The following is a 57,671-nucleotide window of genomic DNA, read 5'->3' on the forward strand; positions in this document are numbered from 1 at the left end:
CAGCACGATATATTCCCGTCCTTCCATCTCTTCGCCACGCAGCGCCGGCAGGAATGACTTGCCGTCCCAGCCTGACGGCTTTGCTAGCCCTAACAGCTCAGCAACTGAGGCCATCACATCAACGTTGTAAATCAGGTCATCATTCACATGACCAGGCTTGGTCACACCCGGAATTTTTACAATCAACGGGATATGATGAACCGATTCCGTAGCCATGCCATGTTCGAGATAGATCCCTTGCTCGCCGAAGGATTCGGCATGATCCGCACTTATGATGAAGCATATTTCATCCTCAATCCCAAGCTCCCTGTAGGCGTCCACTATTTCACCTACGCAAGCATCCATGTATGAAATGCCTCCGTCAAAGCCATCGATCAGCTTGCGGTAATCGTTACGGCTGGCGATTTCAAGTGGCATCGTTTCCTGCGGAATTTTGCTGAAATCATCACTCCAGTGAAGGAAGGTCGCCGATCTCGGATGACTATCCTTGCGATGGCGTTGTATCGTTTCTTCATCAGGAAAGTCGGGTGCCGGTTTATCGGCAAACTGCTCCGCATATTTCGGCGGATAAGTATATTTGGAATGCGGATCCCAATATTGGATATGCAGAAAGTAATTGTCCTCCTTACCATTCTGCTTGATCCAGGGAAGGACGGCCGCATTAACTTCATGCGCATCCTCATTACCACCTTTTAAAGTGTGCGTGTGAACCTCGTTCCAGCCGGCGAAATACCACCATGCATGATGTCGATCTCCGAATGAAGAGAAGGTGATCGTCCGGTAGTCAGCCTCGCGTAAATACCTCGTAAAGAAAGGTACTTCCTTGCTGTGGAAATCGCCTTCCGGATAATGAAATTGACCGCCTGGACCCCAGTGGGTTAAAGCTCCGTGGTTCATTCCGAATCGGCCCGATACGAAGCTTGCCCGTGAAGGAACACATGGGGATGCCGCACAGTAGGTATGGTTGAAGCGGACACCCTGCGATGCGATCTTATCCAAATTAGGCGTCGTGTTCCTGGAATAGCCGTAGCAGCCCATATGATCCGGCCTAATAGAATCGATATCCAAATAAATAATTCTCATCTTAATTCCTCCCGCTCCTTATTAGATCTGTATAAAATACTTCCTCAACAGTGCTTTGCTGAAATATATAGCTCTTACCAGAACATGCCCGTTTGCCCGCGAAGTTTAGCCAATGCCTCGACATAAAAGTAGTCTCCATAAATCAACGGTACATCGATGTTTTTACCTGTCGGATAGGAGCCTGTCGCATGCATCACGATGGCCTCGTTCTGCAAATCCCATACGGTGTAATGATTCGTTATGGATTTGAGAATACGTTCGGCGGATGATTGGTACATGACCGCATACTCAGTCGGAAGCTGCTCGCTCAAGAGCAGCATACCACCGGCTGCTATAACGGCAGCGGAAGAATCCCGGGGCGCGCCTTCCAATTCAGGAAGTCTAAAATCCCACGGAGGAACAAGATCCTCTGGTAAATTCGCCAGGAAGAAGTGGGCCGCACGCTGACTTCCGTGCAAATATCTAACTTCCTTCGTATACGAGTAACAAATAGCCAAGCCGTATACCGCCCATGCAATGCCTCGGGCCCAAGCGGATTGCGGACTGAAGCCTTGTCCGCCAAGGGCATCTTTCCGTTCGCCGGTCTCCGAATCGAAGCAAACGATATGATGAACCGAGCCGTCCGGTCTTAAAAATTCACGGAGCACCGTATCGGCATGCTCCATGGCAATATGCCGAAACCGTGGATCACCGGTTACCTCCGATGCCCAGAAGAGCAGGCTAAGATTCATTGTACAATCGATAATCGCCCAGCCTGTATTCTCCTCGAGTCCTCCCCAGTCCTTACCGTTCCATGCCCTGATGAATTTGCCTTTAATATTAAATCTTCCGGCCAGCCAGCTCGCGACCTTCAGAGCGCGTTTTCTCGACTGCTCATTGCCAGTAACTTTGTAATTGGCCACCGAGCTTAGGCACCACATAAAGCCAACGTCATGATGCAGCTTCTCAAATTCATCAATCGCCGTATCCAGCTTCATTTCGCATTTTTCAGCCAGCTGCCGCAGACTTTCATTGCCGTTGTCCCGGTACATTAACCATAGCAATCCCGGCCAGAAACCGGATGTCCATTTGTTCGGCTCGGTGCTGTCATAGCGACCGTCTATGGAGGCATGCGGAAATCCGGAGCCGATCAGAGGACTCGTAAGCCCGATTTTTCCCGTAATATTATTCCATGCTTCTTCAATCCACACTTCACTCATTCCTTAACTTCCCCTTTCATGGTATGAACACCAGGTTCATCTAACCGAATTGACACTCGAAATGAATATTGTCCCGGGGTGAGCAGGCCTGTCCGCCATTTGAGAGGGACAGCAAGGATAGACGGAAACACGGACACAGCTTGCTCCGTTAACGATTCCCGGTCCAAATGGAAGCCCGCTCCCCTGCCGGAAACTTGAATGATGCTCCCTTTATCAGAAGAAATGTTAATTTCTTCCCCCATTTCTAATGCCGCGGGATCAGCTCCAGACACGATAGGTTCAACGATCCTAATTTGCTCGCATGGCAGCCGGACGTCGAAATCATATATTTTTTCAACATAGGCATCATAAAAAATGTACCGGATCTTGTAAGAAATGCCGCAATCATACTGGATTCGGTCAGCTTCATATTTCAATTGCCCGTGTACTTCAACCTCTGGCCGACCCTCATTCACGGACGAGGCTGCATAAGCCTCGTATTCATATAAATTGCTGTAAGTCATCCCTCGGCTTACCGCCTCAATTCTTGGAGTCGTTAGTTCTTCTGATCCAGCAGGAAATGCCGGCATATTATACGGCTCATACCGTTCATATTTCGTCACGCTTCCGATCTGAACCGGACCGATTTGCTCGTTCCACAAGTAACTGATTGATCCTCCAGTTGGAGCATGATGCACATGGTAGCACGACACGGTGCCCATCCATTGATCGGTCCTCATATGATGGACTCCAAGAGAGGCATATTCCCTCACTCCGAATATATGCTGCGATGGAATTGCGGCATCCTTCTGCGTAGGATCTTTCCCATAAGCAAGAGCAACGGCAAAAGCGTCCGCCCTGTTGATGGTAGAGTGAATACAGCTCTGACTGAACAATTTCTTATAATGAGGACCGTAAACGATCATTCCGCCGCCTGACCCGATGCTCTCTGATACATAGGAGGCGTTAAGTTCTGCTGCTTTGTAAAATGCCGGATCCTCGTCACACAGCATCATAAAGGCCATCTGGCAGCCATGAGCCGTCTTGCTTCCGAACAAGGTCCACTTGTAGTTCCTGCTGCCGAAGGAATTATCCATGGACCCGTCCGGATAAATCATTTCCATATGCTTTCTCAGCGCATGCACAGTCATTTCCTTGACATGGTTATCTCCGGTCAAAATCGCGTATTCGGCCATCGCGCCCAAGCTCATATCCATGTTATAGCCGATATCCACTGTACTTGTTACTCGGCTGAACGGCCGCTGGTTCGTTTTTTCCCCCAGCAGAAAGCCGTCTCCGGTCAAATTAGCAAGCCCATAACGATCGATTAACTTCCTGGCCTGCTCCGCATAATGTGGAATCGATAAAATTATGCTCGCCCAGTGGAGAACCACAGCCGATGTAAGGTAGTAATTGACGTTTGTTTTTCCGCCGTTTCCAAATATATGGGACACCCATTTCGCGGAAGAAACAATCAAGTCTTTTAACGTATCCGCTTCTGTCTGCTCCCCATACTTGCCCAATAGATCGTAAGCATGGCATAACGAAAGCAGCTGGAACACGGTCGTTCCTTTCCATTCCCCTGCCAACTCGTTCAACCAGGCCCCATCCGGCTGCTGAACGGAACGCATATAACCGGCTAACAACCGGGCGGATGTCAAATATTTGACATTTCCTGTCGTTATGTACAAGTAATACAAAGGAAAGATCGCATCCCCGCATCGTCCATGAACGGTCCGGCATGCCGGACAACGAATCCCCCCTTGCCAAGCTGGGTCCGCAAGCTCCTGATGATCGATCAGCGTATCGCAGCAATGCTGCAAAAGCGGGAACAAGTAATTGTCTGTCATCGCGATGCTCCTCTCAATCAGCCCTGTTTATACGGTTTATGCGTGAAAGCTGGCGTACATTTCAATAAATTGTTCATACGCATCATCAGATAAATTCAGCAAATCGTTCGTATCCTTCATATGCCGCCGCAGACTGGACAGCATACCTTCAATCCGTTCACGGTACGGCTCTCCGAATGCCAGATTTATTTGCTCCTGTGGATCGTGGACGACGTCGTACAGCTCAAGGAACAGCTCATCCTTAAACAAATCTACTATTAATTTATAATCCCCGCGCAATACACTTCTTTGAAAGTTACTGCGGGAGCCGTTCCCGTCAAACTGAATATATAAATCACGCTGCCCGATCGGCTCTCCCTGCATCGCCTTCAGCAAAGAAACTCCGGAAAATGCCGTCTCTCCCTCCGCTATCTCCAAATAATCACATAACGTTGGAAGTACATCCACTGCACTAACCGGTTCTTCCAGACGCTTCGGCTCCACCCCCTCATGAGCAGGAAATTTGAATAGCAGCGGAGTTTTTACCGATTCCTCATACATACACATTTTTTGATATAAACAATGCGAACCGAGCATTTCCCCATGATCGCTTGTAAAAACAAGAAGGGTATCGTCATAAATGCCCTGCTGCTTTAATTCATCTACTATTTGGCCGACACAATGATCCAGCAGTGTAACCAAGCCCAGATATACAGGCCAAATACGCTGCCAATCCTCTCTGCTGTACCTTCCGCCTATGATCCCGGGCAAATTGTACAATTGAAGCGGAGACTGGCTTTTCGCCCATTGACCCACATTCTCAGGAAGCTCGGCGTCCTTGTACATCGAGTACCATGGCTCGGGAATATCAAGCGGTGGATGCGGGGCAACGAACATCGCATTGACCAGCAGCGGCTTGTTGGGATCACGCCCACGGATAGCGTCTATCGTCGTACGGGTGATATATCCGTCGTAAAAAAAGTCCAAGCCTTCCTCAAAGCAGCCGGTCTTGGGTATGGAATACCGTTTGCGCCGAGTCACTTTGCCAAATGCCATTTCCGGGACCCCACCCTTGAAGGAAGGACCGCCGGGATGCCGCTTTCCGTGCGCCTTCAGATAAGCATCGTAATTGCCCTCCAGCGTATGCCAATGTGTCTTGCTGGTGCTAGCTTGAATGTCATCCATGTAAAAATGCTGTTTTCCGGTATGCCAGCTATCCCATTCCTCCTCCATCAGCTGGTACAGGTTCGTTGTCCCCGGACGGACTTTTCCATGCTCCGCTTCCTTCGGCTCCCATGGGTTGATCAATGAACCGTTCACATTCGGATACGTTCCGGAGAAGAAGCTTCCTCTCGCCGGTACGCACAGCGGCGAGGCACAGTAAGCCCGATCCAATACGACACTTTCTTGCTGCAGACGATATATATTCGGAGTATACGTTTCATTTACAACATCATATCGCAGCTGATCTGCCATAATGATGACTACATTCGGTTTACGGATACCGGACATAAGTTACACGCTCCTTAATGGATTCAAATAAATGCCATTGTCGATGATACGTAATTGTCATTACATTCAATCCAACTGTCTAGTTAATCGGATGCTGCCGCTAATTCCTTGCAAATCCAGTGTGCCATTGTCTGTTTGCAATGACGCTCCATCCGTTTTCGCCTCTGTATGCAACTGCCATACGCCATCCTCCAAATCCGTAACCAACACCCTTGCCGGTCCGTCAGATTGAGCAGCCGGTATGCATACCGTCCCGCCAATCCGGCTGCCATCGCTGCTGAATAAAACAAGCCAGCCTTGAACCTGCACCCCTGTCATGTTCCCGCAATTTATCCGAACGGCAGCCGGCGCTTCCACTCCATCATGATCTTTGATTTGTATCGCATGGAGGAAACGATCCTCGCGAGCCGCTTGCTCAGGCTGAACCTCGATTCGCCATGCCCCCTGCTCCACGGTCTCTGAGTTGTCATTGGAAAAGTTCGTACCGGATACGAGGAATTCCTGTCCCTGTCCTCCGACCTTTCGGATCACAGCTTGTTCAGGCAGCAAGGTATCGACTGCAAGCTCTCCCCCGTAGCCCTCTTCTACACGCGATATAAGAGACCTGCTGCCCTGAACGACGGGTTCTTCAATGCTGTGGAGCAGCCATGATTTAACAAAGTCCGGTTCAGAAGAAACGATGTAATCGTAAACGATGAACACAGCAGGAATCCCCGGCTTCTTCAAATTCAAAAAAACGAATGAACGGGTATGCTTGCTCACTTTGCTTGAATAGGCAGCGGTAATGTCCCCTTTTAAGTAAGAGAAATCCGGTGTCGCTTCATCCGGTCCTGCAGCATGAGCCAGCACCTCACCCCTCTGAAACTCCCCGCTCAGCAGCTCCTTCAGCAATTTTGGCGGTCTTCCATTGTTCGGCCAGCGCTGTCCGCCATCATTGACATTCGGCCATGTCAGGCCGCCGTCACGAATAGATGGATAATGCTCCAGCTCCTTCGGATCGTAGACGAGCATCGCGTTGTGAGCGATTGTTCGCTTGAAATAATATTTGTTATGCGGTGAGTGATATTTACCTGAAGAACCTTTATAAATACCCGAATCAATCGCCAAATAGCCTTTATAGTAAATTTGAAACGTCCCCGCATCCAAATGCTGATGGTTATTGTACTGATACATCCCAATCTTCATTTCGGCCACTACCGTGGAGGATTGCTTGTCGATCCCTTCATCCCAGCCCGTCCGGGCGATCATAATTCCTGCCGGCTCCGCGAAATATCGGGTGAGTGGAAGGTCATGATGCGGTTTACGCGATAGCTTCGGATCATGAAACAGAAATGCAAAGAATACATACGCGTCCGGTATATCCGGATGCTCCCTATATTGTTGATCGAGAAAATAACCGTTGCGGTAATAATTTCCTGCCATCAAGTACACAAGCGGAAACAATCGAATGTACTGATTCTCCTCATATAGCGGATTATCCGTGTCGCCATCCCGGAGTAGCTTGCCGTCCGGACGTCGGGTATATATCCATTGGTAGCCGATTCTTTCTTGTGCAGGGTCGAACACACAATCATGTCCCATTCTCGCAAAAAGCCAAGTCGCGTATAATTCAGACTGGTATCTGAAGCTTCCGTAATTGTCACCTTGGTGATGCCAGCCGGAAGGGTAGAAAAAGTTACGGGCGGGTACGAATTCAGCGAAAAAGCGGCCTGCGGCCAGATCGTACATTTCCGGATCTTCATCGTAAATGGCGATACCCGTGCCGATCAGGTCGCGCATGAGCATCAGCTCGCTTGTATGGCCGACAAATGCACCTTCATGAGTCGGAGGATATCCGCATTCCAATAATGAGGCCAGCCGCTTGAAATGTGTGATCATATGGTTTCGTTCCTGCTCAGTAAACAGGTCGTAGCACCAGTCATACACGACAGCCCCCGCCAGCATCAGGCGTCCTATCTCACGGGAAATATCCTGATACCTTGCGTTGAATTTCCTTGTAATGCTCGACATGGCCAATGCCTTTGCTTTACGGCCCGCTTCCACCTGTTCGTTAAGGATATACAGCAATGCATTCGCTTCCAATATAAACGCAGTGTCAGGGGAATCCCACGCTTCGGGTCCAATCACTTCGAAATCCGCAAAATCATGCAGCCGTTCCACCAGCTGAGACATATCCGGATGGTTCATTCTTTCTTGAAGCATCGCTCTGTCTGCAGCTCGCAGCAGCAGCCGGGGTCTTTCTGCCGGAGGTCTCACCGGAGGTTTTTCCCACATAGCCGATTCTCATCCTTCCTCAATTTCATCTAAATGCTCGCCTTCATGATTTTGGTATATTTTAGGAGACATTCCTGTGTACTGCTTGAAGACCTTGCGAAAGTGCTTATAATCCGCATATCCTATTTGTTTAGCGATATCGGTAATGCTCAGTTTGCCGCTTTTAATCATTTGTATCGCCGCTTCCATTCGCTGCTCAGTCAAAAACTGCACAAATCCTTTGCCTGTTTCCTGCTTAAACAATCGGCTCAAGTAAGAAGCGTTATAGCCCATCTGCTCGGAAAAATCGACAATAGACAAATCCTTCATAAACGACTCACAAACCGATTGCCGAATGTTCTCAATTAAATCTTTCCCCTGTGTTGAGGTAACCGGTACCGTATTCAATACGTCAACACGTCCCTTGGAGGAAGGCGGCATAACTGTCTTTGCCCGCTCCAATGCAGATATAATTTGAGTCCGGTTCAATGGTTTTAAAATATAATCAAATGCGCCGTAATGTATCGCTTGCTTCGCATAATCAAATTCGCTATGCGCCGAAACGATCAAGACCGGAATCTTCCAGCCCCTCTTTCTTATTTCCTGCAGCAGTTGCAAGCCATCCATACCCGGCATGAGAATATCCGTTATGACAAGATCGATCTTTTCTTTCTCCAGATGAGTGATTGCCTGCAAGCCGTCTCTGGCCACCGCCGTTACCGTATAATCGGGGCAATCCCGCTTAATTACCTTCTTTAACCCTTCCAGCATCCAAAATTCGTCATCCACGACCAACGTATTGTACAGTGTCAATCCCTCCCGCAATTCTCATCTCCACACAGGTTCCTTCGTTTATACGGCTCCATATGTTCATACTGAATTTTTCCCGGTAATACATCTGTAATCTCAACCGTACATTGACCAGCCCGATATGCTCGTTCGGATCAAGGAAATTCGGCTCATCCTCCTGGAGCTGTGCGTGAATTTCACGCAGTCGGTACTCATCGATTCCAATCCCGTTATCCTCAAAACGAAATACGATATCTCCGCCTTCATTTCTTACAGCTATGGAGATTTCCCCGATTCCCTCCCTTCCTTGAAAAGCATGGGTTACAGAGTTTTCCACAATGGGCTGACAGATTAATTTCAATATCTTGTTAGGAAGCAGCTCAGGATCGACATGTACACGCACAGTAAACTTATTCGGAAAACGAACCTGTACAATGCTCAGATAAGCATTCAAATGATCGATTTCTTCTTCCATCGTCGTTATGGAGGAGCCGCTAATACTATATTTGAACATATGCGACAGCGCCTGACTGACGGAGACGATATCATCAACGTCATAGACCTCTGCGATGCAAACAATAACGTTTAACGTATTGTAAAGAAAATGCGGATTGATTTGAGCTTGCAGCGCCTTCATTTCAGAATTTTTGCGAAGCAGCTGATGTCTGTATTCCCGCACTTCGGCCATATAGACTTCATCCTTCATCCGATTCAACTCAGCAACCATACGGTTGAACTGATTGCTAAGCCGTCCAATCTCATCATGGCTTCTCAAGGTTAGAGAAACATTGAAATCACCTTTCTCCACCACCCTCATGTTCTGCTCCAAATCCTTTAACGGACGAGTGATCATTCGACTAAGTGCGGTAGAAAGAATAAAGATTACAATGATTGCAGCCAAGCCTACGAGCACGATCCCCACGCGAATGCTTTGCATTTCCGTAGCTAGCTCGCTGAACGGGACGACACCGACTATTTTCCAGCCTGTTTGAGAGGAGGTGTAAAATCCAACGAGCATCATCTGTCCATCGATCTTCATCTGGAAATGACCCGATGTTTTCCCTTGGAAAAATTGCAGCCGATTGTCTTCCTGCAGCCAGGATAGCGATTGCTCCGTTGGTATAACGTACCTTCCGTCTTCTGTCATCATAAAAACATACCCTGTGCTTCCCAACTGGATCGTTTCGCTCATCTCGCGAATGATCTTTGGAGAAAAGTCAAACAGCAGTGTCCCTTTGGTACGAAACTCGCGATTATCCATCAGCCTTGCGGAGAACGTTACGACCGGTTCATCTTTTAAATAAGTTTGAGGATGTACAGGATTCAGGTGAAACAATTCCTTTTGTTTGATTTGCCAATACCAGTCATCCTGCTCGAACGAATAATTCCGTTTGGCCACTTCCCCCGCTCCGTTATATACGAGTAAACCTGAGTCGGTGATAAGAAAAATTCCTTTCAAATGACTTCTTAAATTACCGATATTATCAAATAAGTCTCTGGTGCTGCGGATAGAGTAAACGAGCGCTGGCTCCGTGGGATCCTGCGAGTCGTGAAGAATGGTTTGTACATCGGGATCGAAACGCACAATGTTACCAACTCTTTCCATTTCCTGTACGAAGGAGTCTAATCGTTCTCCTACCTGTTTGGCGATTTCTACTGTATATTTACTCAGCTCTACTTCAAATGCTTTCGTAGAATCACGGTAAAAAATAAGCGCAAAAAACAGAATCGGTAATAGCCCGATCAGGAAAAAGACGATCAACAGCTTGTTCTTCATGTTCATGTTGCGAAATAGTCCGGTTATGCCATTGTGCGTATTCATTAATTTCTTCCCCCAACGTTTAGCCTTTCACAGAGCCAGCAACCCCTTCCACGAAATAACGCTGAAAGGCAATGAAAATAGCGATGATTGGTAGTAGAGAGATACTGGCGGCAGCCGCCATCCCTGTCCAGTCTACACTATGTTCGCCTACAAATTGGTACATTCCGACACCGAGTGTACGCAGCTCTGGTTTACTTAATGTGAATATGAGCGGTAACAAAAATGAATTCCAGGACCACATAAATTGCAAAATGCAGGTCGTTGCCAAAATCGGCTTCGAGAGCGGCATCATAATTTGCACGAACGTACGGATAAATCCGCTGCCGTCCATCTCCGCAGCCTCTTCCAGCTCCTTAGGTATTCCACTAAAATGGGCGGTGAACAACAGGATGAACAATACATGAGCTCCCCCAACCTCCGCCAAAATAACGCCGGCAAGGGTGTTGTTAAGACCCAATGTGTTTATAAGAAAATATATAGGGATAATTGTATACCCTTTTGGCATAAATAGGGTAGCTGTTATTACGGACATAAACAACATTCTGCCCGGAAACCGGTAGCGGCCTAAGACATAACCGGTCATAGCGCACACCGCTACAACAATCGCTACAACGAACACGGAAACAAGGACCGTATTGACAAAATACGTGGAAAAATTAGCGGTTTCCCAAGCCCGCGCATAATTGGCAAATTGAAATTTCTCCGGAAGAAAGCTGTAGCCCTTCGATATGTATTCCGAATTCGTCTTGAATGAAGAGGAAATCATCCAAACAAACGGATAGATCCATATAATTCCGAAAGCTATTAATACCAGATGAACGCTCCAACGTGCTATATTTTTGACCTGTCTGGATAATACCATTTTGTAGTCCTCCCTAATGCGAAGATTGTTTGCCGCCTGTTTTTTTGACCACGATCCCCAATATCAAGGATACGAACAGGATCGCGAAGCCGTATACAACACCCGCAGCAGATGCAAATCCTGCTCTTGGCATGCCTCCGCCCTCGAAAGCATAACGGTAAATGTACAAGTCAACCATATCCGTGTGAAAGGCAGGTCCTCCGTTCGTCATTGATTTCACAAGATCGAAGACATGCAGGGCATTAACCGAGGATAGCAGCAAAATTACGCTGCCCACAGGCAGCAGCAGTGGAAACATAACATAACGGAAGGTTTGCAGCCAGTTGGCTCCGTCAACTTTGGCCGCCTCGAATAGCTCTTTCGGAAGTGATTGGAGGGCAGCCAACCAATATACCATCTTCATTCCAAACGTTTTCCATATCCCCACCAATATTATAATCATCATAGCTGTATCCATTGAGCCTAACCAATCAACGGGCTTATCCAATATGCCCACTGCAAGCAGCATTTCATTAATAAGTCCCTTATAAGCGCCGAATATAAATCGCATAACGATCCCGATAACCGCTGTCGTCGTCACGACCGGCAGGAAATAAATGGTCCTGTATACGGTTGCCCCCTTTAGCCAGGATGAATTCAAAAGAATCGCTATTAGAAGTGCCAGCGGTACCTGAACCAGCACAACGAAAAACATGAAGATAAAGCTGTTCTTGAATGCATTCCAAAAAAATGGATCGGAGATCGTTTCTGCGTAGTTTTCAAGTCCAATGAAGTTGCTCAGTGAACCATACCCGCTCCAATTAAAAAAGCTGTACACATAACTCATAATGATCGGATAAATGGTGAAAGCGAGAAAAAGCGCCAACTGCGGTAAAATAAAAATATAGCAATAGATAAGTTTTTTTCTACGATTTTTGCTTATTTTCCCGGCATTTGGTTTGTTTCCTTTCATGTGCATCCCCTCCTGATTATATCTTTATTGTAACCGCTGTCAGCTGTATGTTTAAGGCAGTCTCTCTTTACATGGAGGGGGTTTATTTTTACTTTTCTAAACGCAATTAAAAGCAATTCTTTGCAGCCGGCTAAAAGCAAGCTGAAATAAAGAGGCAGTCCTACTGGTAGCGACTGCCTTATTGGGTACAGCTATTTAATCATTTTATATTCCGGATGCGGAACTTTAAACTTCTTATCTACATAACCGCTCGAAGCCGGATCCCCTACATTAAAGGATTCCAGACCCAGCTCCTGTTTGATTTTAGCTTGAAAAGCCTTGGCTCTTTCCTCCGTCTCCTCGGGATCACATACGCTTCTCAACCTTTTTTCACCTTCCATCAGCACATCCTGAATAAATGGGGAAGACTCGAGGTCAGCTGCCAGATCCTTCATTTCTTCCGGGTCCTGCTCAAGATCGAACAGCTGCGCTTGAACTCCGCCTGTGAAATAGATATATTTCCATTTGCTCCAACGGATCATATACATTCCAACCGGCATACCATGTGCATGGTACTCACTAAACACAAAGTCGTTGCGGGATTCATCTGTTTCTCCGCCTGCCAGCTTTAACAGCGACCTGCCCGGTACATCTTCAGGAAGCGGGATGCTGAGCGCATCACAAACTGTAGGAAAGATGTCCACCAGAGACACCGGATGATCTACCCGGTTCCCTTGCCTTACATTCGGGCCTTTAACGATTAACGGTACATTCGAGGTTTCCTGATACATGCTGCACTTAAACCATAGACCATGCCGTCCGAGCTGCTCCCCATGATCGCTTGTATAAATGATCAGCGTATCATCGTACAGATCTTCTTCCTCCAATGAACGAATGATCGTTCCAATATTGTCATCCAACTCATTCGTGAGCGCATAATAGCCTACATGCATACGCCTAATCGTCTCTTCATCCACCACATCCGACCTGAAATAATGCCGAAGTGCATGAAGCGGTTCGTTCAATTCGGTAAAAGGCCTGTTTAAAGATTCCGGCACATCCTTAATAAGGTTATCGTAGTAATCCCAATAATCTTTTTTTACATAAAAGGGAAAGTGAGGATGTGAAAAGCCAACATACAAAAACCATGGTTTCTCCGGATTCGACTTCTGTTTCTTCGAGCGCTGCTTCAACCACTGAACCGTTTCTTCCAGAGCAAGCTGATCGTTGCTAAGCCCTTCGCGGATTCCGATGCGTTGGTATCTTTCCTCTACCAGGGGCTTCGCCTCTCCGGTTTCCCGGAAATAAGCTCCTACATCAATACGATTGCGATGTCCCGGCCGACTAGCTTCAAGGCCGTCATAACGACCATCCGGATGGAGATCTAATTTCCCGATACTATGCATCGTTTGCCCGTGCTCCGCAAGATGCTGGGACATCCCTTTGATTTGTCCGTCATAAGGAGTCGCGTTGTCCCATGTGCCCAGCTCATTAACATAACGTCCTGTAAAAAAGCTCGCCCTTGCCGGAGTGCATACAGGACAATTGGTGTAGGATTGTGTAAATAGAGTCCCTTCCTTGGCCAAGCGATCAAGTGTTGCGGTTCTCGCTACTTGATGTCCGGAGCAACCCATCACGTTATTTGAATGTTCATCGGACATGATTACCAGTACATTCATCTATTGAACCCTCTTTCGAAGTGAACTATTTTAACGCCTTGTACAAATCATCCGTATAATCCTTGGCTGGGTCCCAATTCGGGAAAGTAAAATCGTTCAGGCTGACATTCGCACCACTCTTGTTCACCTTGTCGATAGCCGCCTGTAAACCTGCATTTAGTTTGTTGTTATAGTCCTTTAGTGTCGTCTCGACGTTGCCTTTATCCTCCATCAAGAGCATGATCAGCAAGTCACCGAAAATCGGTTTTACTTTGGACTGCCGCATTTCACCCAATTCGGCAATAACCGTAGCCGTGTTCGGATTCCGTTTTGTCGTACTCGGGCCGAGTCTCATCGTTGAGGCATGAAGGTTATAAAAGGTGTTGAACTCAGGATACGGATACAGCGACTTATCTTTATTTAGTTCATCAATTGGCGTCATGCTTACGCCGCTTTGAAGGGTGCTCTTAAAAAATTCCTTCGAAGCAAAAGCTTCGTCAATAAACTTTCCGGCAATTTCCGGATGCTTGGAGTGAGCCGAAATCATATACCCTGCACGGCTTGCAAGTGTATATCCATAGAAAGTTTCCTTACCATCCTGCTGTGGAACGGGCGCCATATCGAATTCGGCTTTCGGCACGTCTCTTTTTACTTGCCACATCCGGTACCGTGCATCAATGAAGAAGGCTGCCTTATTTTCCCCGAAAAAGACAGTGGCTTCGGCCGCCTTAAGCGAATACGAGGAAGGTAGTATCGATCCGTCCTTTTTCATCGTTTGAAGAAGCTTTACAGCATCAATCCATTCCTTCGAATCGAAAATGTATTTACCCGTTTTTAAATTAAAGCCCGGAATATCTCCATGAGTGGGAATCGAGCCTGCTGTCAATCCCATCACAGTCTGATCAAGAGGAGTCGTTTCTCCGCCTGCAAAAATAAGGCCGTAAACATCGCCTTTTCCCTTCTGTGAAACTACCTTCGACATCTCTCTCAATTCATCCCATGTTTTGGGCGGCTTGTTGGGATCCAGTCCTGCATCTTTCATGACCGTTTTGTTGTAATAAAGCATTGCACGGAGATTTTGTCCTCCAAGCGGCCAGCTGTATGTTTTCCCGTCGAACACATTAACTCCATCTTCAAAGGACCCTTGCGTAAACCGGTCTTTAAATCCTTTGGACACATACTCGTCCATAGGCTTGGCCCAACCATTCTTAACGATTTGCCGCAAGTCCATGCCTTGTGGTGTTAAGAAAATATCAGGTAAATCATTGCCAGCAATTGCGGCTTGAATAGCTGTGCTATACTGCGAGCTTGGCATATACTGGACTACTACATTGATTTGACCTTTATTTTTCTCGTTAAAATCCTTGACGACCTTCATTCCTGGACTATCGTCACCTTTGAAAAAATCGCTGAACCCTGCTACCTTAATGGTGACTTCTTCCTTCTTAGCTGATGTTTGAGACTTGTCCCCTCCCCCAGACGTGCTGCATCCAGACAAAGCAACGGCAAATATCAAAAGCATCATTGCCACGATCATTGATAAACGCTTCAAGATGATTCCCCCTTAAGTTTGATTCAATATACCCGCATTATCTATTGTAATCGCTAACAAATCATACAAAAAGAAGGCTCTCTTTACATCATGGGGTCTATTTTTTACGTATTCAACATTTCTTGTCCAAATCTTAAGGGGTCTAAATTACCATCTTTGATATGAATTTGTCAATGTTTCATGGGTTGCTTAAAAATACAGGTCGGCCCAGCCTCGAAGATTCATATGCGGCAAAGGAGATTACCGCTGAACGCAAGCCGTCCTCTCCTGTAATCGGTACAGGTATTCCCGATCTGATACTACGAACAAAGTCTCCAACGATGAGACTATTTAAATTATCGCCCCAGTCGCTCCATTCGGCGTTGCCGCTCAAATTGCTGTACACCTCGTTGCTTAGCTTCCTGACATCTACATAGATCGTTCCTTTTGTTCCGATAATTTCCAATGTCAAATCCCTTTTCATCGGGAATGCTTTGCCCCTGGACCAGCTTGTATCCAGAACACCGATAACCCCGTTTTCATATTTAAAATGAATCATCCCCGTATCGTCAATCGGAATATCGTGGAATAATGTATCGGATTCTGCATACACCTCAACAACTCTCGATTGCAGAATCCAGTTGAATAAATCCATCACATGGACAGAGTGATCCAGCATAGCTCCGCCGCCGGATAAGTTTCGGTCAACGAACCACTCCCGACGAGGTAATGCTCCTTTATTGGTGCCTTTCACGGCAATGACAGTACCGATCTCGCCGCTTTCCACCGCATTCTTCGCCCGAATCACCGCTTGAACATAGCGATTATTAAAAGCGGTCATTAGCTGAACCCCGTTCTTTTTGCATGCTGCTACCATATCTTCCATTTCTGCCACAGTGGTGCCTAATGGTTTTTCACAAAAAATATGTTTTTTGGCTTTAGCGGCGTCAATAGTCAATCGAGCGTGGCGCACATTCTCCGAACAAATAAATACAGCCCCGATATCGGTTGCCAACAGCTCCTTATAGTTCTCGAAATAAGGGTATAGCTTATCGAAGGGTTCCACATAGGAACGATTCTCATCTGCGACTCCGGCAATCTCTACTTCCGGATGATTGGCCAGCGCACGCAGAAAGCCTTCTGCATGCGTATGAGCAAACCCGATCATGCCTACCTTTAATTTAGCCATGATTCATTCCTCCCCAAGGTACAGGCATTCCTGTTAATACCGAACGAGTGGCTGCTTCCGCAATTTGAAGCGCCTGATGCACATCTTTAACAGCAACCTGAGAGTCTGTACCGAGCCTTATGCAATCGAGAAAGTGCTCCAATTGATAAAAGTAAGGACTATGAAGCATTGGGCTTTCAGCTGTGATAGTAGTGGCGGAGCCTTGCTGTTTTTTCAGCTCGAAGCTGTTCGTATTCCTGCTGTCATAACGAATGACACCCTTATTTCCAGCGGCTTCTATTCTGCAGCGATATGGCTCCGGGTCTCCCCAATGAGCGGCCAGGTTAACAATCCCACCTGTTTCCAACCGCAAAGTGACCACAGCATAATCAATCCCCGATACCGTTCGTTGCATAGCATAAACAGATCTGACTTCACCTAAAACCCAACGCATCAAGAAGATGTCATGGATTAATCTTTTCTGGATGATCCCTTTGCTTTTACTCTCATCGTTATACCAATTCTCGCAGCCTCTTGGACTTGGACCCGAATGCTGGATATGTGTGACCCCCACATTGCCAATCGATCCCTTTGCTATTTTATCCTTTAAATTTCTATAATACGGCGAGAATCGTTCGGCAACCCCTATAAATATCTTTACGCCCTTCGCGTCCGCCGCCGTCATGATGTCCTCCGCTTCAGCTGTTGTAGCGGCTAAAGGCGCTTCGCATATAACATGCTTGCCTTGGTTAATAGCCTTTAGAATATATTCCTTTTGCACATAGGTAGGCAGACATACACAAACAATATCCGGTTCGGTGTTCGCCATCATTTCCTCATAAGATGCATAAGCAATCGATTGGCATAAGCTTGCCAGTTCATTGGCAGCCTCTGCTCGGACGTCACAGACTCCCGTTACTTCAATATTGCCAAGTTCACAAAGGCTATGCGCGTACTGATTCCCTAGGCTGCCACCGCCTAATAAAGCCACTTTCATCGTCCTATTCCTCCCCTTATATCGCCTTGCGCTGCAGACTTTCCATATTATGTGAAGTAGACCGCTTTCCCTGTTTCAGCAGATTCATACACCGCTTCTAAAATTTGCGAAACCACTAACGCTTGCTCCGGTTTGACGACAAGCTCTTGATCGTATAGCACGCTGTCGAGCCACACCCTCATTTCCAGCTCGATCGATTTGCTCCTGACTTTATCCAAGGACGGAATACCAGAGCCCTCCATGAGAATTTCTTTGTCGTACAGCTTTCCGTTCTCTTCGCCATTGATCCACAAACCGTCCCTCATATCGGCTCCGCCTTTCGTACCGCATAAGGTAACTTTCGCTGCTCCCTCTTGGCGTATATTCAAGGCCCAGCTGGACTCGAGCATGATGGTAGCCCCATTCTCCATAACAATCATTCCAAATGCCGAATCTTCAACCTTGAAGCTTTTCGGATCCCATCCCCCGTTTCTAGCTGCTTCATTATTTTGTGATAACATATGATAAGCTGTGCCGACTACCATTTTCGGCTTATAGTTATCCATCATCCACAAGGTCAGATCCAAAGCATGCGTCCCAATATCAATCAACGGACCGCCGCCCTGCTTGTCTTTGTCCAGGAACACCCCACGGGTAGGAACGCCCCGCCGACGGATAGCATGTGCCTTAGCAAAGTAAATAGTGCCCAATTCGCCATTTCTGCAAACTTTATGCAATTGCTGACTATCTGAGCGGAAGCGATTATTGTAGCCAATCGTCAATTTCTTCCCTGTGCGTTTTGCTGTCTCCAGCATGCGTACAGCATCTGCTGCACATATGGCCATCGGTTTTTCACACATTACATGTTTACCTGCCTCCAGTGCCGCTATACTAATTTCGGCATGGCTATCATTACTCGTACACACGTGGACCACATCAATAGTCGAATTGGCCAGCAATTGCTTGTAATCCGTATAAACAGCCGCATCCGCAGTTCCGAATTGCTCAGCTGCCTGTTGAGCTTTTTCTGCAAAGCTGTCGCTGAAAGCGCTTAGCTCAACCTCAGTAAATTTAGACAAATGAGGTAAATGCTTATTTGCAGCAATGCCTCCACATCCGATAATGCCGATTTTCAGTTTTTTCATGACTCTTGTCCATTCCCTTCATCATTAATTTTTTTTGTAGCGCTCGGAAGCAGCCTCATATATTTTCAGTAAATCCTTTACACCCATTTTATTGATCGAGCTGACATACTGATCCCAGTTAGCAAACGGTTGCCCACCGGCTATAAATTTCAATTGCTGTTCTTCGACAAAGGTAACAATATCGCTTTCCAACGCATTTAACCGATCCTGTTCATCCTTGGTAAACAAAAAGCTTGGCCAAACATTTTTAGAGGTATTAGGACCTAACAGCTTTGCTGCTTCCAAAGAGCTTGGAAATGTATTCCCTGTTTTGTCATATTTCTGAAGTACCATCTGCGGAATTCCTCCGCCCGGCCACGTCGAGAACTGTCCTGCAGCTTGGTCCAACGATAGTTTGGGATTGCTTCGAATATCCTCCTTGTACTGAATATCGCCGTCAGGCAGCTTTTCATAAGTGATTCCCTCGATACCCATCCGTACAAATTTACTTCCTTCTTCACTGTAGAAATAATCTACCCAGCGCATAGTAGCCTCGGGATGTTTATTTTTGTTTGTAATGGCGAAAGCGCCTTGGCCTTGCGTAAAAGGAGCCACATTAGAAAACAACTGGTCTCCATACGGCCCTTTCAACGCCGGAGCCGGTACATAATCGTTCATATACGTATTTCCAGCCTGGTTCACGTTGCTTGCATGGAATGCTCCTACCAAGCCTTGAGTTAATTTAGCATTAAATTGAGGCAGCTCCTGTGCAAATGCTTCTCTATCCATCAAACCTTCCTTAAATAAACGCGCTATGAACTCAAGCACTTCCTTGTACTTGGGATCCGTTGCGAAAAAACGAACCTTTCCATTCGAGTCCTCGTCCACATACACACCTTTCCGGTTGCCGGTTGTACCCATTCCCCATGACCCTCTTAAACCGGGCAGCAAATCGAAGGACTTGTCGCCTGTCCATGGAATTTCATCGTTTTTGCCATTACCGTTCATGTCATTTTCTTTAAAGGCTTTAAGTGTTTTGTAAAATTCCTCTACCGTTGTCGGTACCGGCAAGCCTAATTTATCGAGCCACTTCTTATTGATCCACAACTTTTTGTTTATTCTCGGAGCCACCTGTTCATTTAATTGCGGCAATGAATAAATGTTTCCGTCAGGTGCTGTAATGCTTTTCTTTACATCCGGGTGCTTCTCCATGATGGCTTTAAGGTTCGGTGCGTACTTGTCAATCAAATCGTTAAGCGGAATTAATATACCTTGGGAGCCATAATTGACCTCATCGGCTGGAGTAAGTGCCGCACGATAAAATGCTTCCGGATAATCGCCGCTTGCAATTCTAACATTTCTTTTTTCTTTGTAGCCGGTATCGGGTACTGCCTCAAAGACGACTTTGACATTCGTCATTTTTTCGTATTCCTTAAAAATCAACATGTCGTTCCATTCCGCATGCAGCGGAGCCTTGGATCCCATCATTTGTATCGTTATCGGCTCGTTCACAATGGGAAACCCTGTTGCGTTAACGCCGCTTTTAGCTGTAGAATCCTTACTCTTCGGGCTTGTTTCATTCGTTGTAGAGCAACCTCCCAGAGCGGTAACAGCCATTGTGATCGCTACGGAGGCGGGTACCCAGCTTCGTGTAAATCTCATTGTTCATCCCTCTTTCAATAAGTTTATTAACAACCATGGTTAACCCTTAATCGCACCAATCATAATTCCTTTTTCAAAATATTTTTGCAAGAACGGATACAAAATCAGAACAGGCAAGCTAGAAACTACAATAATCGCATACTTGAGTCCTTCAGCTAAATTCTGCTGTTCTATCATCGATTGCGAATCCCCTGACATCATTTCATCCATTTGGTTTTGGATAAGCAGCTCCCGCAAGAACAGCTGCAGCGGATACTGCTGCCGATCCGACAAATAAATCAATGCGTTAAAAAAAGCGTTCCAATGACTCACTGCGTAATACAAGATCAACACGGCAATGATGGGCATGGACAAAGGCAAAACGATGCTTACTAAAATTCTTATGTTCGTGCTTCCATCCATAAATGCCGATTCCTGCAGCTCTAAAGGGATTGTATTTTGGAAAAAAGTCCGCATAATAATCAAATTAAACACCGAAACCGCGCCGGGCAAAATCATGACCCAAAAAGTATTAATAATGCCCAAGCTTTTAATGACCAGATAAGTAGGGATAATCCCACCGCTAAAAAACATCGTGAATACGAAAAAGGCCATAATAACATTGCGTCCATAAAAGTCCCTTCGTGATAATGGATAAGCACCTGCAATGGTCATGACAATATTGACGCAAGTACCCACAACCGTATACAAGATCGTATTTCTATAGCCAACCATAATATCCGCATTTTGAAATACACGCTTATAGGCTTCAAACGAAAGCTCTTTAGGCCATAACCAAACCTTGCCTTGCAATACAAGCAAGGGATTACTAATTGAAGCGCTTACTACATAGATAAGCGGATAAAGCACAACTATTAAAACAAGCGATAATATGCATATATTGATCGTGTCGAACCAACGGTCTCCCAAACTTCCCCTAGCCCCTAGTCCCATTAAGCCATTCCTCCTACCACAAACTCGTTTGACTTATCCGCTTCGAAATACTGTTAACGACAATTAATAAGGTGAAATTGATAACCGAGTTAAATAGCCCAATAGCTGCCGAGAAACTATACTGGGCGCCAACCAACCCATTTTTGTAAACATAAGTTGAAATTACCTCAGAGGATTCCAGATTCAGGTTGTTCTGCATAAGGAACACTTTCTCGAAGCCGACACTCATTACATGTCCAAAATTCAATATTAGCAAAATAATAGCCGTGGGCATCAAGCTAGGTATCGTGATATGAATAATTCTTTTTATTTTGCTTGCTCCGTCCACAACGGCTGCCTCGTAAAGCTGCGGATCAATTCCAGCCAATGCAGCCAAATAAATAATCGAAGCCCAGCCAGCATTTTGCCATACTTCCGAAAGTACATAGACGCTTTTGAACCATCCATTTTCCACCATGAAGTAGACCGGATCTCCTCCCAAAGCAATAATGACCAAGTTGATCATCCCGTTTTTCGGAGATAGAAACACCAGTATTAACCCGACCATGACCACAGTAGAAAGAAAATGAGGGGCATATGTAACCGTTTGCACGATCCTCTTAAATTTATTGTTCCTCACTTCATTAATTAATAATGCCAAAATAATCGGGATTGGAAAGGAGACTGCAAGCTGGTACAGACTTATGCCCAACGTATTGCGAATCAATCTCCAAGCATAATAAGAATTAAAAAAACGCTCGAAATGCTTCAAGCCCACCCACGGACTCCCGCCAATCCCTTTAACCGCCATAAAATCTTTGAATGCAATTTGCACGCCATACATTGGCAGGTAATGGAAGATGACGAAGTAAGCAATAACTGGCAAAATGAGCACATACAAATCCCAATTCCTTCGAATACTTTTTAACCGTCCGTATATCATCGATTTACATATGCCCCCTTTCAAAATAATAAGCTGATAGGATCATCTATACTCCATCATCGTCCTGAAGATGGACACGCAATTCGTGCAGCTCCTCTTTTAAGGAACGGATGATTTCGGTGTTGGCCGGATCATGATAGATATTGTTCAGCTCATATGGATCGGCATGCAGATCGAACAGCTCCCACTCCGGCGGCTTTGGCTCGTCAATCGCGCCTGTAGAACCCAATGCTTCCCCATAGTAGTAGATGAGCTTATAACGCTCGGTGCGGATTCCGTAATGGGAGTATACATAATGATTCCCCAGGTGCATCCAGTAGCGGTAGTACATCGACTTGCGCCAATCCTCAGGCTTTACGCCTTGCAGGAGCAGCCGCAGGCTCGCGCCCTGCATATTCGAAGGTACGGGTATGCCTGCGTAATCTAGAAACGTCGGGGCGAAATCAACGTTGAGCGCCATCTGTTCGCACACACTGCCCGGCTTGATTTCACGCGGGTAACGGATGATGAACGGCATTCGCAATGACTCCTCGTACATAAAGCGTTTATCGTACCAGCCATGATCACCAAGGAAAAAGCCTTGATCTGACGTGTAGATGACGATCGTATCATCCGATATGTCTTGCTCTTCTAGCCAATCGAGCATTCGGCCCACATTGTCATCGATGGAAGCAATGCAGCGAAGGTAATCCTTGATGTAGCGTTGATACTTCCAGCTTTTCAGCTGCTCGGAAGTTAGCCCTTCCGGTGGATCCATCTTTAAATCCTTCTTGCTCAAATCCCGATCCACCCTCATTCGGGCTGCTGAAGCTGCCGCAGCCCGGTTCGAATAATCGTCATTGAACGTTTCCGGTTCCGGTATGTCGGCGTCCTCATACATATGAGCGTGTTTTTCGTCAGGAATCCATGGCCGATGGGGGGCCTTGTTATGGCACATCAGGAAAAATGGTTTATTCTTGTCCCGCTTGTTCAGCCAATCGATTGACAGCTCAGTGGTAATATCGGTGACGTAGCCTTCATACACTTTCTGTTCTCCCATTTCGATGAACGTCGGATTATGGTAATCTCCTTGTCCAGGCAGCACGTTCCAATAATCGAAGCCCGTCGGATCGGCATCGCCCCCGTGACCCAAATGCCATTTACCGATAATTGCCGTCTGATAGCCGTCTTCCTGCAGCAGCTTGGCCACCGTCTGCTGACGGCCATCCAGCTTATCGCCCAGCGTTTTTACTCCATTCAGGTGATTATATAGTCCTGTGAGAATGGCAGCTCGGCTTGGTGCGCATATGGAATTGGTACAAAAGCAGTTATCGAACCGCATGCCCTCATTGGCAATACGATCAATCTGCGGGGTTGTATTGATCCTGCTGCCGTAGCAGCTTAAGGCATGCGCTGCATGGTCGTCACTCATGATGAATACAATATTAGGCCGATTCATTCTTTCTTATCCCTCCTTAGCGTTTTGCTTTAGCTCTGTTTTCGCATGCTTCTCCAATATCCTGTAAGGGTGAAGCCATACTTCATGGTGAACTATATATCAGCCCCATGCAGAAGTACATCAGCAGTATAACTAACGATCTGCATTTTTTTACATCTGTATCAAGAAGCCTTACTGCAGCAGCCTTTCCTATCTGCAATTCCAACATTCGATATGCAGATGGTTACATTTTGAAAAAAAGAACCGAAAATCACGTCGATTTCCGATTCAAATATTTTGAATAATTAGTTTTACGGTATAGCATTGGCGTGATGCCTTCGACCTTTTTAAATTTGCGAATAAAATTGGTCTCATCCACATAGCCGACCTGCTCGACAATTTGCTTAACCGTATAATTGCTGGTTGTCAGCAATTTTTTGGCCTCATTCATTCGCAGCAAATCAATATGCTGCTTTTGCGTATAACCGGTTTGATCCTTAATAAATCGGGACAGGTAGGATGGGGATATATCAAACTCTCTTGCAATCGATTCCTGGCTTAAGGAACTATCGTTGTAGTGCTCCTTCAGGTAAGCCATAATTTCATCGCACAGATCCACGTTTTTGCTTTCTTTTTGTGTGGCAATATAATGGCTCAGCTGTTTGCAAAATTCGCATATTTTCCTTTTTGCCATTTCAAGCGTTTCGAACTCCTGATAAATTAATAGCTCCAAGTCTTTCTGGAAACAATCATTTAACTTGTCATTCATATCTTCCATCGTATTGAACACCTTATTAATAATTCCGGAGCATATATGCTTCGCCGCTTCTAGCGAAAGCGAATAGTTGACGATCTCGTCAAATATTTCCGCAACGATCACTTGAGACTCTTCAGCCTTGCCTTGTTTAATTGTCCTCACCAGCTGCTCCTCAAGCTCTGACGGATACCGGTAAGGCTGCTGCTTCTCCCGTTCAATATCTTCATAAAACAGGATCTGATCATCCCCTCTAATAAACCGATACAATATGGCTTTCTGTGCTTCTGCATAAGTGTCGCATACCATCGACAAATCATTGTAAATATGGCTAACTCCAACCGTCAAAGAAAATTTATAATTCTCTTTAAAAAAGTTTTTTATTTTAACAGCAAGTGCTGTAATATGCTCTCTGTTGTTCTTATCAGCCTTAACATTTAAAACAAGCGCGATTCCGCGGTCATCGATTAAATCGACCCCGTATCCGTCTCCCACTTCTCCGGACAGCTCTTCGGCAATATTAATAATGCTGAATTTAAACAAGTTCTGCATGGAGACGCTGTTTTCAGTTCGAAACCGGTTATAATCATCAATAAAAAAGAGAAGGGTGCTAAAGGAAGAATATGAAAACGTTAAGGCTGAGGCTTCCATCATGCTTTGCAAATGATGAGGCTGAACATCCTGCTTGCCTTTGAGCAATGAAAGTAACAGACGTTCCTTCATCATCCCTCTTTTGCTCCCTAGTTGGCTCATTAGACCTTCTTGTTCCGTAATAACTTCATTAAAAGCTTGAGACAGATAAGAAATTTCATCCATATTGTCCGAGGTTCCCTTCAACACCTTGCGATCTACTATCATTTGAACGATGCTTCGTAAGGATCCGTAATTATTATTTGCCAAAATAAAAGAGATACAAATACCTATAAGAAAAATAACCACGGCAGAATAAATGAAGATAAGCCTGCTATGCTGAACCTTTTGCAATATTTGATCCGTAGGAATCACCGTTACATAGGACCATTCATTGTAGTCTGAAGAAACTTTAATAATGGAATAGCTCCCGTACCGGTTATGAACCTCACTCGCTTGCGATGTCAAAGCAGCTTCATCCAATCCGCCTAAAAATTGCTGAGCTGTTTGTTCCAGCTTTCCTGACCGAAGGGAGATGATCGGATTGTTATGCTTATCCAGAATGTACATATATCCGGAATATTTATTCAAACCATTCCCCAGAATCTGGCCTAACATCTTTTCCTCAATTAAAAACATCACAGCCCCGTATGGCTTCCCCTGATTAATGGGCAGCGGGCATATATACGTAACAAATTTTCTTTTTGAATCCACACCATTAATATTGATTATTTCCGCCGGCCTTATAGCAGGTGAAGTCATCCTTTCGAGTTGCTCAAAAAATTGGGACTTCCCCCAATTTTCATACCGATATATATAGTTAAAGTAGGATTCATAGCTGTAAACACCGCTTGCCGCATACAACTTTCCCGTGTCCCGGTATGGGTACACCAGGGCCAAATCGTAGATCAAGAAATTACTGGACCGGTACTTGCCCAGCTCCGTAATTGCCCGATAAGTTGGATACCCCTCATCCGCCACCATAAAAGGAGTCATCTCCGGGTTGGAAGCGATCTGTAAAGCAATCTTCTCCAGTTCCTTCATTTTCGATTCTACGGTATCCCGAATTTGTGTTAACCCGATTGTAGTTGAGCTTTCCACTTCATCTTGGAATGTTTTAATAATGTTACTAAAGACTACAATACTAACAATCAGCAGCATGATAACAAGCAGTAATACATACGACAAAAAATATTTGTAAAAGCGAACCGATCGTCTTCTATCAGCTTGCATTCCAGTCATCATTTTTTTCATAGCCTATCCTCCTTTCTCTGCTTGAAAAGGGTCGTGATCAGCCAGCCTATCAACGATGCTATAACGGGGGGATTATTTCGCAAAAACCCTGCTCCAACTGGGAACAGGGTTTCAAATAAGATGGTTTATCTCTCTATTAACCTAACTGCTGATGGTAGTTCACCAGCGCTGCCGCACCATACAAGCCTGCGTTATCACCTAGTGATGCCATAGAAAACTCCACATCACGGATCCCCAATAAGGAACGCTGCTGTGCCATTTCCACTGACGGCTTCAAGAGGAAATCCCCTGCTTTGCTGACGCCGCCTCCGATAATAATTTTTTGCGGATTATATAAATGAATCAAGTTAATGAGGCCAATGCCTAAGTAAGTTCTCGTTTCTTCAACAATTTCCATAGCCAAATTGTCATTGCGCATAGCCGCAGCAAAGATGTCTTTAGACGTTAAGCTCTCTTCCTCAACCAATTGCAATTGACTAAAAGACGTCTGGCCTTCCCTTCTATAACGAGCCAATTTTTCCTTTGTCCTCTGCACGATGCCGGTCCCCGAAGCGCAGGCTTCAAAGCATCCATAATTGCCGCAGCTGCATAATGGGCCCTGCGGATCTATAATCATGTGACCGACTTCGCCTGCGCTCCCTTGCTCGCCCAGCAGCAAATGGCCGTCAACAATGACGCCAGCCCCGATTCCCGTGCTGATGGTAATGTATAACATGTTTTTCGTGTTACGTCCTTTGCCGTACAGCCATTCCCCAAGGGCGGCTGCATTCGCATCATTATTTAAGTAGACAGGAACATGGAATTCATCGGCTATGATCTGCTGCAAAGGAATATCCACCATTCCGGGCAGGGTGGATGGGGAAAGCACCATCCCTGTAAACGGATTAAGAGGCCCGGGGCTGCCGATGCCAATACCGTTGATGCTGTCCGATGTATGCTCCCCTGTATAGCCAATCACTTCGCGGATGCTTTTTTTAATCCTGCCGATGACGGCTTCTGCCCCCTCTTGAGCCAGAGTTAGCGCTTCGGCTTTAAACAAAAGCTCGCCCTTTTGGTCAAATAATCCTGCTCTGATCTGTGTTCCGCCAAGATCCACTCCAATGGTATACACTTTATCACCCTCTATCCGGCATTTAGTAAATTTATTAGCGTACCTATCCGACTGTTACAGGCTCACCGTTTTTTTGAGACGAATCGATTCGTAAGCAGCCAATGCGATTACCGTTGAATTGTACCCGTCTTCCCCGGTAATAGGCACAGGCTTTCCTTCTTTAATGCAATGAATAAAATCATCGATCAGCATTTCATCTTTATTATCGCCCCAGTAGCTCCACTCTGCATGCCCCGTTGCTTCGCTGTACACCTCATTGATCTGGGCAAAATAGTCGATCGAAATAACGCCATCCGTACCGATTATTTCCATAGTTAAATCACGTTTATAAGGAAAGGCATGCGTCCGCGACCAGCTTGCATCCAAAGCAGCGATGATTCCGTTCTCATATTTGACATGAACCATCCCTGCATCATCGATATCGATGTCATGAAACATGCTGCACGATTCAGCATACACTTCCACCGCCGGTGAGCGGAGAATCCAGTTCAACAAATCCATGACATGTACGGTATGATCAATTAGTGCGCCTCCGCCCGACAGGTTCCGGTCATTGAACCAGCCGCCAATCATTTCACCTTTATTGGTTGCTTTAACAGCTACAACCCGGCCGATTTCGCCACGGTCGATGGCTTCTTTGGCGGCAACGACCATTGGAATGTAACGGTTTGGAAAAGAAGTCATCAGTTGAACGCCATTCTCTTCACACGCTTCAATCATAAGGCGCATTTCCTCTCTGGAAAGACCAAGAGGCTTCTCGCACAGCACATGCTTCTTATGCTGCGCCGCTTCGATTGTCATCTGTGCGTGTCTGGAATTTTCAGAGCTGATAATGACCACATCCGCATCTCCTGCCAGCAGCTCTCTATAATCGGCAAAATACGGAAGCTGATGCTGCTGTATAAACGGTTCAACACGCTCGCGGTTTTCATCGGCAATCCCAACCAGCTCCACATCCGGCCGCAGTGCTAAAGCTTGCAAATAGCTGACCGCATGAAGATGGGCGAAGCTGATCATTCCTACCTTCACCTTATGCATAATCCCCACCTCCACGAACTTCTTCGTTAACAAAGCTATCCGTGCTTGCAGATGCCAATTCCACTGGCTGTCCGGTGCGCAGCGATTGCTCCGCTGCCCTGACTACTTTCAGCGTTTCGCAGGCATCCTCAGCGGTCATAAACGGTTTGCCGCCATCCCTTATGCAGCTCATCAAATGAACAAGCTCATCCCGCTCAGGTTGGCGAAAGGAGGGGCTGAATTCAGCCTTCATCGGCTGTTCAGACCTCCTATCAGCTGCTTTCTGAATGCTCAATCCATTTGTTTTCCGGCTGTCATAACGGATAACGCCTTTTGAGCCGGCAAATTCAATCGCTGATGCATATCCCCCCGGATAACCCCAGTACGCTTCAATGTTGGCGATTGCTCCTGTATTAAATTTAAGCGTAACCAGGACATAATCCAAATACTCGGTAGTTGTACGCATCGCATACACATTCGCAACTTCGCCGACCGTCCAGCGCAGCAGATCGATATCATGCAGTGCGAGACGGAACAATGCGCCGCCCTTTACACCTTCGAGTATCTCGCCGTTCATTCCTCCAGTCCAGCGTACGCCATCTGTATCCGCTTCATGCTGTAGGGCGGCCGACGTAGACGTAGGAAATGGACAATAGCGCTTAACATTGACCACGCCAATATTGCCTATCGCACCGGCTTTAATACGTTTTCTCAAGTCAACGTTATGGTAATAAAATCTTTCTGGATGGCTGAACAACAGCCGGCTCCCGTTCGCTTGGGAAGCATCCAGCATCTCATGAACATCCGCCGCATCTAGAGTGATCGGCATCCGCGCGATCACATGCCGACCACTGGCTAACGCCTGCAATATATAGGGCTGCTGGCTGTCCAAGGATAGACCTAAACCTATACAAACTGCGTCTGAAGGCAATGCAGCAATCAGCGCATCATACGATCCAAAAGCGGGGCACCCGAAACGTTGAGCCCACTCCGAAGCCACTTCAGGCTGCATATCATAAACGCCAACGATTTCCGTCTGCTCCATGCTCAGCAGATGCTGAGCATATCGTTCTCCGCTTCCACTCAGTCCAACCACAGCCACCTTTAACATAATCACCCTCCTCAGAGTTTTGCTTTAGCAAAACTATCTTCGTAAGCAGCAGCTGCTTTTTGCTTTAGCAAAACTATCTTCGTAAGCATTAGCTGAGCTTGGCTTCAGCAAAATTTCCATTGTAAGCATCAGCTGCTTTTTGCTTTTGTAAATACGGACTACTATCCCTGGTTTAAAAATAGACGGCTTTACCGGTTTCCGATGAAACATAAATCGCTTCCAATATTTCTTGCACGATCAGCGCCTGCTCCGGTTTAACTACCGGTTCGGTGTCGTTTAATATCGCCTCAATCCATAGCCGGGCTTCCAGCTCGGAAGGACTCTCCTTCCTGGTCTCGTAGAAGGGGATTCCAGTAAGCTCCAATTGGATACGGTTTGTATAGAGATTACCGTACTTTTCTCCGTTAACCGTTAATCCATCCCACATATCAGCTCCGCCTGCGGTTCCGCATAAGGTCACTTTGGCTGTGCCTTCTTGCAGAATGTTTAATGCCCAGCTCGCCTCCAACATCACGCTAGCGCCATTCTCCATCGTAATCATAGCAAAGGCTGAGTCCTCCACTGTGAATTGCTTAGGGTCCCACGATCCGTAAGGATTTGCTGCGTTTTCTATTTTTCCTAGCTGATGAAACGCTGTTCCCAGCACAGCCTTAGGCTTATAGTTATCCATCAGCCAGAGCGCCATGTCCAAGGAATGGGTGCCAATATCGATCAGCGGACCGCCTCCCTGCTTTTCCTTATCCAGAAAGGCCCCCCAGGTCGGAACTCCGCGACGCCTCAGTGCATGTGCTTTGGCCAAATATAAATGTCCAAGATCGCCGTTACGGCACATACGGTACAAATACTGTGTGTCCGGGCGATATCGGTTGTTGTAGCTAATCGTCAGCTTTTTATTCGAATGCTTGGCCGCATCTACCATTCTCCGCGCATCGGCGGTTGTTATAGCCATCGGCTTCTCACACATTACATGTTTGCCGGCTGCCAATGCTGCAATCGCAATGTCTGCATGGGAATTGTTGCTGGTACACACATGGACGACATCAATCGTGTCGTCCTCCAGCATTTCACGGTAATCCGCATATACTTTGGCATCTTTCGAACCGAAAGTATTGGCTGCCATACGGGCTTTATCCAATCCTCGGTTGGCAAAAGCAGTCATCTCCACCTGAGGTAATTTAGCTAATCCCGGCATATGTTTGGCGTTGGCAATTCCACCACAGCCGATAATGCCAACACGTAATTCCTTAGCCATCCTACAATCCCCCTTTCGAGTTAGGACCCGTCCGTCCCTCAACAGTCGGATGATCGCTGCAGCAATGAGGCCGCTTCTTCATCAGCGATTACTCGTACCGCTGGATGCAACCGAAGTGCGGTAACTGGGACTTCGGGAGATATATCTCCATAAAGCAGTTGGTAAAGCGCCTCCTCTTTCACGGTACCGCTAACCAGCAGCAAAATCGCTTTCGCTTCGAGAATGGTGCCAATCCCCATAGTGATAGCTTGCGTTGGCACAAGACCAACATCCCCGAAGAACCGTGCATTGTCCTCGACCGTCTCCCGCTTCAAAGCAACGAGCCGTGTTCGCGATGAGAAGGATGTCCCCGGCTCGTTAAACCCGATGTGCCCATTGCGTCCGACTCCAAGCACCTGCAGGTCAATCCCTCCCGCACGGCCAATTGCCGTTTCATAACGCGTGCATTCCTGTTCTACATTCGCCGCCTCTCCATTAGGAATGTCATAGCTCAAAGGAGTCAACGGATTATACACATGCTCTTTCATAAATTGGAAAAAGCTTTGCGGATGATGACGAGGAAGAGCATAATATTCATCTAAATTAAATGTCGTTGCCTTAGACAAATCGGCTTTATTCCTGCAGAGCTGCCGATACATTCCGATGGGGGTACCGCCGGTAGCAAGGCCCAGAACGCTATTCGGGCGTTGTGCCAGCTGGCCGAGCACCAGCTCTGCAGCAGCTTGTGACATCTCCTCATCATTTTTTACGATTGTCAGATGTAGATTACCTTGATGAATGACTTGATTCTTTTGGTTAACTTTACTCGCTACGCTTTTCTTATTCATCATGCCAGTACAAACACAGGGGATATCCAGGCACATTGTCCGTTCCACTGCTTGATCTCCACATGGTAAGCATCGCAATCTGTTTCCTTCTGATCATCCGACCATTCTCCTTGAAAGCAATATTCGTTCTCAGGAACTGCGCGATGAAAGAGGACCGCTTCCGAATTGTACGCTTCCAGGTGAGCGGAACGGCTGCCCGTTAGCAGCTCTCCAATCGAATAGGCAAAGGTTTGGCCGTTCGCCTCAATCGCCAACTTGCTGTTCAAATCACCATCGATTTCAAAAATGAGCGCAGCCGTTTGCGGATGCTGGGTAGATGGATTTTTAAACGTGGTGCAAGTCCATACCGCACTATTGTCCGAAGAAGAAATAAGCTTATTGCTTAATGCATTAATATCCGGGTTATCCCGCATTTCCGGCGTTGGGGCAAGAACACTTTGCCCACGGAAGCATGTTTCTAGCGAGACGATTTGTCCTCCATCCAGCCGTGCACGGCCATTCCATAGAAATCCGTCCTTATTTTCTCCCCAGCCCATTTCCACACGTACTTTATACCTACCTTGAGCATTGCTTGGCTGCTGCGCTTGACTACCTGCGCTAACCCCGTTCACAATGCTCCAGGATTTGCCGTTTTTATATACCGTCACTTTTTCAATCCCGTCACAAGCCGTTACATCAAGCTTCAGCTGCCTGCATCCGCTGTCTTTCACCTCACTGCCATAAATCGCTCCATTGAGGGTAAATTGGCAAACGATTTTATCGCCGGTTACCGCATAGGTGCGCCGTGCCAATAGAGCTTCCCATATGGCTTCACGTGTTTTTTCAGCAGCCATAACAGCAACTCGGCCGTCTCCATATGAACCCGGATATCCGGCATGATGATCGGTAGATCCGGCAAAGCTGAATCTTTTACCGCGTTGAAGAGCAGACACGATCGTATTGCGCGAATCACGCGGACCCATTGTGTGCAAATATGGATATGGACTGGAATCCGACATGCTGCAGCCATGTTTGGAAAAAACCTCTACGACCGGACTTATTTCCTCAGCAAACGCATCCCAATTCACTCCCCGGTAGCCGGGTGTGTATCCCACATGGTGGGGAACAGCAATCACCGGCAGCGGAGCAAGAGCCTCGACCAGCTTCGCCGGGGAATCCGCCTGGATCAGCGGCAATTCGTCTGAAGGCGACAGTATATGATGATCGCCAAACTCACTGGAGTGAATTTCGTAGCCCTGGAATGTAACGAATTGATGAGGAATGTTAGACTCACTCACCGTACGGCGTACATATTCCCAATTTTTCTGAAGCTTGGCAAAGCCCTTCATGTGGAAATCCACTAGAAATTCCAATTCCTCTGTTTTTTCCGGCATATCCGGCCACATAGCATGTCCAATGATGGCACAGAAATCAAGCTGTTCTCTTGCCGCCGCCAGTGCATTCTCCAAGCTGCCAAAACCATAAGTAATGCCACAGTGATTGTGCAAATCACCCCAATATAAGTTCATACGTCATCCACTCCTATTTATGATTCTTGTAGTCTCTAACAAGCGTCCCGTCCACTAATGCCATCAAGCTTTGCGGACACCAAAAGCAATATCCTAGACAATGGACCTCTTCGACCTCTTGACCACTGCATTTGCCGACAAGAAGTGCTTCAGCAGCCTGCTTCGCGCTCTCCCCGGCAAACAAATCCAGGTTACTCACACACATTCTGATATTCATTGATCAACCCTCAATTATATGTCATTATCCGCCAGCCTCATCCAGCCCCAGACGCTGCAGCTGCTCCTGCGGAGCTGAGATCTGAGTGATCTTATTACGTATCCCCCGTTTCAGCCGTTCCAAGACGTCAGGGTGCTCGCTTGCAACATCATGCTGCTGCGCGTGATCCCGAGCGATATGATATAGCTCATCATGTGCCACTAACGGCGATGACTCGCGATCGCATTCGTTGCGAATCAGTCTAGGTGCCGCATGACCGGGATGTGCGTTCTCATATTGCGTAGGAAAGCGTTCGCCATCCCACTGCTTCAATCGTTCCTCGCTGTCCGCATATAAATTTTGTTGACCAAAATCCCAATTGTTATAATGCGAACGGGTATACCAATATAGCGGTGAGTTGCCTGGCAGCGGCTTTTTCACCAGCAGCCATTCCCCGTCCGTACAATACACCGGACCGCCAAACACTCCAAATATCAATTCCTGACGTGAGCGAATTCCACCGCTTGAGGGTAACCCGACTGTTGTTGAACCGATGCTCGCTTCTGTCTCATCCCGTCTTGCTATGGCTTCTTCTGAACGGGAATCCTCATCAGTCTCCCACAGTGGAACGAGGCTCTGCCCGTGCATATGTGCCGGAACCTGAACGCCCATCGTCTGCATGATAGTTGGCGTCAGATCAGCCATCTGCACCAGCTGCTCATACACGGCACCGGGCTTGACACCCGGATGATGGATCAGCAGCGGTGTTCTTGCGATATCTTGATACAACAGTCTGGCGTGCTTCCCCAGCCAATTATGTTCACCGAATAGAAAACCGTGGTCACTTGTCACAATGACCATCGTGTTATCCAGTAAATTCAGCTGATCCAGTTTGTCATAAAACTTTCCGAACCAATGGTCGACAAAGCTCACTTCCCCGCAATACAGAGCATGAACCTGCTCCAGCTCTTCTGGCGTCATTCGATCGGCTTCCCCATACTTAGGCCAAATTACCGATTCACCGGTATACCCCGGGTTATATTTCTCTACATATCCCTGCGGAGGATCGAACGGTTCATGGGGATCAAAGCAGTCAATCATCAGGAAAAAATCCGGCAAGTTTTTATTCTGCTCCACCCAATCGATCGATTTCTGAAATACTTGAGCCGCGAAATAATCTTCTTCCTTACGGAAATGCGCCGTATTTCTCGCATATTTCGGCCAATTGCGGTTTAATTTATGTTCAGAGGCGGGATAAGTTATAGGAATATCCGGACTGGTGATCCAATTGTCCATTTCCTGCCCACGAATGATTTCCATACCGTTAAATGAAAAATGATAGTTCCCTGACCCATACTGCCACAGGTGGTAATGATCGGTAATAAGCATAGTTGTCTTATCGTGATCGGACAACAGTGTGACCATATCCGACTTGTCATGTTCCAAAGGAGACCAGCCCCGCCACAAAAAATTGAGCTGTCCTGTCCATAAGTCTTGGCGTGCAGGCATGCAAGGGTACGATCCAATGTACGCATTGCTGAAAAGAGCGCTGCCTTCAGCAAAACGATCCAGGTTCGGGGTTTCTATCGATGAATTCCCGTAGCAGCCCAAATGATCCCGCCGTAAAGTATCTACTAAGATGCAGATGACGTTAATGATATACCCCTCCTACAAACTTTCCCTTAGGAAAATTACTTTTCATTACTTTTCACAACCATGAGTCAAGTGTACTTCGATACAAAACGAATATGTTTTCTGTTCCCCTGGAGCAAGCATTGGCAATGTTCCCCTGGAGCGGTGAACAGCCCGGCCTTCCGTGGACGCATTGCCCGGCTCGATGCCTAGTACATACACACCCTTGCCGGGGTGCTTCCATTGCGTCAAGCAAGGACTTGCAGCTTTATCGTAATCAAGCTTCAATGCGAGATTACATTCTTGCCCGTTGTGCATGACTTTGTTGCTTATTTGAACTTGAACATTGCTATTGTCTGTATCGGCCTTCACGTCCTCATGCAGCATAACGGTTGGCTGTCCGTTCTCTGTTGGCGCGGAGAAGCCACTCCATCCATCGGTAGCTCCCTCTCCGTTGATCCATCTTTTTGGACCGGGGGGTATACTAATCGAGCAGCTTTCACCAATCAGCGGAAACCCGAAATTAAAATGATGCATCATTAAATGCTCAACTGGCTGAAACGACTCGTTCGTTACCTTATCCGTAATGTAAATCCGGTTCTCCCCAAGCCGCGTAACGATAGTTCGTTCCATGGCGATGTTTTCCCCATTCACCGCACTTTCACGGACAAGTCCGCGAAAGATCAGCTCATACTGTCCGCCGTTCCAGCGTCCCTCAGCCTGCAGCAGCTCGCCTGCCGTTGAAGATATACGCCCATGCGGACCGAAAGCTCTGCCCTCATCCACGCTGGGCTTCCCCATTGTGGTCAACCCGCAGGTAGCGAGCAGACCGCCCTCAAAGCTGTGATTCCAATTCTCTTTTTCATAGGAAAAGGGAGAAACCGGGCCGATTTGTGACATCCAGGCAATAGGTATGCCATAAAATTCGCACATTCCAATATCGAAAGCACGGCTTACTGAGATTTGGAACTGCAATCCGGAACCATTGCGTACCTGAATCACCTCATTGCCCTTGCCCTTTCCTTGAATCAGCTCCATGCGCTGAAATCCAGCTATTTGACGAATATCCGAGACATGCTCGAGAAGGCTCTGTTTACCGTTCTGACCATATACCTCCGGCATCCTTTCACTCCTTGGTCATTTCCTTTTGGCAGCTATGACAAGCGAACCTACACTTGTCATAGCTGTTGAATGGAATTATTTTTTGCTGCTGTCAATAATTGCTTGCAATTCCTTCTCTGCACCCTTCAATGCTGCATCAGGTTTGATCGTTCCTGTCATTATGCCGGAAAGAGCCGTATTCATCAGCTCATGCTGCTTCAAATAGTAAGGAACAAGCGGTTCATCTTTGCCCACTTTGAGCGATTCCATGACCACATCGTAAAATTCACGCGGTTGCAGCGAAGGATCATTCAGAACGGAGTAACGAATTGGCAGTCCGCCCAGCTTCGCTTGGCGCATGGCTCCTTCTTTGCTTGTCATAAACTCAACGAATTTAGCCGAATCATCTTTGTTTTTTGCGTTTTTATTCATGATCAAAGACCAAGAATGATATAGCGGAGTCCGCAAAATTTTACCGTCAGCCTGCTTCACGCCCGGAACTACGCCAATTTTGATTTTATCCTTGAAGGGGCTGTCACTTTTCTTGATTTCCGTGTAGGCTGCGCTCCACATCGGCGCCGCCATGGCTATCGTACCTGTTTTCAAAGCATCAAATACGTTGGAATAACCCCAGTTCGGCGTATCCTTAGGAACAAGCCCTTCTTTCATCATGGTCTGCCAAATTTCCCCTGCCTTGATGGCTCCTTCCGATCCAATGCCGGTTTTACCGTCTTTGACAAGCTCAGCACCGTAAGACCACATCATGGTGTAGAACACTTTCGGTTGCTCGGATCCCGATAAAGCTGTCCAGGAGGCACCAAATTGGGTTGGTGAATTCGGATTTTTGGATTTCGTCCATTTTTTCGACTCTTCAACAAATTCATCCCAGGTTTGCGGAGGATTAGGAATAAGATCAGAACGGTAATAGAACATATGAATACTAAGGTTATACGGCATAGCTATCGTTTTGTCCTTATACTTGTATTGAAAGGCTACGTCCTTCCAATCATAGTTCGGATCAAATTTTTTCATGTATTCGTCGAACGGTTCAATCGCACCGGCTTCTGCCAGCGGGGCTACATAAGTGTTGTTGGTTGTCGCTAAATCAAACGCGTCCGTTCCGCCGACCAATTGATTCGTAAGGTTAGTGAAATAATTGCTTGCGCCTTGCTCAGTGAAATTGACTTTGACCCCGGTCAGCTTGGTAAACTCTTTGGCTTGCTCCTTTACATAATCGCTTGTATCCGGACCGGTACGCGTAAATATCGTAATTTCACGCGGTTTTTGACTGTCTCCAGCCGGCTTGCCTCCTTCAGCATTACCTTTGTCGCCAGGTTTGCCGGTTTCCGATGAACAAGCGCTTAAAAATGCCAGCATGGTCACCAGCAGTAACGCCGTTGCTTTTTTGCCCATTACATTTTTCATCCTTTGTACCCCTCCATGAATGGTTTTTGTTGAATCTATTTAACCGCACCCACTGTTAAGCCTTGCACAATGTAACGCTGCAGGAACAAAACCATAATGAATGCAGGCAATAGAATTAAGCTTCCGGAACCGAATACCGGCCCCCAATTGATCGAATACCCGGTAATAAAATCGCCGGTGGCCACGGGCAGCGTTTTACTTTTTTCAGAAAGCGCCAATGTAAGACCGAATAAATATTCATTCCACACAAATAAGAAACAGAAAATACTGGTCGTAATTAACCCCGAACGGGCAACAGGCAGCGATATACGCCAAAATGCTTCGAGTCTTGTGCACCCGTCAATCAAAGCCGCTTCCTCCATCTCCTCCGGCAGCTCATCAAAGAAACCTCTCATCGTCCAGATTACAAACGGAATGTTAAATGTAATATTGGCAATCACCAGAGCCCAAACCGTATTAATTAAACCGATGCTTTTAAACATCAGAAAAAAGGGGATGATTAAAATAGCCGGAGGTGCCATTTTGGTAAAAATGACCCAGTTAGCAAATGCATTTCCGCCTGTCCGCCATCGGGCGATACTGTAAGCCGCAAGTGTGCCTGTAGTGACGCATATAAACGTAGCCGTTAAAGCAACGATTAAGCTATTGATCAAGTACTGGAAAAAATTTTGCGTTTCAAAAATAAATTTGTAATTATCCAATGTCGGTTTGAACCATACGACTAGCTTGGGCTCGATTATCGCCTGAGTGGACTTGAAGCTGCTTAAGATCATCCAAAGGATGGGTACAGCCCATACAGCTATAATGACTGCGATGACACAAGCGATAGCAATTTTGGCGGCTGCCATTTTTATAGACCGATCCACGTTTAAGCCCCCCTCCTGGAAATCCATTTGCCAATACCGGAAAACACGAGGCTGACTATAATAATGAAAACAAGCACGATGATCGATAACGCCGCACCTTTACTGTAGTCCTGACCCGTTAATCCGACGGAAAAAATATGAATGTTAAGCGTACGCATCGTAACCGAATCTCCAAACAACGCCCAAATCTGATCATATACTTTCATCAGGTCGATAATCCGGATCAGGAATACGACTCCAATTACGGGCCGCAGCATCGGAAAAGTAATATGCCAAAATGTTTTCCAGCTATTGGCGCCATCTACTTTGGCTGCTTCATAAGGCTCTCTCGGCAAAGCGCTTAGCCCGGCTAAAAACATCAAGTAAACAAAGGGCGTCCACTGCCAAATATTCACTATGATAGCGGATACAAAACCAATATTGGCGTTCAAATGAGTAATTAGGAAATCCCCGACAATCGGTATATTACTCACGTAGGGAAGCGGTTGATTAGTTAGCCATGGCACTTCAGAAAATCCAAGATCCTTTAGCACCAGGTTAATAAAACCGTTATAGCTGCTGTACATATATTTCCACAGCATGGCAATGACAATCGGACAGGTCATAACCGGGATAACCAGGATGCTTGATACAAACGAGCGCCCCCGAAATTCCCGCTGCAGCAGAAGCGCCAAGCACATCCCAATGACAATTTGCAGTGCAAGCACAATGACCATATATTCTACGGTACGGACAATAGCTGCATAAAATAATTTGTCCTTGGTGAAGAAATACATATAGTTAGTAAACCCAACAAATGACCAATCCCCTTTAAAATTCAGCAGCGACACATTGAACACACTGAGATACAGCAGGAAGACAGCAGGAACCGATGTCACACAAAAGAGAATTATAAATCCTGGAATTATCAACGTATAACGAATGTTTCTATCCCCGAAGAAAAATAACGACCACAGGAAGATCAAAACAATCGTCACACCGATAATACCGAATTTCGCTGCCGGGTCCACACTGCTTTTCAACATGAACACATTAGTAATGATCCCTAACAAAGATAGCCACAAAAACAAGTTAGCGGGTGACCATCTCAGCGAGAACTTGTTTGCTTTCGTTTCCAATTGCATTAACAAATCCCTCCATGGTATGAATTAATTCCAAATGATGCGGTGGTACGTGTCCGAGAAAAAATGCTTGCTGATCACAGCCGCAGCCCCTCTTACCTGAAGTTTTTCCGAGTCCTGGGAGAATCCGATTTTGACATCCTTCGAAACAGCAGATAACGCTCTCCTTTGAACGATTTCAATGATTTTCTGTTCCAGCCTCTGCCCTGCACTGGTGATATCCCCTTGTATAATCAACTGCTCCGGATTAAAAATATTTAGAATGTTGGCGATCCCCACTCCCAGCCAGTAGCCCGTGTGGTTAAGTAGCACATCTGCAACCAAAGGGTCCCCGTCATGATACATTTTTAAGACGGTGTCGAAATCAAGCGAAGCGTATTTATCGTCTCTGCGGGACAACTCTTCGCCAAAGGCAGTGATCGAGGCCAACGCGTCCCAACAACCGTGATTACCGCATCGGCAAAGCGGCCCATCATGCGAAATTACCGTATGGGCGAAGTTCACAGCACCATCGAACGCTCCCCTGTACACCTCGTTGTGGATGACAACTCCCGTTCCTATACCGAGACCAACGCTTACGCAAACGAGTGCATCTTTATATTCTCCATTGCTGTGAAGCAATTCCGCATAAGTCCCGGCACGAGCATCGTTTTCTATAAAGATGGGGATTTCCAAGCATTCGCGCATATAATCACCGATCGGAGCATCCGTCCATGGTATGGACGCTGAATACCGCATAATTCCGAGCTTGGTGTCAACCAATCCACGAACTGCCATACCGCAAGCGATGACAGGCTGTAATACACCCTGTCCGCGTGCCTCTTGAATTAGCTGGCGAATGTCCTGCACGATTAGATCCAAGGTCTGGCGGAAATCATCGTATATTTTAATTTTCTTTTTCACGTAAAACTTCACTATACCGACTAGATTGGTAAGAGCCACCTCGTACCGCTCATTGTTGAAGGAAACAGCAACGATCAGTGCGGCATCTGCTTGAAAATCCAGCAGGATGGGTCTTTTACCGCCAGCTTCAGTGGAATCTCCTCTTCCAGTCTCGTAGACCAAGCCCTCCCGGATCAGCTCATCCACAAGAGCAGACACTGCCGGCTTACTTAAACCAACAGCCGCAGAAATTTCTGCACGGGAACAAATCCCACTTCTAACCGTTTTCAAAATACTCATCCGGTTAGATTCCTTCATATCATTTTTACTTATCATCTTAGTATTTTTCATTCAGCACACCTTCTTGGTAAAGACATATGGGTTTGTAGGTTAAGTTAGTTAATAAAACTAACTAACTTCATATTTTTATTTTAACTAACTCTTACAAAATGTCAATACCATTTTCAAAATACAATTTTAACTATTGGGGCCCTTTGTATAATCCTGACGTACCTCCAGATCCCCCGCCCTGTAGCCATACAGGGAGTGATTAAGGATGGGGGTTATACATTACGTCTGAAATTGAACGGCAGAGCGCCGATATTATTGAATCCCTTCACCACCTATCTAAGTGAACCTGTAAAGTGCTTTGTGTCTAGGTGACAATTTCTCCATAGTGCATTAGTCAAAGAATTAACGGAAGTAATCATTCCGCTAAAGCATGGAAAGCACAACAAACAGAGAGATAACGGAACAACTTCTTCCGTAATCACTCTGTTTTGTTCATTTTACCTCTATTTTCCTCAAATAACGGAATTCCAACTTCCGTTATTGTCTTAAATTGGAGGTGGCAGATTAAATAACGGAACTTTCAGTTCCGTTCAGGACCTTTTGAGCATATAGCTACTTCTCGGCTATCCGAATATAAAAAAGAACTCGTCTAATGAATGATTGAATACGTAAGAATCTCAACCATTCCTAGATTCGTGTTTCAACGGATGTTTGCTTGCGAGATAAGAAAGATGCACTCCGGTTCACCACACTTATACTCTCTAATCTCGCAAAAAATGCAGCCGCAGGTCATACTCCCCTAATTTCCAACGCGCGCGAATCCTGGGCGCGCGTTGCCGCGTTACATGGCGGTCGGTCGAACCCCACGCAGCTGCATTAACCCCTGCCATCCATTCATCGCATCAACAGCCTGCGGCTCACCTTTTTGCTAGGCTGATGAAAGCATGTCCAAAATGGTCGTTTGCCTCCTCCAGCTCCTTCCTGGCTTCCTCATAGCTGATTTGATATTTAATCATCAGGATCGCAGCTCTTGCATCACCTTTAGCCTGATCGGCAATGGTACAAGCGGTCTCCTCGCTCGCCCCGGTAGCCTCCCTAACTATTCGAACCACACGATCCTTCAGCTTGATATTGGTAGCTTGAACGTTTACCATCAGGTTTCCATAAACTTTGCCAAGCTGAATCATAACAGCAGTCGAAATCATGTTAAGCACCATCTTAGTGGCGGTTCCGGCTTTAAGCCGGGTGGACCCGGTTACTATTTCCGGTCCTACTGGAACTTCAATGCGATATTGAGCCTCAGCGCTTATAAGCGTGTTGCTGTTGCAGCTAATGGCCACCGTTAAAGCTCCGATCCGATTAGCCTCCTGCAGTGCGCCGACTACGTATTGGGTTGAGCCGCTGGCTGCAATCCCGACAACTGCATCTTTGGATGTCACTTTATTCGCCAGCTCGCGCCTTCCCGCCTCATAATCGTCTTCGGCATTTTCGATGGATCTGGTTATAGCCTTTTCCCCACCTGCGATCAAGCCGACAACAAGTCCAGGATCAACACCGAAGGTGGGAGGGCATTCGGAAGCGTCCAATACTCCCAGTCTGCCGCTTGATCCTGCCCCAATATAAAAAATTCTGCCTCCCGTCTTCACAGCTTGAACAATGGCTTCGATCGCGCTGCTGATTTGAGGCAAGGCGGTCTGTACGGAAAGGGCAACCGTCTGGTCCTCTTGATTCATTAACTCAACCGTTTCACGAACGGATAATTGATCTAAGTGCACAGATTTCTCATTTCTTTGCTCTGTAATCAATAGCGCAGCTTTTGTATTTGCCATCAGTAGCCCTCCTTCCAGGTTGTCATAAACATTCCAGCAGTTCTTCTATTTGATATAAAACATGAGTCGGAATATAGGCGGGAGGATAGGGTGTCGTACGGATATGCGGATTTTCCGCTTTCAGCTTCTCCTCGCAAATTTTCATGAATTCAGCGCTGGCCGCTCGCCTTTGCGGACTCATAGTCCGAAGCGATTCAGGCAGCTTGCGATAAATCATCATGGATGGAATATCCGTTGCGTTGGCTAAATATACGTCATGGTCAAGCCGGTCTCCCACATGAGCAATAATTTGCCCGCTTTCCTGCAGTCCACGTAAAATGTTGACATCAGGCTTGCCGCAGCCTGCCTTCTCAGGTGTAATGATTTCATCAAACCATTCGCTAAGGCCAAGCTCCTTCATCACAGGATATTGATACTTGTAAAATCCGTTAGTTACAGTTGCGAGCGAATAACCTTGTTCCTTTAGCTTTCTTAAAGTGGGGATTACGGCTTCCTCCAGTACGTATATCTTAGGATCAATTGAATGCTTCAGCACCAACTGCTCCACATTGATTTCAAGGTCAATCTGCTGCTCCCTCAGCAGCTGCTGGACCATCTCATCCCAATCGTAAGCTTCTACGGTCCTGTTCTGCTGCATGCGCAGCTCATGCTCGCGTACCAGCGCTTCTGTTGATTTGAATTGCCGCTGCAATTTATTCGAGATGAGCTCCTCCACCTCCGGAAAAACCCATTTTCCAAACGGATTTTGCATTAAAGTTCCATCCAGATCAAACGTAATCCATTTCTTCATTACTTAACCGCTCCTGTCGTCATACCCTCAATAAATTGTTTGGAAGCAAATAGAAATGCCACAATCATCGGGAGAGAGGACAACGTTAACCCGCAGAACAGCAAGTTCCAATCCGTGTCATATTCCCCGAACAACGTCAGCATACCGAGCGGGATCGTACCCAGCTCCGTGCTTTTAATGAAAATAAGCGGGTAAAAGAAATCATTCCAAATTCCAATCAAGTCGACAATGCTGACCGTTGCTAATGCCGGCCTCATCAGCGGCAGTACGATTTTGTAATAAACCTGAAAATCGTTACAGCCGTCTATCCGTGCGCTTTGATCCAAATCCTTCGGCAGCGTCTGGAAAAATCCGTAGAACACAAACACAGCAAATGAAATATGTCCCGCTACATAAACGATAATAAGCGCAGTGAGCGTATCCAGAAGATTCAGCTTCAGCATCATCATATATAACGGAGAAATAGCCAGCTTCATCGGGAGCATCAAACCCAGCATGAAGAAAAACAAGACAAAACCATTCCAGCGAAACGTGTACCTGGATATATAAAAAGCCACCATAGACGAAACGAACAAAATCAGAAGCACTGACACCGAGCTAATATATAAGCTATTTAGAAAGTAATCCGCAAAGTGGACTTTTTTCCATACCGATACATAATTTTCAAACGAAAAGCTGCTTGGCATGCCCAACGGATGCGTTGTAATTTCCTGCTTTGTTTTGAAGGATGAGGTGATCATCAAAAATATCGGGTATATCGACACGAATGTAAAAAAAGATAATATGACATACTTTACCGATTGCTGCAGCCGTAGCGCCATGGATTACCTCCGATGATTTTTTTACTTAATGCTCGACTTCCTTGCGTTTAAAAAAGAACATCGAACCCGCAGTTGCTCCAGAGATCAACAGCAATAAGATAACGGCAAGCGCGGAGCCCAGACCAATAGACTCTCCCCCGCTTACAGAGCCGAACGCTAAACGGTAAAAATAAAGGCCCAGCACATCTGTTGAGAAATACGGCCCCCCTGACGAGCCCTGCATGGCAAAAATGAGTTCAAATGTTTCAAAGGCTCCGATAAACGTTAATATCGACATAATCATTATGGATGGCATGGACAAAGGGATCGTAATTTTGTAAATCATCTTGAAGCCAGAAGCCCCGTCGATTCTCGCAGCTTCATAAATTTCCTGGGAAATGGCTTGCAGGCCGACAAGGAATATAAGGACGGCGAAGCCGAAGCCATACCAGCTGTTCACCAGAATGATCGTGTAAAGAGCCGTGTTCGGGTCCCCAAGCCATGGTTTGGCAAGCTCTTCAAGCCCGATGGTCCTGAGAAATGTATTTAGCGCTCCATAGGTCGGATTCAATATCAAGCTGAACAAAAAGCCAACCACGATGACAGAGAGCAATTTAGGAACAAAAAACAACGTCTTGAAAAGTTCTTTGCCTCTTATTTTACTGTTGATCAGTAATGCCAGCATAAATGCGACGACAAGCTTGGACAGCATAGTCCCTATAAAAAATACTACATTATGTCCTAAAGCCCGGGTAAACGTTTCTTTAAATGGGGATTCAGTAAACAGCCGGATAAAATTGGTCAGGCCAATAAAGTCGCCGCGTGTAAGTCCCTTCCATGAGAAAAAGCTATTGATCAGCGCTTGAAAAATAGGATAAATCATAAACCCTACATAAAAAATCAACCCGGGCAGCAAAAATAGATGGACCATATGCTTCATGAAGCGCCGGTTTTTCCTATTCGGCAGCTTAGATAAGTTGACTTCCTTTTCGCGATCTATCTCTGTACTTGTCATAGGCAGCTCCTTTTGTAAATAAGCTTATTCAACACCCACCCTATGAGTGAAAAAGCGAAGCAAATATTTCATCATGCAGCTGGCGCCGTAAATGTCTGACGGGATTGTCTCGTCCTGAATGGACAGCATTGGTTAGAAAAACGACTGCAAGATCATGGGAAGGATCCAGCCATAAACTCGTACCCGTAAAGCCTGTATGTCCGAAGCTTCCCCGCGGCCATAATGTTCCGCAGCTGTAGGGGATCGCTTGAGTGTCGTCCAGCACCTCCCAGCCCAAGCCTCTGTTTTGAAACGGCTCGTTAAGCGCAGCCTGTATGTAAGCCGCCGGAATAATCCCATACTTATCGGGTGCCAGCCATAAATCCGCGTATTTTGAAAGATCACCTGCTGTTCCGAACAGACCGGCGCTTCCCGAAACGCCCCCTAGATGATAGCTTTTCTCGTCATGTACTTCTCCAATAATATAGGCTCCATCCACAAGCTCTGTGGCAGCAATTCGCTGTCTCAAGGATTCACTTGGATTGAACCCTACATCAGTCATCCCCAGCGGTTCAAATACGACTCTGCGCACATATTGATCCAACGGCTCACCAGAAACGCGGGCGATGATCTCGCCAAGCAATATCATGCCAAGGTCGCTGTATAAAACTTGTGTGCCTGCGGGAGCCAATAGTTCTTGTTTGAAAATATCGTTCAGAACCTGACGTCCTTGCGCCGAGCGCGGCTCAACCGGAAGATCGGCCGGCAGTCCCGAGCTATGCAGCAGCAAGTGGCGAATCGTAACCTGCTCATGTTTAAATGCGGGGATATAGGATCTCACTTTATGCTTCAGGCTGAGCTTGCCGGCAGCCGCGAGCGTAAGGATTGCCGGCAATGTGGACACCACTTTGGTCAACGATGCAAGATCAAATAAAGTATCCAAAGCAATTGTTCTCTCGGCTGTACCGTCTGAATAGGAACCATAAGCTTTATGGAAAAGGACTCGGTTTTTCACAGTTATGCTTATGACTCCGCCCGGTATTTTCTGTTCTTGAACCCAGCCTTCCAGCATTTTATCTACATTATCCATTCCATGATCGCTCCCTACCGTTTCCACCGCCTTTGTATGCGGATTATCTATTTCCAATATCTTTTTGACAGAAAATGCTCTTTGACCAACTTGTATTCGTCCAATCGGACCTGCTCCACGGCGTTTCTGGAATCCGGTGAATGGATCATGCAGTTGTCCCCTGTATAGATGCCTACGTGATGGACATGTCCTTTTCCCTCATCCCGTGCAAAAAACAGCAGGTCCCCCTCCTCTAACCGATCGCGGGGAATCTCCATACCATGACGCGCTTGATCCGAAGCATCTCGAGGAATCAGGATGCCCTGTGATCGGTGTAATTGGTAAGCAAAGCCGGAGCAGTCGAAGCCGAAGGAAGACATGCCGCCCCATAAATAAGGCAGCCCGATGAATTTAACGGCTTGTTCGGCTATGCGATTTCCCGTATGAAATGGAAACAGCTCGTCATTCGGGCCCGAACTAATTCTGACATCCTTCCGGTTCAGCAGTCCAATGCCAAGGGGCGTTTCTACCCGGACGGTTTCATCACTTTCTTCGATTAAAGGAAGCCGGGTTAAAAAGCTTAGCTCCAGCTCCAATGCTCCTAAGGAAAGAATAGCTCGAAATGATGTTACCTCAGCCCATTGCAGCACTGCGGACCGATCCGGCAGCTGGGCCAGTTGACATTTCGGGACCCACCCGGGATAGCCGAGAGGGTTATTGCGGGTGCTTTGCTCGGGAATGCAAATTTTCGCCCAATCCCCGCTCTCTTCCACGACGATAACTTCCGCTCCCAGCAGCATTTGAGTTTGCACACGGTTCCCATCGCAAAGATCCAGCTTATCTTGAATGGATAAACGGCTAATCCAGCCCTCAATATCCGCCGGGTTTTGCAGAGCAGGCTCATCTATATGTCTAGGAGATTCAGCCGATGTCCAAACCGTAGCTACCGAAACTGCCGCTTGCATCTTTACTAACCCGTTCATTACACCGCCCCCATCGAAAAGGGCTTCACGCCCAGAATGCCGAGCCCTGCTTCTTGCGGAAGTATCATAGTCGGACCGTCGTACTTGACCCCGCCTGTTACCAAGTCATGAAGCAGCATGAGGGGTGCGTCGAGATCGACCCGGGTAATATTTTTTTTGCTTGCAGCAAAATGGGCAGCAGCCGTAACGGCTACTCGCGATTCGATCATGCTGCCGACCATGCATTCAATGCCGAATTCTTCCGCCATTTGATTGATGAGCTGCGCTTTATAAATACCGCCGGATTTCATAAGCTTGATATTTAACATATCCGCGGCACGACGCCTGATGATTTCGAAAGCCTGCAGAGGAGAGAACACACTCTCATCTGCCATAACAGGCGTTTCCACAGCATCCGTTACACGTTTCAAACCGTCAATGTCATGTGCTTTCACGGGCTGCTCCACCAGCTCGATATTCAAACCCATATCCTCCATACGACGGATCGATCGGATCGCTTCCTTGGCTTGCCAGCCTTGGTTGGCATCGACCCGAATTTTGATTTCACTGCCTACACGCTGGCGAACCTCACGAATTCGCTCTATATCTTGTTCGATCGAATCTTTGCCCACTTTGATCTTCAGCACGCAGAACCCCGATTTCACATATCGAACGGCGTCCTCACCCATTTCTTCCGGAGAATTAACACTTACCGTGAAATCCGTCTCAAGCCGATCTCTGTAGCCCCCAAGAAACTTGTATAACGGCATGCCGCTGAGCTGGCTTATCAAATCATAAATAGCCATATCAACAGCCGCTTTAGCACTGCTGCAGCCGACCATCGATTGATGCATCGCTTGCAGCAGCTGCTCATATGCAAGCACATTCTTGCCAAGCAAAAGCGGAGTGAACGTTCCGGCAATCGCCGCTTCAATACTTTCCAAGCTGTCTCCGGTTATAACAACGGTGGGTGGGGCTTCTCCCCACCCCACTCTTCCGTCGTTTAATGTGATGCGAATCAGTACAGATTCAGCGTGATGAACGGTTCGCAGAGCTGTTTTAAAAGGCTTGATCAGAGGAACAGACTGGCGCACTGTGTCGATGCTCCGAATTTCCAAATTGCCGCCTCCCTTGCATGTTCGTAGAAATTTTGCAGTAAACTTAACTTGCAGGTTAACCGTATTTTGTATTATTTCTGCGGTTTAAACCATTTGTCAGCCGATGCTTGTGTATCCTCAGCCACTTTCTCAGGGGTCAATTTGCCAATATACATGCCCTGCAGCGAGTCCTCGAATGTCGTCTTTGTCGTAGGCGTGCCTTGACTGAAGCCTGTGAGCAGCAAGTAAGGGGTGCTATTCTTCTCGTTAAGCGCGGCCATTTTCTTAAGCTGCGGATGCTTAGGCTCAACCCCCTTGATTGGGCTAACTCGGGTAAGCTCATCACTGAACATTTGGCCAAACTTCTTGGATGCCAGGAATTCTATAAACTTGGTTGCTTGCTCCTGGTACTTCGAGCTTTTGGCAATACCGTAGGAGCCGTCTACCCAGGCAGCGATTTGAGCAGGCTCTCCTTTTTTGGCGGAAAAGCCTGGCATGAATTCGATAGGGAATGCTACTTTGTTGGCTTCGAACGTCTCGAGCCTTTGGCTTCCGTTAATGTACATTGCAGCTTTGCTCGTATAGAATAACCCCTGCGCGTCTTTATCTTCAATAGCTATGAAGTCTTTCGGGAAAAAAGTCTCCAGCTGCTTCATACGCTTGATGGATTCGACGAATTTAGCATCCTTGAAGTTCGTAGAGCCTTTGAGCAGCGATTGCAAATATTCAGTTCCTCCGTATGCGCTTGGACCAATTACGGTATGAGTCGTAGAAAGTAAATAAGCAGCTTTACCGGATTGAGCGATTGGAATAATATTTTTGGCTTTTAGAGCTTCACATGTTTTCACGAATTCTTCCCATGTTTCCGGAATCTGCAAGCTGTTGTCGTCAAAAATCTTTTTATTATAGAAAATAACCGCATTGTTTAACATTAAAGGAATGCCATATACTTTATTGTCTGTACCTCTCGCCGCATCCAAATAGCTATCCGTGAAATTCTCGATACCTTTCACCTTATCCACAGGAGTCAAATAATTCGCATCCGCAAGAGCTTTGGCGCCGTCATAAGGCCGAAGCTGCAAAATATCTACGCCTGTGCCCGATTGCAGAGAGTTGGCCAAAATTGTGTTGTACTCCGTCGCTTTGAAGGGCTTGAATTCCACCTTAATATCGGGATTGTCTTTCTCGAACTCTGCAATAAACTTTGCGTAGCCGTCTTTATCTTCAGGTCTCCAGCTGTACATAACCAGCTTTACGGGATCGCCTTTCGGCTTAGCTACTTCGCCGCCTGCGGCAGGCTTATTAGCCGCCGGGTTGGTAGCGCTTCCACCGCTGCAAGCACTAACGATTGAACTCAGCAGCACCAGCATAGTACCGAATAATAGTTTATTCCTTTTCATGTTATCAGTCTCCCTTTTTATAAATTTACAATTTCTTAACAAAAGTATATTAAATTTTATTACTTGATGTAAAGGTATTTTTGAAATTTTATTTCTTAGTTTGTAAAATTCACAAAAAAAAACCGACTGCTTGGTAGCAATCGGCTTGTGTCTTGTTCAACCTATCCTTATTATAGGATGTTTTTGCGGATAAATCGCTCTCATCAGACGCACCAAATTATCATAGGACATCGCAACACAGCCTGCAGTAGGGCTGTTCTCACCTTCCCATTGGTGCATAAAAATAGCGCTCCCTTTTCCCTTAATAATAGGAGCCATATTATATTTGACAATAATAGCATGCGTATACAATCGATGGTTCAATCTTTCGAAGGATTTCCAATGATCCGATGGATTTCCTTCGTAATGCATCCATTGGTTATAATCATCGGAATACTGATCATCAATCCAGTAGTCATAGTTAGTGACTTGATGATAAGGAATGATGATTCCAGCAGGAGCTTGTTTTGTACCGAACGATTCGCCAAGCTCATACATCCCCTTCGGAGATTTCCCATCGCCTTCGGTTTTGTCATTAGTGCTTCCGTTTCTCCCTATGACAGCAGGGAAGCTCTCCATCGTTTGAAACCATTGTCCATTAATCTTTTCAAACAGCTTCACAGTTGCGTGAAAAGAGCCGGGATTTTCCGGTTCCACAACAATGACTTGCTCGCTTCCAAGCATAGGATCATGCATGTCCGGCCTTTGATTGTGAACCATAAGCAGTCCTCCAAAAATGGTATAACTGTTAGTTTCAACAAAACAAAGTAATTTCCTGTTTATAAGTGAGCTTCTTAAAAGAAAAACTCTATGAACCGAACTTTTCAAAGATGGGTCTGCAATCGTTATTTCATAATGTACCCTGACTTGCCGACCGCTATGCTCCCTCAACTAAATAATGTTTTCATGCTTTTAGACGCCCATGTCCGCAACATTGTTATTCTCCAAAAGTCAGGTCAGGGCATCCACGAAATGAATGCAGGTGTAAACAATAGAAGAGCCTCGTACTATTTACGTCGTCAAGAAGCGCTGCTTAACCGCGGCTGTTCGTAGTCATCGGGCAAGCTTTTTAAGAACCCAGACTTCGGCATGAAGGCAGCAGATACATACTGGATACAATAACTGCATACAATAGCTGCAAAATAACGATCAAGACAAGGATAAAATTACTACCGACTTCAACGAACATTGTTCTTTACGAACAGTGTTCGTTATGATATAAATAAGACATAGCAATCATAATCTAACTTTGAGGTGTTGATAATTATGACAATAGAACAAGTAAAGGAAGAACAACGCATAGCAATTGTAGGAGCAGGCCCAGGCGGGCTGACGTTGGCCCGGATTTTGCAGCAGCATGGAGTAAAGACCGTCGTTTATGAACGAGAGCCCGGTCCTCACAGCCGCCAGCAAGGCGGTTCATTAGACATCCATCACGATTCCGGACAAATGGCTCTAAGAGAAGCTGGTTTATTCGAACAATTCGAAGCGCTTGCCCGATATGAAGGAGAAGACTTCCGCCTTCTCGATAAAACCGGCAAAGTCTATATAGATGAGTTCGCTGAATCCCAAGGCCAGCGTCCCGAAATCGATCGCGGAACGCTTCGCGAGCTTCTACTAAATTCTCTCGACCCTGATATCATTCAATGGGGGCACAATTTAGTCCAAGCTATCCCTATGGAAAATGGTAGGCATGAGCTTCACTTTGAGAATGGTCATGTGGATACCGTCCACCTTGTTGTGGCTGCAGACGGTGCCTTTTCCCGGATTCGTCCACTCCTCACGGATTCCGTACCTGCCTATTCCGGACTTAGCATGGTTGAACTCTATCTGGACAATGCAGCTATCGATCATCCAGAGATCGCTGCTTTTAATAGACGCGGAAAAATGTTTGCTCTTGCGGACCATAAAGGCATAGTGGGGCAATTGAACGGAGACGGCCGCATTTGCGTATATTTGGCATTTCAAATTGAACAAGAGTGGCTGGATACCTGCGGTATTCCGTTCGATCAGCCCGAGGAGGCGAAACGACAGCTGCTGAAGCATTTTGATGATTGGGACGAATCTCTTCAGAATTATATCCGATCCGCTGATGGCCCCATGATCCCGAGACGCATCTATATGCTGCCTGTCGGCCTCAAATGGACCCATAAGCCTGGTGTCACGTTGATCGGCGATGCTGCGCATTTGATGTCTCCTTTTGCCGGAGAAGGCGTGAACCTGGCTATGCTGGATGCCATGGAGCTCGCTTTGTCTATCGTCCAGCATGGTGATCTCGATAAGGCGGTAGAAGCCTACGAGATGAAAATGTACGACTACTCCTCCAAATCAGCTGAGGAATCGGATGCGAATCTCAAGCTTATTTTCTCCGATGATGCGGCAGCCAAATTAACGGATCTGATGAACCAGTATTATGAACAGCAGTGAATCACTCTACCTACATTTTTCTATTACATTCGAGCTGCTATAAAGGAGAAAACTATGAATAATCCACCTAAAACCGTGATCAGCCGTCGTTCGCGGCCTGCCAAGGAGCCGCTAAGCAAAGATCTCATTGTGAAAACGGCCTTGGAATTATTAAAAAATGAAGGCTCAGCCGGGTTGAGCATGCGTAAAATCGCCAAAGCGTTGGATACCGGCCCCTCTTCTCTATATGTATATGTCACGAACCTACAGGAGCTTAGCGCTTATGTGTTGGACTATGGACTGGATAAGGTCGTATTTCCAAGCTCTCAAGACGGTTCCTGGAAAACAAGGCTATTCGATGTGCTGAACTCGTATTTAACGGTTCTATACGAATCCCCGGGTATTGCCGAGCTCTCTCTAACTACGATTCCAATAGGTCCTCACTCGTTAGCGATCACGGAATACATCCTTCAACGTTTGCAGGAAGGAGGAATCCATTCCACGTCAGCAGCATGGGGTGCAGATCTATTGCTTTTATATGCTTCTTCCGTCGCGTTCGAACAATCCTCCCGCGATCAGAAAGGGACAACGCTGCTTGCTATTTCCTCTTCTTACCAATCGTTGGATGCCATTCAATATCCGATGATTGCAAGTTTGAGGAACGAGATGACCTCCTCTGATGGTGAAGAACGGTTTCGTTGGGGGCTAGAGGTGATCTTGCACGGAATTTTACTAAAGCAAGAATAGAATAAGAAAAGCTTCTGATCGAAGCCCTTTCGAGGAAGATACATTCGTGTCTTAGCGGTGGCTTTTCTTGTAATATTAGAAAGGTGAACCTCCGGTTCGAACTTATACTTTCTAAATATTATCAGAAAAAACGGAGTTTCCCTTTATATAAGAAAAATTCCGTTTTTTTAGTTTCTTATGAGAATCGTAGAAGTTTATTATTAGCGTACTTGCTTAATCCCTTCAAACTGAATATACTTCTCCAGCCACTCGATATCCTGACTTTTGTAGTAGGCTAACAATTTTTGTTTCTTTGCTAATAATTCTTCATCTAATTTTTTCTTAGTAGTATCAAAAACATATAAGTTTTTGTCTACCAATTGTTGAACAAGCTTCGATAAAATTATATGTTGAGTGTGCCCGTATTCCCCTGCCAAATTATGTGTGACAACTTTTTCTATTGAGCCCGAGCATCGAGCAAGCAACTCGGCTAAATCCGGCTTTAAACGATGCTGATCAAAATCCCCGTCCCATTCATCCTTGTAGTTCCAGATTTCAAATTCAGCATGAATCTTCTTCATTACTTTCTTGAACTCCCTGCATCTTACCTTGTTATCGCCGTTTGTAACACAAATAATCAACCAACCCTTCTCTAGAATTAACTGAGCTCCACCAAAAATTGTTTCATCATCGGGATGTGCAACAATCATTAATTTATCGTAGCTCACAAACCTCCATCTCCCATACTTTCTTTTTATATATTTGAATTATTTCAGTGGTCACTATAGAAATTTCCATTCTTTTAATAACTTCTCTCCTCATTTTTTTACTCCAGTGAATATCTTGTTCTTTAAGGCACAGGCCTTCTATGACAGCCTTTGTTATACTGTTTTGTTCCAAGGGCAGATAGCTTTTATGATCACAAAAATAATATCTCATTGCCTTTCTGAAATTATCTGGTGTAACTAAGCCAAAAGTCCCCATCGTGCCGATGGCAATTACCGGACACTCACAAGAGATGGCTTCCAACGCCACTCTTCCTGTTCCCACTACATAGTCACATGTCGAATACAGGTCGGACATATCGTTTCGATTTCCAATATATTGAATTCTCTTTAAACTATTCGTCTGGTTAATGTACGTATTAATTTCTTCTGCGTTCATACCGCCACCGGCGATAAGAAGACGCACATCGGGAAACGCTTCAAATACATTTTGCTCACATGCCATTAATAACAGCTTACAAATTTCATACTTCTTTTCTTCCAATCTACTGGCATACAAAATAACTTTGGAGTGTTCGGGAATATCTAATTGTTCTCTAAGATCTGATTTTTTCACACTAAATTCTTTCGTATCAATCCCATTTGGGATGTAACTTGAATACAAACCTTTCTTTTCCAACCATTTCTGAACAGGTATACTAACGCTGATTATAGTAGGCTTAATTGAATATTTAAGAAGTAACTTACTAAGAACCGAGTCATTATAGTAGATTCCATGTATCGTGTAAATCAAAGGAATATTTAGTTTCCTGCATAACTGCATAGCATAAATGCCACTGCTTTCCATATGGGCGTGAATCACATTAATTTTGTTTATTCGAATCCAATCCTCAAATTTCTGACTATGGATTTTATAGTTATAGATTTTACATGAGAGCATTCTGAACTTACTTTCCAATGGCCCCGAATCTCCAGCTACATACACGGATACCCCTTGCTCTAATAATGCTTGAGTAAGGGATAGTACATGCGTTTCTGTACCCCCAATGTCAAAAGCGTCCAGCATCATAAGCACCCTTACCTCTTGATCGTCCAATGATCCCAATGTGGCCATCCCCTTCAAATAATGGAGGTAACATCTGTAATCTTTGTATCTTAATATAGGATGAAGGGACCTATTGGAAAGAAACGGCCTATAACTATGCCCTTCTAAATTATTGTCCGCCATGATTTCAAAAATAACCCGAGGCTAAGCCTCAGGTTATTGTCTAAATCCCCTATGTTTGTGCGTATGAGGGAGTCCAGTATGGGATTATGCCGATGATGAAGTCACCTTCCTTTCAAGGAGATGCCTAACGGTGGTCGGAACACGATCATCAAAAGCAGGTTATCTCGGTTACGGAACGTCATTCCGTTATTTGTTCGGCAACCATCGAATTCATGATTTTACGGAAGTACGATGCGTTATTTCCTCTCTATTCCGCCCAAATGCAACATTTGGATGTAAATAAAGCATTTTACTTCCGTTCAACCTTAATGATCACTTGCATATGACAAAATAGCGTATCCACGTTCCCCCAGTGAGGAGCAGCAGTAATTGGAATCACCAGACACTATGCTCGAAAGCTAATTCGTTGTCAAATAAGACCGTTATAGTTCCTTTATTGCCTCGAAAGCATCAAAAACAGAGAGTTTACGGAAGCGTTAGTTCCGCTAACTCTCTGTTTTTGCACATATCACCCCTGCTTTCCCCAAATAAAGGAATTCCCGCTTCCGCTATCGCCCTATATTGAAGCCCCCAGCTTGAATAGAGGAACTATCAGTTCCGCCGATCCTTCATCTATGTGCTAATCGAGCTGGTGAACTACTCCTATAACTCCGGATTACGCCCGTGCTTTCTTTCTATTCTTGTTCTTGCATTTAGCCCGTAGCTATTCACGGCTTCCGCTGTAGGTGCACACGGATCAACAGTCCATTCCGGACCATGCCCAAGAGCGAAGACAATCTCCTCACCTTTTAGCAGCTGCAGCCTGATCAGCCCCTCACCGATAGGCTCAATTTGAGCCTTAGAACCGGTAACTACCTGATAAGACTCTGAAATTCCTGTTCTCAGCAAGCATGGCTCTCCAGCTAAGCTTTTAATTCGAACAAACTGAGTAACGCCTTCTTTTCTTACGGCGCTAACCAGGAACCCGCCTTCCGCACACATATCATGGATGGCGGCATCCTTCCATGCTTCAGGTACTGCTGGAAACACGCGAATCGTGTTGCCCCAGCTCTGGAGAAGCATATCATGAATCGATTGCGCAGCAGAGAGCGGGGTTTCAATAACGGGCCCAAGTTCCCGGTACATCGTAGTTGGAGATAAAAAGCCTTCCCATAGGCGCTTTAAATAAGCCAATGCCCTATCGCCGTCTCCAAGCCCTGCCGATATGGATGCAGAGCCTGTACACGAATAGCCTTCCAAATATTCCGGCTTGCTCTGCCAGTGCAGGAGCGATTTCTCGATGCGCTCTCTATTCCCCGGCTGTTCAGCGTGAATTAAATATAATGGATAGATCATAAGTAAATGGGAGTAATGACGATGCGATTTCTCATAGGATTGGTCCCTGCCGATCAGGAAGCCTTCACTGTCGTTCTCAGGATATTCGGTGAGCTTCTCCAGTACTTCGCCCCATCGCGCCAGCAGCTCATCTCGGATACCAAGTCGCTTGCAGCTGTATATGAGAGCTTCACATCCCCATCTCAGCAGAGACAGATCATAATTGCAGTCTTCCATCACTGCACCGTATTCGGGCGATGAGGTTGCCAATAAGTGCAGTCTCTGCTCCTCATCCTCGTACAAAAAGTGCAAATAATAATTAATAGAACGCCGCAGTAACGGATACAGCACCTCTTCGAGATAGCTGTCATCCATAGTCATCCGGTAGTAGAGCCAACAGTCATGCAGTGCCCATGTTAAATTCCCTGCTTCCGCGAAGCCGGATTTTACAGTTCCGGGTACAACTACCGGAGCCAATAAATCCAGTGCGGTTGATGTCGGAATACCTGCGGAATCATGACGGTACGGTTCAGCAACGTTGCTTATCAAGCTATCCAACCCGCTATGCAAGGCTCTCCATAAGGATTGCGCCAATGGCAAACGGTTGGAGGCGAACAGCGGCCAATAGCTTAATTGTACATTCAAATTCCAGGTAGCGTACGGCCATGGAGTTTCATCCAGCCAAGGTCCCTGGTTATCGATAAGGGCACGGTCTGCCCGGGTAGCCGAAAATAATTTATACATTTGAATCCAATAAAAGCTCTCCAGCTGCGTATCGGAAAAAGAAACAAAGCTTAACGGGTAATACTCGTGCCAAGAATGGCGGTGAGACTCCCATAGTGATTCCGATGCAATGGCTGCAACTTGTTTAACTGTAGCCCATGCATCTTTGTCGGCAATTTCTTGCGGATAGCTGTGAGCTACACTTACAATGAGCAAGCGTCTATCATCCGTCGTTTTTTCTATCCAGGCCGTAGCCGTTTGGCCCCCTGCCGATAAGGGCTGAACCGATAAGGATATTGCCTCCTCTTGCCGGAACAAGCTTCTCGGATTAGGCGAATAGGAAGCCATTGTTCTCGTACTGTCTCCATGGCGCAGTCCATAGGATTGTCGCGGACTTACAGCTTCGGCGGCAAACCATTGCCAGAAGCAGTTCTTTTCCCCTGAATCGGGCTTGGTTTCTACTAAAATAGCCAACTCTTCCGAATGGACGATTGCCTTAATATCAACTTGACCTTTATCCGTGAAAATAGTTCCGTTAAGCTCAGCATTCCATAACTCAAGCCTCATCTGGCAACCCGTAACATTCCCTTCGAAAAACAATAGAAAATGTCCAATAGGAAGCCTTGCTCTGCTAAAACCCGGACTGCCGTGAGAATCATCGCGATGGTCCTGCACATCACTCCGATAAATCTCCAGATGCCAAGCAGCTTTCCCCGGTTCCTTGAACAGCATGGCACCCATCAATCCGTTACCCAAATAAGGGCTGTCCTCCCACTTCTCCGGACAACGGTCCCAGATCAGATCATGCTTGGCAAGAAATTGCGGCCAATCCACATTCAGCTTCACATTTGCAGGTCCCATCCTGTCACCTACTCCTTCACAGATCCCAAGGTAGCACCTTGAATAAAGTATTTTTGCAAATAAGGATACAATATCACGAT

48 protein-coding genes (2 of these 48 running past the window's edge) are annotated in these 57,671 nt (G+C 46.2%); 3 read left to right on the forward strand and 45 right to left on the reverse strand.

Going from position 1 to position 57,671, the window contains the following annotated elements; all coding sequences use genetic code 11:
* From NV381_RS17345 to NV381_RS17545, 41 genes are all read right to left on the reverse strand, one after another.
* Nucleotides 1-1,083: the 5' portion of a sulfatase gene (locus NV381_RS17345; RefSeq protein WP_258214550.1), read on the reverse strand. It extends 369 nt beyond the left edge of the window; 1,083 of the gene's 1,452 nt are visible here — the first part of the coding sequence; the start codon lies at nucleotides 1,081-1,083; its stop codon lies off the left edge, out of view.
* 74 nt (nucleotides 1,084-1,157) lie between these two features.
* Nucleotides 1,158-2,282, reverse strand: coding sequence for a glycoside hydrolase family 88 protein (locus NV381_RS17350; RefSeq protein ID WP_258214551.1), 1,125 nt, complete (start codon nucleotides 2,280-2,282; stop codon nucleotides 1,158-1,160).
* On the reverse strand, nucleotides 2,279-4,111 hold the full coding sequence (locus NV381_RS17355) for a hypothetical protein (protein WP_258214552.1): 1,833 nt from the start codon (nucleotides 4,109-4,111) through the stop codon (nucleotides 2,279-2,281). Before NV381_RS17355 ends, NV381_RS17350 begins: the two co-directional genes overlap by 4 nt.
* Nucleotides 4,112-4,147: 36 nt before the next feature.
* Nucleotides 4,148-5,602: a sulfatase gene (locus NV381_RS17360; RefSeq protein ID WP_258214553.1), complete on the reverse strand. Its 1,455-nt coding sequence runs from the start codon at nucleotides 5,600-5,602 to the stop codon at nucleotides 4,148-4,150.
* Between the two features lie 66 nt (nucleotides 5,603-5,668).
* Nucleotides 5,669-7,876, reverse strand: coding sequence for a heparin/heparin-sulfate lyase HepB (hepB, locus tag NV381_RS17365; protein WP_258214554.1), 2,208 nt, complete (start codon nucleotides 7,874-7,876; stop codon nucleotides 5,669-5,671).
* Nucleotides 7,877-7,885: 9 nt separating this feature from the next.
* On the reverse strand, nucleotides 7,886-8,680 hold the full coding sequence (locus NV381_RS17370; protein WP_258214555.1) for a response regulator transcription factor: 795 nt from the start codon (nucleotides 8,678-8,680) through the stop codon (nucleotides 7,886-7,888).
* Nucleotides 8,637-10,466, reverse strand: coding sequence for a cache domain-containing sensor histidine kinase (locus tag NV381_RS17375; protein ID WP_258214556.1), 1,830 nt, complete (start codon nucleotides 10,464-10,466; stop codon nucleotides 8,637-8,639). The genes NV381_RS17370 and NV381_RS17375 overlap by 44 nt, the downstream gene beginning before the upstream one ends.
* 19 nt (nucleotides 10,467-10,485) lie before the next feature.
* Nucleotides 10,486-11,328 carry a carbohydrate ABC transporter permease gene (locus NV381_RS17380; protein WP_258214557.1) on the reverse strand — a complete coding sequence of 281 codons (843 nt, stop codon included), beginning with the start codon at nucleotides 11,326-11,328 and terminating at the stop codon, nucleotides 10,486-10,488.
* A gap of 13 nt (nucleotides 11,329-11,341) precedes the next feature.
* The gene (locus NV381_RS17385; protein WP_258214558.1) at nucleotides 11,342-12,280 is read right to left on the reverse strand and encodes a carbohydrate ABC transporter permease; all 939 of its coding nucleotides are present in this window, start codon (nucleotides 12,278-12,280) and stop codon (nucleotides 11,342-11,344) included.
* Nucleotides 12,281-12,471: 191 nt separating this feature from the next.
* The gene (locus tag NV381_RS17390; protein WP_258214559.1) at nucleotides 12,472-13,938 is read right to left on the reverse strand and encodes a sulfatase-like hydrolase/transferase; all 1,467 of its coding nucleotides are present in this window, start codon (nucleotides 13,936-13,938) and stop codon (nucleotides 12,472-12,474) included.
* A 25-nt stretch (nucleotides 13,939-13,963) separates the two neighbouring features.
* On the reverse strand, nucleotides 13,964-15,469 hold the full coding sequence (locus NV381_RS17395) for an ABC transporter substrate-binding protein (RefSeq protein WP_258214560.1): 1,506 nt from the start codon (nucleotides 15,467-15,469) through the stop codon (nucleotides 13,964-13,966).
* A gap of 178 nt (nucleotides 15,470-15,647) precedes the next feature.
* Nucleotides 15,648-16,637 (reverse strand): Gfo/Idh/MocA family protein, encoded by a 990-nt coding sequence (locus tag NV381_RS17400; RefSeq protein ID WP_258214561.1) that lies wholly within the window; start codon nucleotides 16,635-16,637, stop codon nucleotides 15,648-15,650.
* On the reverse strand, nucleotides 16,630-17,613 hold the full coding sequence (locus NV381_RS17405; protein WP_258214562.1) for a Gfo/Idh/MocA family protein: 984 nt from the start codon (nucleotides 17,611-17,613) through the stop codon (nucleotides 16,630-16,632). Before NV381_RS17405 ends, NV381_RS17400 begins: the two co-directional genes overlap by 8 nt.
* Before the next feature lie 47 nt (nucleotides 17,614-17,660).
* Complete coding sequence (locus NV381_RS17410; protein WP_258214563.1) at nucleotides 17,661-18,737, reverse strand: Gfo/Idh/MocA family protein; 1,077 nt, start codon at nucleotides 18,735-18,737, stop codon at nucleotides 17,661-17,663.
* A 24-nt stretch (nucleotides 18,738-18,761) separates the two neighbouring features.
* A complete protein-coding gene (locus tag NV381_RS17415; protein ID WP_258214564.1) occupies nucleotides 18,762-20,378 on the reverse strand; it encodes an extracellular solute-binding protein in 1,617 nt (538 codons plus the stop codon).
* Nucleotides 20,379-20,417: 39 nt separating this feature from the next.
* Nucleotides 20,418-21,311, reverse strand: coding sequence for a carbohydrate ABC transporter permease (locus NV381_RS17420; RefSeq protein ID WP_258214565.1), 894 nt, complete (start codon nucleotides 21,309-21,311; stop codon nucleotides 20,418-20,420).
* Nucleotides 21,312-21,324: 13 nt separating this feature from the next.
* Nucleotides 21,325-22,233: an ABC transporter permease gene (locus NV381_RS17425; RefSeq protein WP_258214566.1), complete on the reverse strand. Its 909-nt coding sequence runs from the start codon at nucleotides 22,231-22,233 to the stop codon at nucleotides 21,325-21,327.
* Nucleotides 22,234-22,279: 46 nt separating this feature from the next.
* The gene (locus NV381_RS17430; RefSeq protein WP_258214567.1) at nucleotides 22,280-23,671 is read right to left on the reverse strand and encodes a sulfatase; all 1,392 of its coding nucleotides are present in this window, start codon (nucleotides 23,669-23,671) and stop codon (nucleotides 22,280-22,282) included.
* A 250-nt stretch (nucleotides 23,672-23,921) separates the two neighbouring features.
* Nucleotides 23,922-26,288, reverse strand: a complete 2,367-nt coding sequence (locus NV381_RS17435; protein WP_258214568.1) for an AraC family transcriptional regulator — start codon at nucleotides 26,286-26,288, stop codon at nucleotides 23,922-23,924.
* 136 nt (nucleotides 26,289-26,424) lie between these two features.
* Entirely contained in the window at nucleotides 26,425-27,399 is a 975-nt protein-coding gene (locus tag NV381_RS17440; RefSeq protein ID WP_258214569.1) for an ROK family protein, read from the reverse strand.
* Between the two features lie 54 nt (nucleotides 27,400-27,453).
* On the reverse strand, nucleotides 27,454-28,437 hold the full coding sequence (locus tag NV381_RS17445) for a Gfo/Idh/MocA family protein (protein ID WP_258214570.1): 984 nt from the start codon (nucleotides 28,435-28,437) through the stop codon (nucleotides 27,454-27,456).
* Nucleotides 28,430-29,527 carry a Gfo/Idh/MocA family protein gene (locus NV381_RS17450; protein ID WP_258214571.1) on the reverse strand — a complete coding sequence of 366 codons (1,098 nt, stop codon included), beginning with the start codon at nucleotides 29,525-29,527 and terminating at the stop codon, nucleotides 28,430-28,432. Before NV381_RS17450 ends, NV381_RS17445 begins: the two co-directional genes overlap by 8 nt.
* A gap of 172 nt (nucleotides 29,528-29,699) precedes the next feature.
* The gene (locus NV381_RS17455; RefSeq protein WP_258214572.1) at nucleotides 29,700-30,779 is read right to left on the reverse strand and encodes a Gfo/Idh/MocA family protein; all 1,080 of its coding nucleotides are present in this window, start codon (nucleotides 30,777-30,779) and stop codon (nucleotides 29,700-29,702) included.
* A 38-nt stretch (nucleotides 30,780-30,817) separates the two neighbouring features.
* Nucleotides 30,818-31,654 carry a glucosamine-6-phosphate deaminase gene (gene nagB / locus NV381_RS17460; protein ID WP_258214573.1) on the reverse strand — a complete coding sequence of 279 codons (837 nt, stop codon included), beginning with the start codon at nucleotides 31,652-31,654 and terminating at the stop codon, nucleotides 30,818-30,820.
* Nucleotides 31,606-33,114, reverse strand: coding sequence for a DUF3604 domain-containing protein (locus NV381_RS17465; RefSeq protein WP_258214574.1), 1,509 nt, complete (start codon nucleotides 33,112-33,114; stop codon nucleotides 31,606-31,608). Before NV381_RS17465 ends, nagB begins: the two co-directional genes overlap by 49 nt.
* Before the next feature lie 13 nt (nucleotides 33,115-33,127).
* Complete coding sequence (locus NV381_RS17470; protein ID WP_258214575.1) at nucleotides 33,128-33,331, reverse strand: hypothetical protein; 204 nt, start codon at nucleotides 33,329-33,331, stop codon at nucleotides 33,128-33,130.
* Between the two features lie 24 nt (nucleotides 33,332-33,355).
* Complete coding sequence (locus NV381_RS17475; protein ID WP_308861996.1) at nucleotides 33,356-34,969, reverse strand: sulfatase; 1,614 nt, start codon at nucleotides 34,967-34,969, stop codon at nucleotides 33,356-33,358.
* Nucleotides 34,970-35,011: 42 nt separating this feature from the next.
* Nucleotides 35,012-36,064 carry an aldose 1-epimerase family protein gene (locus NV381_RS17480; RefSeq protein ID WP_258214576.1) on the reverse strand — a complete coding sequence of 351 codons (1,053 nt, stop codon included), beginning with the start codon at nucleotides 36,062-36,064 and terminating at the stop codon, nucleotides 35,012-35,014.
* Nucleotides 36,065-36,139: 75 nt separating this feature from the next.
* Complete coding sequence (locus NV381_RS17485) at nucleotides 36,140-37,468, reverse strand: ABC transporter substrate-binding protein (RefSeq protein WP_258214577.1); 1,329 nt, start codon at nucleotides 37,466-37,468, stop codon at nucleotides 36,140-36,142.
* A 35-nt stretch (nucleotides 37,469-37,503) separates the two neighbouring features.
* Nucleotides 37,504-38,334 (reverse strand): carbohydrate ABC transporter permease, encoded by an 831-nt coding sequence (locus NV381_RS17490; RefSeq protein ID WP_258214578.1) that lies wholly within the window; start codon nucleotides 38,332-38,334, stop codon nucleotides 37,504-37,506.
* A gap of 2 nt (nucleotides 38,335-38,336) precedes the next feature.
* On the reverse strand, nucleotides 38,337-39,458 hold the full coding sequence (locus NV381_RS17495) for a carbohydrate ABC transporter permease (RefSeq protein ID WP_258214579.1): 1,122 nt from the start codon (nucleotides 39,456-39,458) through the stop codon (nucleotides 38,337-38,339).
* A 24-nt stretch (nucleotides 39,459-39,482) separates the two neighbouring features.
* On the reverse strand, nucleotides 39,483-40,688 hold the full coding sequence (locus NV381_RS17500) for an ROK family transcriptional regulator (protein ID WP_258214580.1): 1,206 nt from the start codon (nucleotides 40,686-40,688) through the stop codon (nucleotides 39,483-39,485).
* Nucleotides 40,689-41,545: 857 nt separating this feature from the next.
* Complete coding sequence (murQ, locus tag NV381_RS17505; protein WP_258214581.1) at nucleotides 41,546-42,457, reverse strand: N-acetylmuramic acid 6-phosphate etherase; 912 nt, start codon at nucleotides 42,455-42,457, stop codon at nucleotides 41,546-41,548.
* Between the two features lie 22 nt (nucleotides 42,458-42,479).
* Nucleotides 42,480-43,247, reverse strand: a complete 768-nt coding sequence (locus tag NV381_RS17510; protein ID WP_258214582.1) for an HAD family hydrolase — start codon at nucleotides 43,245-43,247, stop codon at nucleotides 42,480-42,482.
* Complete coding sequence (locus NV381_RS17515) at nucleotides 43,247-44,068, reverse strand: carbohydrate ABC transporter permease (protein ID WP_258214583.1); 822 nt, start codon at nucleotides 44,066-44,068, stop codon at nucleotides 43,247-43,249. Before NV381_RS17515 ends, NV381_RS17510 begins: the two co-directional genes overlap by 1 nt.
* Before the next feature lie 25 nt (nucleotides 44,069-44,093).
* Nucleotides 44,094-45,062, reverse strand: a complete 969-nt coding sequence (locus NV381_RS17520; RefSeq protein ID WP_419182278.1) for a carbohydrate ABC transporter permease — start codon at nucleotides 45,060-45,062, stop codon at nucleotides 44,094-44,096.
* Nucleotides 45,063-45,102: 40 nt separating this feature from the next.
* Nucleotides 45,103-46,131 carry a serine hydrolase domain-containing protein gene (locus NV381_RS17525; RefSeq protein ID WP_258214584.1) on the reverse strand — a complete coding sequence of 343 codons (1,029 nt, stop codon included), beginning with the start codon at nucleotides 46,129-46,131 and terminating at the stop codon, nucleotides 45,103-45,105.
* 47 nt (nucleotides 46,132-46,178) lie between these two features.
* Nucleotides 46,179-47,093, reverse strand: a complete 915-nt coding sequence (locus NV381_RS17530; RefSeq protein WP_258214585.1) for a C40 family peptidase — start codon at nucleotides 47,091-47,093, stop codon at nucleotides 46,179-46,181.
* The gene (locus NV381_RS17535) at nucleotides 47,093-48,190 is read right to left on the reverse strand and encodes a dipeptide epimerase (RefSeq protein ID WP_258214586.1); all 1,098 of its coding nucleotides are present in this window, start codon (nucleotides 48,188-48,190) and stop codon (nucleotides 47,093-47,095) included. The genes NV381_RS17530 and NV381_RS17535 overlap by 1 nt, the downstream gene beginning before the upstream one ends.
* Before the next feature lie 71 nt (nucleotides 48,191-48,261).
* Entirely contained in the window at nucleotides 48,262-49,569 is a 1,308-nt protein-coding gene (locus NV381_RS17540; protein ID WP_258214587.1) for an ABC transporter substrate-binding protein, read from the reverse strand.
* A 156-nt stretch (nucleotides 49,570-49,725) separates the two neighbouring features.
* The gene (locus NV381_RS17545; RefSeq protein ID WP_258214588.1) at nucleotides 49,726-50,328 is read right to left on the reverse strand and encodes a L,D-transpeptidase family protein; all 603 of its coding nucleotides are present in this window, start codon (nucleotides 50,326-50,328) and stop codon (nucleotides 49,726-49,728) included.
* Nucleotides 50,329-50,418: 90 nt separating this feature from the next.
* Here NV381_RS17545 and NV381_RS17550 point away from each other — a divergent pair, with 90 nt between their 5' ends.
* The 3 genes from NV381_RS17550 to NV381_RS17560 all read left to right on the forward strand — a co-directional run bounded on the left by NV381_RS17550 (nucleotide 50,419) and on the right by NV381_RS17560 (nucleotide 52,761).
* The gene (locus NV381_RS17550; protein WP_258214589.1) at nucleotides 50,419-50,661 is read left to right on the forward strand and encodes a hypothetical protein; all 243 of its coding nucleotides are present in this window, start codon (nucleotides 50,419-50,421) and stop codon (nucleotides 50,659-50,661) included.
* Between the two features lie 213 nt (nucleotides 50,662-50,874).
* Nucleotides 50,875-52,035, forward strand: coding sequence for an FAD-dependent oxidoreductase (locus NV381_RS17555; RefSeq protein WP_258214590.1), 1,161 nt, complete (start codon nucleotides 50,875-50,877; stop codon nucleotides 52,033-52,035).
* Nucleotides 52,036-52,089: 54 nt separating this feature from the next.
* Nucleotides 52,090-52,761: a TetR/AcrR family transcriptional regulator gene (locus NV381_RS17560; protein WP_258214591.1), complete on the forward strand. Its 672-nt coding sequence runs from the start codon at nucleotides 52,090-52,092 to the stop codon at nucleotides 52,759-52,761.
* A gap of 200 nt (nucleotides 52,762-52,961) precedes the next feature.
* Here the strand turns inward: NV381_RS17560 and NV381_RS17565 are convergent, their stop codons facing one another.
* The 4 genes from NV381_RS17565 to NV381_RS17580 form a co-directional block, all read right to left on the reverse strand.
* Nucleotides 52,962-53,468 (reverse strand): PIG-L family deacetylase, encoded by a 507-nt coding sequence (locus NV381_RS17565; protein WP_258214592.1) that lies wholly within the window; start codon nucleotides 53,466-53,468, stop codon nucleotides 52,962-52,964.
* Complete coding sequence (locus NV381_RS17570) at nucleotides 53,455-54,570, reverse strand: glycosyltransferase (RefSeq protein WP_258214593.1); 1,116 nt, start codon at nucleotides 54,568-54,570, stop codon at nucleotides 53,455-53,457. Before NV381_RS17570 ends, NV381_RS17565 begins: the two co-directional genes overlap by 14 nt.
* Before the next feature lie 765 nt (nucleotides 54,571-55,335).
* A complete protein-coding gene (locus NV381_RS17575; protein WP_258214594.1) occupies nucleotides 55,336-57,591 on the reverse strand; it encodes a glycosyl hydrolase family 95 catalytic domain-containing protein in 2,256 nt (751 codons plus the stop codon).
* A gap of 8 nt (nucleotides 57,592-57,599) precedes the next feature.
* A protein-coding gene (locus NV381_RS17580) for a carbohydrate ABC transporter permease (protein ID WP_308861983.1) crosses the window boundary here: on the reverse strand, nucleotides 57,600-57,671 show its end. 798 nt of this gene lie beyond the right edge of the window; 72 of the gene's 870 nt are visible here — the last part of the coding sequence; its start codon lies off the right edge, out of view — the gene reads right to left on this strand; the stop codon is at nucleotides 57,600-57,602.

This window comes from Paenibacillus radicis (ex Xue et al. 2023), from assembly GCF_024722015.1.
In the GTDB taxonomy this organism is placed as follows: domain Bacteria; phylum Bacillota; class Bacilli; order Paenibacillales; family NBRC-103111; genus Paenibacillus_S.

Coding starts and splice junctions, on each gene's coding strand:
- NV381_RS17350 (WP_258214551.1), bottom strand. CDS start 2,282: ATGAGTGAAGTGTGGATTGAAGAAGCATGGAATAATATTACGGGAAAA.
- NV381_RS17355 (WP_258214552.1), bottom strand. CDS start 4,111: ATGACAGACAATTACTTGTTCCCGCTTTTGCAGCATTGCTGCGATACG.
- NV381_RS17360 (WP_258214553.1), bottom strand. CDS start 5,602: ATGTCCGGTATCCGTAAACCGAATGTAGTCATCATTATGGCAGATCAG.
- hepB (WP_258214554.1), bottom strand. CDS start 7,876: ATGTGGGAAAAACCTCCGGTGAGACCTCCGGCAGAAAGACCCCGGCTG.
- NV381_RS17375 (WP_258214556.1), bottom strand. CDS start 10,466: ATGAATACGCACAATGGCATAACCGGACTATTTCGCAACATGAACATG.
- NV381_RS17380 (WP_258214557.1), bottom strand. CDS start 11,328: ATGGTATTATCCAGACAGGTCAAAAATATAGCACGTTGGAGCGTTCAT.
- NV381_RS17385 (WP_258214558.1), bottom strand. CDS start 12,280: ATGAAAGGAAACAAACCAAATGCCGGGAAAATAAGCAAAAATCGTAGA.
- NV381_RS17390 (WP_258214559.1), bottom strand. CDS start 13,938: ATGAATGTACTGGTAATCATGTCCGATGAACATTCAAATAACGTGATG.
- NV381_RS17400 (WP_258214561.1), bottom strand. CDS start 16,637: ATGGCTAAATTAAAGGTAGGCATGATCGGGTTTGCTCATACGCATGCA.
- NV381_RS17405 (WP_258214562.1), bottom strand. CDS start 17,613: ATGAAAGTGGCTTTATTAGGCGGTGGCAGCCTAGGGAATCAGTACGCG.
- NV381_RS17410 (WP_258214563.1), bottom strand. CDS start 18,737: ATGAAAAAACTGAAAATCGGCATTATCGGATGTGGAGGCATTGCTGCA.
- NV381_RS17415 (WP_258214564.1), bottom strand. CDS start 20,378: ATGAGATTTACACGAAGCTGGGTACCCGCCTCCGTAGCGATCACAATG.
- NV381_RS17420 (WP_258214565.1), bottom strand. CDS start 21,311: ATGGGACTAGGGGCTAGGGGAAGTTTGGGAGACCGTTGGTTCGACACG.
- NV381_RS17425 (WP_258214566.1), bottom strand. CDS start 22,233: ATGATATACGGACGGTTAAAAAGTATTCGAAGGAATTGGGATTTGTAT.
- NV381_RS17430 (WP_258214567.1), bottom strand. CDS start 23,671: ATGAATCGGCCTAATATTGTATTCATCATGAGTGACGACCATGCAGCG.
- NV381_RS17435 (WP_258214568.1), bottom strand. CDS start 26,288: ATGAAAAAAATGATGACTGGAATGCAAGCTGATAGAAGACGATCGGTT.
- NV381_RS17445 (WP_258214570.1), bottom strand. CDS start 28,437: ATGCATAAGGTGAAGGTAGGAATGATCAGCTTCGCCCATCTTCATGCG.
- NV381_RS17450 (WP_258214571.1), bottom strand. CDS start 29,527: ATGTTAAAGGTGGCTGTGGTTGGACTGAGTGGAAGCGGAGAACGATAT.
- NV381_RS17455 (WP_258214572.1), bottom strand. CDS start 30,779: ATGGCTAAGGAATTACGTGTTGGCATTATCGGCTGTGGTGGAATTGCC.
- NV381_RS17465 (WP_258214574.1), bottom strand. CDS start 33,114: ATGAACTTATATTGGGGTGATTTGCACAATCACTGTGGCATTACTTAT.
- NV381_RS17470 (WP_258214575.1), bottom strand. CDS start 33,331: ATGAATATCAGAATGTGTGTGAGTAACCTGGATTTGTTTGCCGGGGAG.
- NV381_RS17480 (WP_258214576.1), bottom strand. CDS start 36,064: ATGCCGGAGGTATATGGTCAGAACGGTAAACAGAGCCTTCTCGAGCAT.
- NV381_RS17485 (WP_258214577.1), bottom strand. CDS start 37,468: ATGAAAAATGTAATGGGCAAAAAAGCAACGGCGTTACTGCTGGTGACC.
- NV381_RS17495 (WP_258214579.1), bottom strand. CDS start 39,458: ATGCAATTGGAAACGAAAGCAAACAAGTTCTCGCTGAGATGGTCACCC.
- NV381_RS17500 (WP_258214580.1), bottom strand. CDS start 40,688: ATGAAAAATACTAAGATGATAAGTAAAAATGATATGAAGGAATCTAAC.
- murQ (WP_258214581.1), bottom strand. CDS start 42,457: ATGGCAAATACAAAAGCTGCGCTATTGATTACAGAGCAAAGAAATGAG.
- NV381_RS17510 (WP_258214582.1), bottom strand. CDS start 43,247: ATGAAGAAATGGATTACGTTTGATCTGGATGGAACTTTAATGCAAAAT.
- NV381_RS17515 (WP_258214583.1), bottom strand. CDS start 44,068: ATGGCGCTACGGCTGCAGCAATCGGTAAAGTATGTCATATTATCTTTT.
- NV381_RS17520 (WP_419182278.1), bottom strand. CDS start 45,062: ATGACAAGTACAGAGATAGATCGCGAAAAGGAAGTCAACTTATCTAAG.
- NV381_RS17525 (WP_258214584.1), bottom strand. CDS start 46,131: ATGGATAATGTAGATAAAATGCTGGAAGGCTGGGTTCAAGAACAGAAA.
- NV381_RS17530 (WP_258214585.1), bottom strand. CDS start 47,093: ATGAACGGGTTAGTAAAGATGCAAGCGGCAGTTTCGGTAGCTACGGTT.
- NV381_RS17540 (WP_258214587.1), bottom strand. CDS start 49,569: ATGAAAAGGAATAAACTATTATTCGGTACTATGCTGGTGCTGCTGAGT.
- NV381_RS17545 (WP_258214588.1), bottom strand. CDS start 50,328: ATGGTTCACAATCAAAGGCCGGACATGCATGATCCTATGCTTGGAAGC.
- NV381_RS17550 (WP_258214589.1), top strand. CDS start 50,419: ATGAACCGAACTTTTCAAAGATGGGTCTGCAATCGTTATTTCATAATG.
- NV381_RS17555 (WP_258214590.1), top strand. CDS start 50,875: ATGACAATAGAACAAGTAAAGGAAGAACAACGCATAGCAATTGTAGGA.
- NV381_RS17560 (WP_258214591.1), top strand. CDS start 52,090: ATGAATAATCCACCTAAAACCGTGATCAGCCGTCGTTCGCGGCCTGCC.
- NV381_RS17575 (WP_258214594.1), bottom strand. CDS start 57,591: ATGGGACCTGCAAATGTGAAGCTGAATGTGGATTGGCCGCAATTTCTT.